Annotated in this window: 53 protein-coding genes and 1 pseudogene (1 of these 54 running past the window's edge); 22 read left to right on the top strand and 32 right to left on the bottom strand. The window is 58.1% G+C overall.

Annotated elements, in window-relative coordinates; genetic code table 11:
* Window positions 1–292, bottom strand: partial view of an SGNH/GDSL hydrolase family protein gene (locus LC354_RS08305; RefSeq protein WP_223422832.1) — the beginning only. 356 nt of this gene lie to the left of the window's left edge; the window shows 292 of its 648 coding nt (coding positions 1–292); it begins with the start codon at window positions 290–292; the stop codon falls past the left edge of the window.
* 5 nt (window positions 293–297) lie between these two features.
* Window positions 298–1,335 carry an ABC transporter ATP-binding protein gene (locus LC354_RS08300; protein ID WP_223422830.1) on the bottom strand — a complete coding sequence of 346 codons (1,038 nt, stop codon included), beginning with the start codon at window positions 1,333–1,335 and terminating at the stop codon, window positions 298–300.
* Window positions 1,336–1,552: 217 nt separating this feature from the next.
* On the opposite strand from LC354_RS08300, the gene LC354_RS08295 reads away from it, so the two are divergent.
* The 4 genes from LC354_RS08295 to LC354_RS08280 are packed head-to-tail and all read left to right on the top strand — an operon-like array spanning window position 1,553 to window position 6,111.
* Window positions 1,553–3,181: an extracellular solute-binding protein gene (locus LC354_RS08295; protein WP_223422829.1), complete on the top strand. Its 1,629-nt coding sequence runs from the start codon at window positions 1,553–1,555 to the stop codon at window positions 3,179–3,181.
* 11 nt (window positions 3,182–3,192) lie between these two features.
* Window positions 3,193–4,047: a hypothetical protein gene (locus LC354_RS08290; RefSeq protein ID WP_223422827.1), complete on the top strand. Its 855-nt coding sequence runs from the start codon at window positions 3,193–3,195 to the stop codon at window positions 4,045–4,047.
* A gap of 46 nt (window positions 4,048–4,093) precedes the next feature.
* The gene (locus LC354_RS08285) at window positions 4,094–5,197 is read left to right on the top strand and encodes a carbohydrate ABC transporter permease (RefSeq protein WP_223422825.1); all 1,104 of its coding nucleotides are present in this window, start codon (window positions 4,094–4,096) and stop codon (window positions 5,195–5,197) included.
* Window positions 5,194–6,111 carry a carbohydrate ABC transporter permease gene (locus LC354_RS08280; RefSeq protein WP_223422823.1) on the top strand — a complete coding sequence of 306 codons (918 nt, stop codon included), beginning with the start codon at window positions 5,194–5,196 and terminating at the stop codon, window positions 6,109–6,111. Before LC354_RS08285 ends, LC354_RS08280 begins: the two co-directional genes overlap by 4 nt.
* Before the next feature lie 403 nt (window positions 6,112–6,514).
* On the opposite strand, the gene LC354_RS08275 is transcribed toward LC354_RS08280, so the two are convergent.
* Genes LC354_RS08275 through LC354_RS08265 form a run of 3 tightly spaced genes read right to left on the bottom strand, consistent with a single transcriptional unit; the run spans window position 6,515 to window position 9,893 of the window.
* Window positions 6,515–8,002: an FGGY-family carbohydrate kinase gene (locus LC354_RS08275; protein ID WP_223422822.1), complete on the bottom strand. Its 1,488-nt coding sequence runs from the start codon at window positions 8,000–8,002 to the stop codon at window positions 6,515–6,517.
* Window positions 8,002–9,096: a M42 family metallopeptidase gene (locus tag LC354_RS08270; protein WP_223422820.1), complete on the bottom strand. Its 1,095-nt coding sequence runs from the start codon at window positions 9,094–9,096 to the stop codon at window positions 8,002–8,004. The genes LC354_RS08275 and LC354_RS08270 overlap by 1 nt, the downstream gene beginning before the upstream one ends.
* Complete coding sequence (locus LC354_RS08265; protein ID WP_223422818.1) at window positions 9,093–9,893, bottom strand: BtpA/SgcQ family protein; 801 nt, start codon at window positions 9,891–9,893, stop codon at window positions 9,093–9,095. Before LC354_RS08265 ends, LC354_RS08270 begins: the two co-directional genes overlap by 4 nt.
* Before the next feature lie 97 nt (window positions 9,894–9,990).
* On the opposite strand from LC354_RS08265, the gene LC354_RS08260 reads away from it, so the two are divergent.
* Both LC354_RS08260 and LC354_RS08255 read left to right on the top strand, forming a co-directional pair.
* Window positions 9,991–11,019: an aldo/keto reductase gene (locus LC354_RS08260; protein ID WP_223422816.1), complete on the top strand. Its 1,029-nt coding sequence runs from the start codon at window positions 9,991–9,993 to the stop codon at window positions 11,017–11,019.
* The gene (locus LC354_RS08255) at window positions 11,016–11,870 is read left to right on the top strand and encodes an amidohydrolase family protein (protein ID WP_223422815.1); all 855 of its coding nucleotides are present in this window, start codon (window positions 11,016–11,018) and stop codon (window positions 11,868–11,870) included. The genes LC354_RS08260 and LC354_RS08255 overlap by 4 nt, the downstream gene beginning before the upstream one ends.
* On the opposite strand, the gene LC354_RS08250 is transcribed toward LC354_RS08255, so the two are convergent.
* The 5 genes from LC354_RS08250 to LC354_RS08230 form a co-directional block, all read right to left on the bottom strand.
* Entirely contained in the window at window positions 11,855–12,697 is an 843-nt protein-coding gene (locus tag LC354_RS08250) for a PfkB family carbohydrate kinase (protein WP_223422813.1), read from the bottom strand. The genes LC354_RS08255 and LC354_RS08250 overlap by 16 nt on opposite strands.
* On the bottom strand, window positions 12,694–13,593 hold the full coding sequence (locus LC354_RS08245; protein ID WP_223422811.1) for a TIM barrel protein: 900 nt from the start codon (window positions 13,591–13,593) through the stop codon (window positions 12,694–12,696). Before LC354_RS08245 ends, LC354_RS08250 begins: the two co-directional genes overlap by 4 nt.
* Before the next feature lie 270 nt (window positions 13,594–13,863).
* A complete protein-coding gene (locus LC354_RS08240; protein WP_223422810.1) occupies window positions 13,864–14,394 on the bottom strand; it encodes a hypothetical protein in 531 nt (176 codons plus the stop codon).
* Between the two features lie 12 nt (window positions 14,395–14,406).
* Window positions 14,407–15,147 (bottom strand): DUF2092 domain-containing protein, encoded by a 741-nt coding sequence (locus LC354_RS08235; protein ID WP_223422808.1) that lies wholly within the window; start codon window positions 15,145–15,147, stop codon window positions 14,407–14,409.
* 217 nt (window positions 15,148–15,364) lie between these two features.
* Window positions 15,365–16,678 (bottom strand): FAD-dependent oxidoreductase, encoded by a 1,314-nt coding sequence (locus LC354_RS08230; protein ID WP_223422806.1) that lies wholly within the window; start codon window positions 16,676–16,678, stop codon window positions 15,365–15,367.
* Window positions 16,679–17,128: 450 nt separating this feature from the next.
* On the opposite strand from LC354_RS08230, the pseudogene LC354_RS08225 reads away from it, so the two are divergent.
* Window positions 17,129–17,281: pseudogene (locus LC354_RS08225) on the top strand (tripartite tricarboxylate transporter permease); the annotation flags it as partial.
* A 2-nt stretch (window positions 17,282–17,283) separates the two neighbouring features.
* On the opposite strand, the gene LC354_RS08220 reads toward LC354_RS08225, so the two are convergent.
* The 7 genes from LC354_RS08220 to LC354_RS08190 form a co-directional block, all read right to left on the bottom strand.
* A complete protein-coding gene (locus LC354_RS08220) occupies window positions 17,284–18,339 on the bottom strand; it encodes a sugar phosphate isomerase/epimerase family protein (RefSeq protein WP_223422805.1) in 1,056 nt (351 codons plus the stop codon).
* Between the two features lie 18 nt (window positions 18,340–18,357).
* Window positions 18,358–19,482: a Gfo/Idh/MocA family protein gene (locus LC354_RS08215; protein WP_223422803.1), complete on the bottom strand. Its 1,125-nt coding sequence runs from the start codon at window positions 19,480–19,482 to the stop codon at window positions 18,358–18,360.
* Window positions 19,475–20,239 (bottom strand): sugar phosphate isomerase/epimerase family protein, encoded by a 765-nt coding sequence (locus tag LC354_RS08210; protein WP_223422802.1) that lies wholly within the window; start codon window positions 20,237–20,239, stop codon window positions 19,475–19,477. The genes LC354_RS08215 and LC354_RS08210 overlap by 8 nt, the downstream gene beginning before the upstream one ends.
* A gap of 15 nt (window positions 20,240–20,254) precedes the next feature.
* A complete protein-coding gene (locus LC354_RS08205) occupies window positions 20,255–21,334 on the bottom strand; it encodes an ABC transporter ATP-binding protein (RefSeq protein WP_223422800.1) in 1,080 nt (359 codons plus the stop codon).
* A gap of 8 nt (window positions 21,335–21,342) precedes the next feature.
* A complete protein-coding gene (locus LC354_RS08200; protein ID WP_223422798.1) occupies window positions 21,343–22,248 on the bottom strand; it encodes a carbohydrate ABC transporter permease in 906 nt (301 codons plus the stop codon).
* Window positions 22,241–23,158, bottom strand: a complete 918-nt coding sequence (locus LC354_RS08195) for a carbohydrate ABC transporter permease (protein ID WP_223422797.1) — start codon at window positions 23,156–23,158, stop codon at window positions 22,241–22,243. Before LC354_RS08195 ends, LC354_RS08200 begins: the two co-directional genes overlap by 8 nt.
* An 87-nt stretch (window positions 23,159–23,245) precedes the next feature.
* The gene (locus tag LC354_RS08190) at window positions 23,246–24,475 is read right to left on the bottom strand and encodes an ABC transporter substrate-binding protein (RefSeq protein ID WP_223422795.1); all 1,230 of its coding nucleotides are present in this window, start codon (window positions 24,473–24,475) and stop codon (window positions 23,246–23,248) included.
* Window positions 24,476–24,621: 146 nt separating this feature from the next.
* Between LC354_RS08190 and LC354_RS08185 the strand changes: the two genes are divergently transcribed.
* Both LC354_RS08185 and LC354_RS08180 read left to right on the top strand, forming a co-directional pair.
* Window positions 24,622–25,656 (top strand): LacI family DNA-binding transcriptional regulator, encoded by a 1,035-nt coding sequence (locus LC354_RS08185; protein WP_223422794.1) that lies wholly within the window; start codon window positions 24,622–24,624, stop codon window positions 25,654–25,656.
* A 233-nt stretch (window positions 25,657–25,889) separates the two neighbouring features.
* Window positions 25,890–27,038, top strand: coding sequence for an alpha-D-ribose 1-methylphosphonate 5-triphosphate diphosphatase (locus LC354_RS08180; protein ID WP_223422792.1), 1,149 nt, complete (start codon window positions 25,890–25,892; stop codon window positions 27,036–27,038).
* 17 nt (window positions 27,039–27,055) lie between these two features.
* On the opposite strand, the gene LC354_RS08175 is transcribed toward LC354_RS08180, so the two are convergent.
* Together LC354_RS08175 and LC354_RS08170 are read right to left on the bottom strand one after the other, a co-directional pair.
* Window positions 27,056–27,886 carry a GNAT family N-acetyltransferase gene (locus tag LC354_RS08175; protein WP_223422790.1) on the bottom strand — a complete coding sequence of 277 codons (831 nt, stop codon included), beginning with the start codon at window positions 27,884–27,886 and terminating at the stop codon, window positions 27,056–27,058.
* Complete coding sequence (locus LC354_RS08170) at window positions 27,883–28,581, bottom strand: GntR family transcriptional regulator (protein ID WP_223422789.1); 699 nt, start codon at window positions 28,579–28,581, stop codon at window positions 27,883–27,885. Before LC354_RS08170 ends, LC354_RS08175 begins: the two co-directional genes overlap by 4 nt.
* Window positions 28,582–28,811: 230 nt before the next feature.
* Here LC354_RS08170 and LC354_RS08165 point away from each other — a divergent pair, with 230 nt between their 5' ends.
* From LC354_RS08165 to LC354_RS08130, 8 genes are all read left to right on the top strand, one after another.
* Entirely contained in the window at window positions 28,812–29,798 is a 987-nt protein-coding gene (locus tag LC354_RS08165) for an ABC transporter ATP-binding protein (protein ID WP_223422787.1), read from the top strand.
* A gap of 27 nt (window positions 29,799–29,825) precedes the next feature.
* Window positions 29,826–31,085, top strand: coding sequence for a PotD/PotF family extracellular solute-binding protein (locus tag LC354_RS08160; protein WP_399203196.1), 1,260 nt, complete (start codon window positions 29,826–29,828; stop codon window positions 31,083–31,085).
* Window positions 31,086–31,175: 90 nt separating this feature from the next.
* Complete coding sequence (locus LC354_RS08155) at window positions 31,176–31,997, top strand: ABC transporter permease (protein ID WP_223422850.1); 822 nt, start codon at window positions 31,176–31,178, stop codon at window positions 31,995–31,997.
* Entirely contained in the window at window positions 31,998–32,837 is an 840-nt protein-coding gene (locus LC354_RS08150; protein WP_223422784.1) for an ABC transporter permease, read from the top strand. It abuts the gene before it with no gap.
* Window positions 32,834–33,469 (top strand): aspartate/glutamate racemase family protein, encoded by a 636-nt coding sequence (locus LC354_RS08145; protein ID WP_223422782.1) that lies wholly within the window; start codon window positions 32,834–32,836, stop codon window positions 33,467–33,469. The genes LC354_RS08150 and LC354_RS08145 overlap by 4 nt, the downstream gene beginning before the upstream one ends.
* Window positions 33,470–33,801: 332 nt before the next feature.
* Window positions 33,802–34,620, top strand: coding sequence for an ABC transporter substrate-binding protein (locus tag LC354_RS08140; protein ID WP_223422780.1), 819 nt, complete (start codon window positions 33,802–33,804; stop codon window positions 34,618–34,620).
* Window positions 34,621–34,630: 10 nt separating this feature from the next.
* Complete coding sequence (locus LC354_RS08135) at window positions 34,631–35,440, top strand: amino acid ABC transporter permease (RefSeq protein ID WP_223422778.1); 810 nt, start codon at window positions 34,631–34,633, stop codon at window positions 35,438–35,440.
* Window positions 35,427–36,164, top strand: a complete 738-nt coding sequence (locus tag LC354_RS08130) for an amino acid ABC transporter ATP-binding protein (protein WP_223422776.1) — start codon at window positions 35,427–35,429, stop codon at window positions 36,162–36,164. The genes LC354_RS08135 and LC354_RS08130 overlap by 14 nt, the downstream gene beginning before the upstream one ends.
* A gap of 68 nt (window positions 36,165–36,232) precedes the next feature.
* Here the strand turns inward: LC354_RS08130 and LC354_RS08125 are convergent, their stop codons facing one another.
* The 7 genes from LC354_RS08125 to LC354_RS08095 form a co-directional block, all read right to left on the bottom strand.
* On the bottom strand, window positions 36,233–36,583 hold the full coding sequence (locus LC354_RS08125) for an H-type lectin domain-containing protein (RefSeq protein WP_223422774.1): 351 nt from the start codon (window positions 36,581–36,583) through the stop codon (window positions 36,233–36,235).
* 117 nt (window positions 36,584–36,700) lie between these two features.
* Window positions 36,701–37,126, bottom strand: coding sequence for a F0F1 ATP synthase subunit epsilon (locus tag LC354_RS08120; protein ID WP_223422773.1), 426 nt, complete (start codon window positions 37,124–37,126; stop codon window positions 36,701–36,703).
* Between the two features lie 97 nt (window positions 37,127–37,223).
* Complete coding sequence (gene atpD, locus LC354_RS08115) at window positions 37,224–38,648, bottom strand: F0F1 ATP synthase subunit beta (RefSeq protein ID WP_223422771.1); 1,425 nt, start codon at window positions 38,646–38,648, stop codon at window positions 37,224–37,226.
* A gap of 18 nt (window positions 38,649–38,666) precedes the next feature.
* Window positions 38,667–39,539, bottom strand: coding sequence for a F0F1 ATP synthase subunit gamma (locus LC354_RS08110; protein WP_223422769.1), 873 nt, complete (start codon window positions 39,537–39,539; stop codon window positions 38,667–38,669).
* A gap of 12 nt (window positions 39,540–39,551) precedes the next feature.
* Window positions 39,552–41,090 (bottom strand): F0F1 ATP synthase subunit alpha, encoded by a 1,539-nt coding sequence (atpA, locus tag LC354_RS08105; protein WP_223422767.1) that lies wholly within the window; start codon window positions 41,088–41,090, stop codon window positions 39,552–39,554.
* On the bottom strand, window positions 41,091–41,651 hold the full coding sequence (locus LC354_RS08100) for a F0F1 ATP synthase subunit delta (protein ID WP_223422765.1): 561 nt from the start codon (window positions 41,649–41,651) through the stop codon (window positions 41,091–41,093).
* A gap of 384 nt (window positions 41,652–42,035) precedes the next feature.
* On the bottom strand, window positions 42,036–42,797 hold the full coding sequence (locus LC354_RS08095; RefSeq protein WP_223422763.1) for a class I SAM-dependent methyltransferase: 762 nt from the start codon (window positions 42,795–42,797) through the stop codon (window positions 42,036–42,038).
* Window positions 42,798–42,869: 72 nt separating this feature from the next.
* Between LC354_RS08095 and gloB the strand changes: the two genes are divergently transcribed.
* The 3 genes from gloB to LC354_RS08080 all read left to right on the top strand — a co-directional run bounded on the left by gloB (window position 42,870) and on the right by LC354_RS08080 (window position 47,127).
* Complete coding sequence (gloB, locus tag LC354_RS08090) at window positions 42,870–43,637, top strand: hydroxyacylglutathione hydrolase (protein WP_223422761.1); 768 nt, start codon at window positions 42,870–42,872, stop codon at window positions 43,635–43,637.
* Between the two features lie 197 nt (window positions 43,638–43,834).
* The gene (clpA, locus tag LC354_RS08085; protein WP_223422759.1) at window positions 43,835–46,156 is read left to right on the top strand and encodes an ATP-dependent Clp protease ATP-binding subunit ClpA; all 2,322 of its coding nucleotides are present in this window, start codon (window positions 43,835–43,837) and stop codon (window positions 46,154–46,156) included.
* A 71-nt stretch (window positions 46,157–46,227) separates the two neighbouring features.
* Entirely contained in the window at window positions 46,228–47,127 is a 900-nt protein-coding gene (locus LC354_RS08080; RefSeq protein WP_317849279.1) for a M23 family metallopeptidase, read from the top strand.
* Window positions 47,128–47,171: 44 nt separating this feature from the next.
* Here the strand turns inward: LC354_RS08080 and LC354_RS08075 are convergent, their stop codons facing one another.
* The 3 genes from LC354_RS08075 to LC354_RS08065 form a co-directional block, all read right to left on the bottom strand.
* Window positions 47,172–49,709, bottom strand: a complete 2,538-nt coding sequence (locus tag LC354_RS08075) for a peptidoglycan -binding protein (RefSeq protein ID WP_223422756.1) — start codon at window positions 49,707–49,709, stop codon at window positions 47,172–47,174.
* Between the two features lie 2 nt (window positions 49,710–49,711).
* Window positions 49,712–50,926 carry a biopolymer transporter ExbB gene (locus LC354_RS08070; RefSeq protein WP_223422754.1) on the bottom strand — a complete coding sequence of 405 codons (1,215 nt, stop codon included), beginning with the start codon at window positions 50,924–50,926 and terminating at the stop codon, window positions 49,712–49,714.
* 73 nt (window positions 50,927–50,999) lie between these two features.
* Window positions 51,000–51,530 carry a gamma-glutamylcyclotransferase gene (locus LC354_RS08065; RefSeq protein ID WP_223422752.1) on the bottom strand — a complete coding sequence of 177 codons (531 nt, stop codon included), beginning with the start codon at window positions 51,528–51,530 and terminating at the stop codon, window positions 51,000–51,002.
* Window positions 51,531–51,596: 66 nt separating this feature from the next.
* Here LC354_RS08065 and LC354_RS08060 point away from each other — a divergent pair, with 66 nt between their 5' ends.
* Window positions 51,597–52,595: a DUF2125 domain-containing protein gene (locus LC354_RS08060; RefSeq protein WP_223422750.1), complete on the top strand. Its 999-nt coding sequence runs from the start codon at window positions 51,597–51,599 to the stop codon at window positions 52,593–52,595.
* 73 nt (window positions 52,596–52,668) lie between these two features.
* On the opposite strand, the gene LC354_RS08055 is transcribed toward LC354_RS08060, so the two are convergent.
* Genes LC354_RS08055 through hisC form a run of 3 tightly spaced genes read right to left on the bottom strand, consistent with a single transcriptional unit; the run spans window position 52,669 to window position 55,447 of the window.
* A complete protein-coding gene (locus LC354_RS08055) occupies window positions 52,669–53,448 on the bottom strand; it encodes an extensin-like domain-containing protein (RefSeq protein WP_223422749.1) in 780 nt (259 codons plus the stop codon).
* A complete protein-coding gene (locus LC354_RS08050) occupies window positions 53,445–54,362 on the bottom strand; it encodes a prephenate/arogenate dehydrogenase family protein (protein ID WP_223422747.1) in 918 nt (305 codons plus the stop codon). The genes LC354_RS08055 and LC354_RS08050 overlap by 4 nt, the downstream gene beginning before the upstream one ends.
* Window positions 54,359–55,447, bottom strand: a complete 1,089-nt coding sequence (gene hisC / locus LC354_RS08045; RefSeq protein WP_223422745.1) for a histidinol-phosphate transaminase — start codon at window positions 55,445–55,447, stop codon at window positions 54,359–54,361. Before hisC ends, LC354_RS08050 begins: the two co-directional genes overlap by 4 nt.
* A 469-nt stretch (window positions 55,448–55,916) precedes the next feature.
* Between hisC and LC354_RS27670 the strand changes: the two genes are divergently transcribed.
* A complete protein-coding gene (locus tag LC354_RS27670) occupies window positions 55,917–57,539 on the top strand; it encodes a calcium-binding protein (RefSeq protein ID WP_263289350.1) in 1,623 nt (540 codons plus the stop codon).
* The last annotated feature ends 132 nt before the right edge of the window (window positions 57,540–57,671 follow it).

The following is a 57,671-nucleotide window of genomic DNA, read 5'->3' as shown; positions in this document are numbered from 1 at the left end:
GATCGTTTGTACCCAGCATGAGGATCACAAGATCAATCGGCCGGTGTGACTCAAGTGCCGTCAGCAAGGCCCGCAACCCGTTCTTGTGAGCGCCCTCGATAGGATCATCAAACACCGATGTCCGACCTGGGTGACCTTCCGCAACCACGTCCCATTCTGCGCCAAGCTGCGCCTCCATGACCGAGGGCCAGCGATCTGCTTTCGCGTGCCGGCGTCGGTCTGTCGTTGTCTCCATCGCAATGGTGCCATGGGTGTTGCTGTCGCCGAAACAAAGTACGGTGCGGTTTTGCATTCTGGTCACACCATTCGTTCGCTTGTGGCTGCGTCAAAGCAATGCAGATAGGTCGGATCAGGCGCAAGATGTATGACCTGTCCTGGCGCAAAGTCATGACGCTCACGAAACACGGCTGTAACATCCTGACCTTCAAAACGCAGGAACACCATCGTTTCGGACCCGGTCGGTTCGACCACTTTCACTTCCATCGCGAGGCCCTGTTCTGCCAGCAGCAAATGTTCAGGACGCACGCCAAGACTCACCGGTCCCTCACCCGCCGGACCATCGAATTCCTGATCCCCCACGCGCACCCGCCCGGCGGTCAACTGCCCGGGCAACAGGTTCATCGACGGCGCACCTATGAACGTCGCAACGAACTCGTTCACCGGGTTGTCGTAAAGATCCAGCGGCGTCCCGATCTGTTCGATCCGCCCGCCTTGCATGACGACAATTCGGTCCGCCAGCGTCATCGCTTCGATCTGATCATGGGTCACGAAAACGGTCGTCGTTTTCAGGCGTTGATGCAGTTCTTTGATTTCCGTCCGCATCTGAATGCGGAGCTTGGCATCCAGATTGGACAGTGGTTCGTCAAACAGGAAAACCTGCGGGTCGCGCACAATGGCCCGGCCCATGGCAACGCGCTGGCGCTGGCCACCCGACAAATGCCGCGGCTTGCGATCAAGGTATTCCGTGAGGCTGAGAATCTCGGCGGCTTCCTTCACACGCCGCGCGATCTCGGCCCGGTCGGTCTTGGCCACCTTCAGGGCAAAGCCCATGTTCTCAGCCACGGATTTATGCGGGTAGAGCGCATAGGTCTGGAACACCATCGCGATGTCGCGTTCCGCAGGTGGCAGATTGTTCACCACCCGGTCGCCGATTGCGATAGTCCCTGCGTTGATCGGCTCGAGCCCCGCAATCATCCGCAACAATGTGGACTTGCCACAGCCCGAGGGGCCCACAAGAGCGACGAACTCCCCATCTTCTATATCAACGTTGACGCCATGGATGACCTCAACCGCCCCATAAGATTTCCGGATGTCCTGAATCCTGACGCCAGCCATGTAAAGCCTTCCCCCACTTTAGAAAGCTGACGTTAGAGAAAGGAAATTTCGTTGTCCACGTGCTGCGTCAGCTTTTGTTGACTTAAGGTCATTCTCGATCATAGTGAAATTTCGCGGAGGGGACGAAGGACGCAAGGCTGCCAAAACCAAGCTAAAAACAAGCCATTCAGACGTCTGGCCCACGCCGAAACTTGTCACCGATCCAGGGAGGATAGATATGAAAACGGACCTTTATGATTACATCAAGGCGGCTCAGAAAATGAACCGCCGACAGATGTTGAAAGGCACAGCGGCCCTGAGTGCAGCCGCCATGTTGCCCAAAGGCGCGGCACAGGCTGCGGCCCACGGAAACGTACGTGCCGAGATATTGAAAATACCGGGTGTGGGCGCAGGCTCTCCGACCGATAGTGACTGGCAGAAAGTCGGTGAAATGACCCTTGGCGCGACCAAGGAGAATGTGGCCGAGGGTGAGTTTGAAGGGGTTGAACTCACGTTTATGGGTCTCAACAACCAAAACTTGCACAACTTCCTGTTCCGCGGCTTCCTAAAGCCTTGGGAAACCTACACAGGCGCGAAAATCAACTGGATCGACCTTGCACAGGCCGACTATAATGCCCGCCTTCAACAATCGATTGCCACAGGCACCGTAGATTTCGACATCATCGAAATGGGCGCGCCCTTCGAGGGGGACGTGCTGGGCAAGGGTCTGGCCTCCGAGATGCCCGACTGGGTCAAAGAGCAGATCGACATGGACGACTATGTTGATTACCTCAAGGCCCCGGTCGGCACATGGGGCGGCAAGACGTACCGCGTTTCAATTGATGGCGACTGCCATACATTTGCGTATCGAAAGGACTACTTCGGCCCCGAAGGCATTGCCGGCCCAGACGTCCCGAGCACATGGCAGGAAATCAACCAGATGACCAAGGATCTGGTCGGCAAGGAAGACCCGCTGACCGGCTTGCCGGCCCACGGCTATCTCGATCCGCTCAAAGGATGGGGTGGGTTTGGGTTTTATTTCCTCGAGAACCGCGCCGCCGCCTATGCCAAGCACCCCAACAGCCCCGCGTGGCTCTTCGATCCGGAGACCATGACACCGATGGTCAACAACCCGGCATGGGTCCAGGCCATTCAGGATGTGATGGACCTGATCGAGGCAGGCGCATACCCCACCGACCAGATCAACGCCGACCCGGGCACGACCGCGTTCCAGCAGTTCCTTGCGGGCACCGGATCCATGCTGATGTGGTGGGGGGATGTCGGGTCAAGCGCGCGGACTTCGGACACTTCCGTTGTCGGCGACGTGGTCGGCTTTGGCATCAACCCGGCCTCGGATCGAGTGTACAATGCGCAGGCCGGCGCATGGGAAGACACCATGAATGAAGCCCCGAACATGGCCTATATCGGCTGGGGTGTGTACGTCATGGCCACCGTCGAAGGCGACGAGAAGAAGAAAAAAGCGGCTTGGTCGGCAGCGGCCCATCTGGGTGGCAAGGATCTGTCGCTTTGGGCATCCGCCTACCCATCGGGCTTCCAGCCTTACCGCAATTCCCACTTCCAGTACGACGAGTGGGAAGCAGCAGGGTACGATCGTGCCTTTATCGAAGATTACCTCGGGTCCAACGCAGACAGCTACAACCACCCGAATGCGGCAATCGAACCGCGTATTCCCGGTATCTTCCAGTACTACTCGGTCGCAGAAGACGAGTTGGCCAAGGGCTATGCCGGTCAGTATGGATCAGCGCAGGAAACGGCGGACGCCATTGCCGCAGCCTGGGAAAAGATCACCGACCAGATTGGTCGAGAGAACCAGATCGCGATCTACAAGGAATCGCTTGGACTGTAACGGATAACGGAATGCCCGCCCAAGGTCATATCTTGGGCGGGCTTGCCAACAGGGGTTTCGTATTGATTTTCAAGGGTCTAGTTTCCTGTTTCCTTGCCATGGTCACGGCGGCATCTGCATACGCGCAAACGTCCAGCTTTATGTTTCAAGCCACGGTCGGCTTCGATCCCAATCAGATCGTCGGCACCTCCGGAGGTACATTGGGTGCGTTGATGACCGAGTTCGTCGGACCATCCGCCGCGCAAGGGCAACTCACGGTCGAAGGCGATATCGCTTATGATCTTGCGCAAACGCCCACCATCACCGGCGCCAGCATCGGGGCCTATCAAACCGCGCTCACAGGCGTCGAGTTACGCATCGGGGCCAATGTCGCCCACCTGGATATCCCACGTGTTCTGAAGCATGCGGCAACCTCCAAAGTGGGCACGGTAATCCGGTCAGCCGGGTTCTGCGCCGACTTTGAACATTGCCAACTTCTCGGTGTACCGAATGCCCCTTTTGGCATGCAGACCCTCGTTTTGAATGATGTGCCCAACACGTTGCTGGATGAAAACGGCGCAACTCAATTTGCCTCCAACGATATCCTGGCATTTATGGCTGGTCGTACTGATGCTCTGGCCGAGTTTGACCCGCTGTTTCAAACCCGTGGTTTCGGCATGGTCTCGCTTGATGGCTTCGCCCTTGGGCTGTTTTCCGTGCCGGGAACAGATTTCTTCACCAGCCACGCATTGCCAAACATCGACAGTTTTGTGGGCACCCCGAGTATCGAGCGTACGGAGTTCTGGATTTTCCTGGAGGGCCCGAACTTGCTGAACAAAGTCAAATTGGAGGGTGTTGTGAACTCGATCACCCCGCACGCATCATGAAAGCACCTTGCGTGAGAACAAAGATAATCATCAAAAGGCTTCATCGATGAGTACGGATGGCGATCTTCTACACACCGTCACCGCCGACGACATCTCAAACAACCGCAAGCGGTTGGGAAAATTGATGGTTTGGGGCACGGCTGGGCTTTGCGCGGGTATGGCGCTTTGGCAATTAGCCTACGAGACCGGTCACATCGGCAACGGCTTCGACAATTGGCGACCGATCCTTTACGCCTACGTGCTTTGGGCCACAGCCCTTTGTGCGGCACAGGTGATCGTCAACGGGGAAAAGGGCAAGCGCACGCTCTTTGTCTTGCCCGCGGCACTCTTTGTCATCAGTCTCGTGGTCTTTCCCCTGCTGTTTGCGCTCTATATCTCCTTCACCGATTGGAACCTCGCTTCGCCCAACGGACCGCAGCCCAATGGCTGGGACAACATGCGTGAAATGTGGAATGACCAATTCTACTGGAACGCCCTGAAAAACATGGTGTATTACGTTCTGGCCGTCAGTGTGGAATACGTGATCGCCTTCGGACTTGCCCTGTTACTCAACGCTCAGATCCGGGCGCGGAAGTTCTTTCGGGTCGTGTTCTTGCTGCCGCTCATGCTCAGCCCCGTCGCAGTGTCGTGGATGATTGGTAAGTCGATGCTCGAGGTGCGCTTTGGCCCCGTCAGCCGCGTCATTCGCGAGTTCGGGGGCGAACCCAGCTTTTTCGGCAGTCCTGAGATCGCGCGGTTCATGATCATGGCCATGGATGCCTGGACCTTCATTCCGTTCATGATGATCATGCTCCTGGCCGGGCTTCAGGCGCTTCCACGCGAGGTGATCGAAGCCTCTAAAGTCGATGGCGCAACCGGCTGGCAGAGCTTCAAGGAAGTCATCTTTCCCCTCATGCTGCCAGTGTCCGTAACGGCCATCGTGATCCGCATCATCTTTAAACTGAAGCTGGCAGATGTGATCATCAACGTCACCTCGGGTGGGCCGGGGGGGGCGACGGACAGTGTGACCAGCTTTATCTTCCGCGAATACCGCGATCGGTCGAATGTCGGATACGGTACGCTTCTGGCGATGGTCTATCTGGTGCTGATCGTCATCTTTGTGACGCTGCTGCTCAAATTGGTCAGCCGGTGGATGGAGCGACCCGCATGAACAATGCAATCTTCAAGGACCACGACGCAGACCGTCGCGCCAAGACCAAATGGTGGGCCAGTCGCATCGCGATCTATAGCGCGTTATTGATATGGACCGTGGTCTGCCTGTTCCCGATCTTCTGGACGATCACGACCTCTTTCAAGCTTGCGCCGGATGTGATGAAGGGCAATCTGATCCCCTGGGTCGACTTCACGCCGCGCTGGAAAGGTTGGGAGTCCATCGGGATATCTCCCCGTTTGATCGGCGAAATTTCAACGGTGCGCGAAGAGTTCCTGAAACGGTTCTGGAACAGCACGATCATCGCGATCTCAGCATCCATCCTTGCCGTTGTTCTGGGGTCGCTCGCCGCATATGGCTTGTCACGGTTCAGCTATAAATTCGGGTTCATGCGCAACTCGGATATCTCGTTCTTCTTTCTGAGCCAGATGATCCTGCCCCCCGTCGTGCTCGCCCTTCCCTTTCTCGTTCTTTACAAATCCCTCGGTCTGCTCGACAGCCGTGTCGGCCTGATCCTGCTCTATACGCTGATGGTGCTGCCGATCGTCATATGGATCATGCGGGATCAGTTTCAGGGCATCCCGGTCGAACTGGAGGAAGCGGCTCTTGTGGACGGCCTCGGCATCTGGGGGTCGTTCTTTCAGATTGTCCTGCCCATCGCCCTGCCCGGCATGGTCGCGGCCTTCATCCTGTCGCTTGTGCTGTGCTGGAACGAATATTTCTTTGCCGCCCTGTTGACTGCCACCAATGCCACCACGCTGCCTGTCATGGTGGCGTCACAAACCGGATCGCAGGGGATCAATTGGTGGTCCATGGCGGCTCTCTCTTCGGCCGCGATCCTGCCTCTGATCATCGTTGCGATTTTCCTTGAGAAATACATCATCAAGGGCATGGCCGCAGGCGCCGTGAAGTAGAGGCACAGTCCCGGGCTTGGCCAATGCAGGCCACATTGATGACGCATTCTCACCGGTGCAACGCGCACAGCACCGCTGAAACAGGAGTTTATCATGCCAGCCTATGTCATCGGATAACGCGACATACGTGACCCCGATGCACACCAGGTCTATCTCGACGGGTTCATGCCAAGGCTTGGCACAACGATCCGGACGACAAGGAGCTGGCCATCATTTGCCATACCACTGCATCAACCAATCTGGTGGTGATTGACGGGATTGCATGAGTCCTCGTTTTGCTTTGGCCGCTTCGTACGCAGCACTCAAACAGCGTGCATTTTAGTGACTATCTGCTTTGCAATACGCCTTTGTTACAAGAATGGAGCGACGGCCAAGAAAGCGGGGACATCACGGAAATCCGAACTCACATGATCTCCGCCGCGATATCCTTGGTTTGCTCATAGAGTCTGCGAAAAAGATCATAGGATGTGTCATAGATGGGCGCTGCCTGCGCGGTAACTGTCCGCTCTGCCGGATTCCACTTTGCAATGTCGCCGCGTGCAACCAAACCCACAGCCAAGGCTGCAAGGAATGCATCGCCATAGCTGGCACCCGTCGTCTTTTCGCAGACGATCTGATCAATGCCGGTGATGTCGGACGTCGCCTGTACCCACAGTTCGTTTTTGGTGCCGCCACCGACCGCCAATAGACGCGTTGGCGATTGGCCAAGTTCGGCAAAGGTGTCGGTGACATGCCGTGTGCCATACGCGATGCCTTCGATCAGCGCGCGGTACATGTCGCCCCGCGTATGCGTCAGGTTCAGGCCAAAAAGTGCGCCCTTGGCAAGCGTGTCATGGATCGGGGTTCGCTCTCCGGAGAAATAAGGCAGCATCAGCAGTCCGTTTGCGCCGGGCGGTGACGCGGCTGCCTCTTTGGCCAGGACAGGAAATGCATCTGCAGGGTCCAGATCCCGCGCCAGTTGATCCCGGAACCAGTGGGTCAGCGTGCCGGATGTGGCAAGCCCCGCCATTGACGCGTGTTCGCCCTCGAACAACCACGGCGCATACCAGATACGCGGGTCAGACACCTGCGACTGCGCACGCAGGATAATAAAGATGGTCGAGCCATACATCATCATCATATCGCCGGGCTGGTCTGCCCCCACGGACAGGGCCTCCGCCGCTGCGTCAATCGTCCCGGCGGTAACGGGTGTGCCGACGGCAAGACCCGTCGCCTCGGCGGCTTTGGGCGTGATCTGGCCCGCAATTTCGTTCGACCACAACAGGCGCGGCAGCTTGTCCAAAGGCAGAATGCCGTCTGCCAGATCATCCGTCCATGACTGCGTGGCCACATCATAAAGCGGCGAAAAGTTGGCCGCCGTGTAATGATCGATCACCGCCTGCCCGGTCAGCCGTTGCACAAGAAAGCTGGTCGAGGTCAGGATATAGGCGGTGTTCGCAAAGATCTCGGGCCGGTTGCGTTTCAGCCACAGGATTTTTGGCCCAACGGATTGCGAGGTCAACGCGTTACCACCGCGCGTAATGATAGTGTCTTCGCCAATGCGGTCGGTCAGTTCGCGGACCTCGGCTTCGGCCCGCCCATCCACACCGTAGAGTACAGCATTCATCAAGGGCGCACCGTGCGCGTCCACCGGCAACATGCAGGGGCCAATAGCGCTGCAAGCCACGGCCTTGATGTCTGCCGGATCAACACGGCTTTCGCCCAGCAAAGTTTGACAGATAAAAACGAAATCGCCCCACCAGTCTTCTTCGGGGCGATGTTCGGCCCAGCCGGGGTGCGGCACCAGCATCTTGTGGCCGCGCGCCGCTTGCGCGTGGATGGTACCGCTTTCGTCGACCAGCACGCCTTTGGTCTCATAGGTGCCGATGTCGATGCCCAAGGTATATGCCATCAGGTGTAGTCGTCCCTCTCTAGGGAAAAATCAGGCCCGATCTGCGCAAGCGCTGCGTCAAGCAAACGGGTCAGTGCGGCAAGATCATTCAAATCGCAGAGCTCACGCGCCGAATGAGAATAGCGCATGGGAAAGCCCATATCGATGGACGCCACGCCCTGCCCCACAAGCTGGACGTAGGACAAGTCCGTGAGCACGCCGACCTGCGCACTACGTTGCAGCGGAATGCCTTGCGCCTCTGCGGTCCGTTCAAACAGGTCCACCATCGCCGGATGCGGGATCACGCCATTAAGCGTGCCACGCCCGTGAAAGGAATAGAGGCTCATACCCGGCCCACCGCCCAACACCATATCGCCCCGTGCCGCCATATCCGGCGTGTCCGTGGCCAACATCAGATCAAGCTGGATTGCGATGTCTGGTTGCAGCGCCTGCGCCAGCGGTTGTGCACCGCGCAGGTTGAACTCCTCCAGCACCGTAAAGGCCAGATGTACCGGCGGCCCGGCGGCTCGGCCTTTCAAAACGCGCGCCAGTTCCAACAAAACGGCACAGGCGGCGCGGTCATCCACGCTGGTGCCCAGGATACGATTCTGGCCCAGCGCGACCGCTTGGGGCGCATAGACTACGGGAGTTCCGATGCGGATGCCTGCGGCGTGTACGGCCTCTGCTGACGTCATGCCAACATCCACGTAAAGCTCGGGGTAAGGCACGACCCGGTACTTTTCGTCCGGGGTGGTTGCGTGGTGGCTTTTGTTGGCGATGACGCCGCGCACGTCCCGTCCTTCACCGACGCAAATCAGCACCTCCTGTGCCGCCAGCGCCCGTTCTGGCACGCCGCCCAGCCGTTCCAACCGGATCAGACCATCGGCTTCGATCTTGCGCACGATAAACCCAAGCTGATCCATGTGGGCAAACAGCATCACCGACGGGCCTTCACCCGGAAAATGCGCGACCAGGTTACCAAGCCGGTCTGTTTTGCTCTGAACACCCATTTCATCCAGACGCATGCGAATGTCACGCCGCACGCGATCCTCATGCCCGGACAGGCCGGGCACCTGCATCAGGCCCATCGTATTTTGACGGAGACGGTCCTTCATCCCCGCGCGTGCCTCACACGTTTCATGAAATCATGCGCGCGCTCCGGGTCAATCGGGTTCCATGTATCTCCATCCACCTTCAGGGACGACCCAACGATACAGCCATCTGCGATCGCCAGAACATCCGCGACCGTATCGTGTTTGACACCCGTGTTGGCCATAACCGCCATATCAGGCAACACCGCCTTGACGGCTTCGAGATCAGGCAAGGCCGCTGCCTCTCCGGTGATCTGACCGGACACCAAAACCGCATCGGGGATGGAGGAAAAGACCGCGCTACGCGCACGATCGGCCAACGGGCGTTGATCCAGCGAATGGGCGAACTCTGCTGACACATTGTACAACATCGCCATATCCGAACGACCCAACCGGTTGCGATAACGCATGGCCTTGCCTGCATCCGGTGTCCACGGCCCCATGTCCGAAGCATATGTTCCGGTGAAGATTTCGCGTACAAAGGCGGCCCCGGTTGCGGCACCCAATGCGACGCTCGACATCGGATCCCAGAGCACGTTGACGCCGAACGGGACGGTGATTTCAGATTTCAGCGCACCGATCAGTGCGGCCATGGTGGCCACCGATGCCGTATCAACATCGAATTCATATGGCCGATCATTTTCATTGCCGAACATCACCGCATCGAACCCTGCCGCCTGCAAGGCGAGCAGATCAGCGCGGGCCGCCGCCAGCAGATCAAGCGACGGGTCATGCAACGGTGACCCCGGTAAGGCGCCAATGTGAACCATTCCGATAACAGGCTTTGTCGCCCCGAATACACGCGTGAAATTTTCAGTCATTCTACCCCCCAATGCCTCACACTAGGATTGGTGGGCTGTTCACGCAAAAGGAAACTGGGGTAAGGTTTGAAAGAATACGGAAAAGAGGAAAACACGCATGGACCTTAAAACACGTCACTGGGACCGGCTGAACAATGGCGGGCTGACATTCACCGAACTGGGCTTCGGGACGGCGCCGCTCGGAAACCTCTATCGCGCGATCAGCGACGAGGACGCACGCGCGACGCTGGATGCGGCATGGGACGGCGGCGTGCGTTATTTCGATACGGCGCCACTTTATGGCCTTGGCCTTTCCGAAACGCGCCTCAATCCGTTTCTGCGCGACAAACCGCGCGGTGAATACATACTGTCCACCAAGGTCGGACGGCTGATGCAAGCCTGCGCGCCCGAGCATCGTACGGGCGAAGGCAAATGGTTCGACGTGCCGCAGCGCCGCGAGCAGTATGATTATACCTATGACGGAGTGATGCGCTCGTTCGAGCATTCTTTTTCCCGCCTTGGCGTGGACCGGATCGATATCCTCTATGTTCATGATCTTTGTGTCTTTTCCCACGGCTCCAAAGAGATGTCCGACATGCGGATCGAGGAATTTTTTGGAGGTCGGGGCTATGACGCGATGGTGTCGCTGCGCGATCAGGGGGTGATCAAGGCCATCGGCGGCGGCGTCAATGAATGGGAGGTGTGCCAGACCCTCGCAGAGCGCGGCGACTTCGACCTGTTTCTGCTGGCCGGACGCTATACCCTGTTGGAGCAAAAGGCACTCGACAGCTTTTTGCCTCTCTGTGAGGCGCGCGGCATCGGGATTGTCACGGGCGGGCCCTATAATTCCGGCATCCTCGCCACCGGGGCGCGCAAACAGGCCTGGTACAACTATGATCCCGCTCCGCAGGATATCATCGACCGCGTCAATGCCATCGAAGATGTTTGCAACGATCATGGCGTGCGCATGGTCGACGCTGCGTTCCAGTTCCCACTGCTCCACCCGGCGCATGTGGCCGTGATCCCCGGCGGTCAGGGTGTGTCCGAAATGACCGGCAACCTGCAGGCGGCTCAAGCGGTGATCCCGTCCGGGCTATGGGCCGACCTCAAGGCCAAAGGGTTGATGCGCGAGGATGCACCGACGTGACGCGTGGCATGAAAATCGACGCGCACCAGCATTTTTGGCAACCGCTGCGCGGCGATTACAACTGGATGCCAAAGGACAACGCGATCCTGAACCGGGCTTATGCGCCACCTGATCTTGCGCCTGCGCTTGATCAGCACGGCATACAAGGCACCGTCCTTGTTCAGGCCGCAGCCACCGTCGAGGAGACGGAATACATGCTGGGTCTCGCCGATGCGACGCCATCGATCAAGGGCGTCGTGGGCTGGATCAATTTTGAGGACACTAACCAAATTGCCCACCTGACCCGACTGGCGGCCCATCCCAAATTTTTAGGCGTGCGGCCGATGATTCAGGACATTCCCGATGTGGACTGGATGCTGCGCGACAACGTGCAATGGGCGTATCGTGCGATCATCGATCTGGACCTGCCCTTTGATGCCTTGGGCTTTCCCAGGCATATCCCCAATTTCCTGACGCTGGCCGGGCGCTATCCGCAGATGCGCACCGTTTATGATCATTGCATGAAACCGCAGATCCGTGACCAGCAAATGGGCAAGGATGCTTTTACCGACTGGGCGCACGGGATATCGCAGCTCGCCGATCAGACGGACGGATATTGCAAACTGTCCGGCCTTGTCACCGAAGCCGGTGAGGGTTGGGGGGTCGAGGATATCCGCCCCTTCGCGCAGCACGTCATCGACAGTTTTGGGGCCGAGCGTATCATGTGGGGATCGGACTGGCCGGTGTGTCGATTACAAGCTGAATATGGCGATTGGTACACGATTGCTCAGACCTTGACGGTGGACCAGCCCGAGGATGCAAAACGTCAGATCTTTGGCGCGACTGCCGCGCGTTTTTACCGGCTGGGCTGAGCCTTCAGGAACGCCCGCACATTTTCAGGTGTCAAACGGAGCCGCTTCTCCAGCGTCGAGGAGACGTGCAAGGCCGCCGCTGCTTGCGCGAATGCGATCGCATCCGTCAATGGAGTTCCCCCAACCACTTGGGCGGCAAGTGCCCCAACAAAGACATCGCCTGCCCCGTGGGTCGAAATCACATCGACGGCAAACCCGGGATGAGTTTGCCCGGCGTGCTGCACCCCTTCGGCCCCCAATGTGGTCAACCGCTCCGGGCCTGACACATCGGCGTAAAACGCATCTTCCACCCGGTTCACGATCAACAGATCAACCGACTGCATCAGCTCGTCTGATAGGGCGCGGGCCGGGGCTGCGTTCAGCCAAACCTGCGCACCCGCGGCGCGGGCTTTGGCCGCGATGGAGATATTGATCATTTCGGGGATTTCATTCTGCAAAAGGACCAGCTTCGTACCTTCGGGCACGTCCAATTGGCTGCCCTCGATTTGCAAATTCGCGGCGGAGACGATGACGGCCCCATAGTCACCCTGCGCATCAACCACTGCCACGCTCATGCCGCTTGGGCCGATATCGGTCTGTAATTGAGACATGTCCACGTTCTCCGCCCGCAAGGCATCCCGGATCATGTCGCCAAACCGATCTGAGCCTGCGCGCCCTGCAAAACTGACCTGCGCGCCCATCCGGGCCGCCGCCAGTGCCTGATTGCCGCCCTTCCCGCCAAACACATAATCAACCGCAGAGCCGGTTACCGTTTCATCCAACGCAGGCAAATGCGGAGCCCGCACGACCACATCAAGGTGCAGCGATCCCACGACCAAAAGCGTCACGCGAGCAGGCTCGCCTGAACAATGCGCATCGCAATCGGTGCGTCTTGCCGGGCGATGGCGTTTTGCAGACCGACGTCCGCCACCAACCGCGCGGCAGTGCGCCTCAGACGCTGAACCACTTCGATATTTGTGCGTGCCTCTTCGACAGGATCAAGGCCGGAATGATCCGGAAACGTGTCGAAATAAATCGCCCCGTCATAACCGATCCGTTCCAATTCGACCAACAACTCAACGGTTTGAATGGGATGCACGGCCCCTACCATCAACCCATTGTCCCACTTGCCATAGCCATCGTTCAGGTGCACCCCGAGGATACGCGAATGTCGCGCCACCAGCGCCGCCGCAAAGGCTGGCATCTCGTCGGCATAGAGCACATGGGCAAAGTCCAGCGTCACACCGGTATTGACGCGTCCGATGTCCTTGATGGCCAGCAGAGTCGTCGCCGCATCCGGCATCAGTGCAAAGGCGCGCGGCTCGTTCGGTTTGTATTCCAAAGCGATATCAATGGCCGGGTTGTGATCCGCGACCTCGGTCATTGCTTCGATCGTTGCGTCCCACATGCGGGCATAATCCGCTTGGAACGAGTAATCGAACCCGTCCTGCCCCATCCAGAGGGTCATCAGGTTTCCCCCCATTCTGGCCAGCACATCCAACCCGCGTTTGGTCTCGTCTATGGCGGCACGGCGCACGGCGCGGTCAGGATGCGTAAACGCCCCCAGTTTGTAGCCCGGATCCGTGTAGTAGCGCATGGCCAATCCGTTGAGCACCATGCCGCTATCGGCCAAGGCACGCGATAGATCAGCGGGCGTATCGTCAACGAAATGATCCGGGTAATTGAGATCCGCCGCCGTCAGGCCAGCGGTCGCCGCACGCGTCAACAAATCCGCGGTGGTCACTTTGTTTTTGCCAGGCCAATAGCTCGAAGCGCCTATTTTGAACGCGTTCAGGCGCGCAGCGAAGCGGGGGGACGTGTTTAATGTCATGGTGCAAAGCATAGACAGCATTTACGGTGATGCACAATCGGTGCAGGCCACGTTTCGCACAATACCCGAGCGACACGAGACGCACGTCCGAGACGGGCAAAGCTGGCTCATTTGCCCACCTTCAGGCCCGCGTCCAACCTGTTATGAGGCTTCACACCGCCACATAGCAGTTCCGGTATTATATCAGGGTTTGTCCACCACCAGATATGTGACGTCGGAACCGGAATATTGCGGTTGATACCAAATACCGTCGCAAAGGAGATAGGTTGTGGCACCGATTAGCTGATTCTGGCAATCCGACCGGTTGGCGATCGAAGTCACCACCACACCGGCAACCAAACCGGCCCCGATCGCCCGGGCGACGTCGTTGTTGTCATAATAGCCGTAGTTATGTCTGGCATCCACGTTGACATCGACATTCCGATTGATGTTTACGTTTGTATTGTCATTCCGATTGATGTTCCGGTCGACGTGGTTGTTGACCGACACGTTGCCACTGTAGCGTGATCCGCCCATATGCGCGCCACCTTCAAATCCGCGACCGCCACGGCCAACACCGCCGCGGCCGCCACCGCGCGCCTCGACCGGAGCGCCGGATAACGTTGCAAGAGCCGCCGGAATGGTCACCGCAACGACAGTGCCCATGGAGCCGAACGATGGAACGATAGGTGCCATCAATGCGACCGCTGCGATTGTGCTAAGCAATTTTTTCATGACTTTCACCCCTTATTCCGCAACAGTTTCGAACTGGATCGCTATCGCGTCTTCGGGCGGAACGAATGTGAACCTGTTATCGTCAAGGTTCACGATTGTTTCAACCTCCAGAGTAGCAAAGAACGTCGGGCTGGCGTCGTCCGTGCGATCCACGATTTGATAGGCGCAGGGCAGACCACCTTCGGCGGTATCGATCCACATCTGCAAATCCACGTTCTCAAACCGATAGGCAAATTGTCCGCATACTCGTCCGCCGATATTCGCAGGCCGGATGTAACGCGCCTGTGTCACCGCTTCGGCGTCCTCTGTGCCTGTTCCCAACAGAAACAAATCGCTGAGCGGGACCTCGTATCCGAATGTTTGTGACAGATGTGCGATCAGGTCCGCATTGGTCCCGCTGAACGCGGTCGTTGCGTAAAACTGCGTGACAGGCCCCCAGAGCGTGGCACTTTCGCCATTGAAATAGAAGATGCGTTCCCGGGTCGGCGACGTCTTTTCGATCCGCAGGTTTGTTCCCTTATGCGCATCGATCAAAACTTGGTCGATCGAGGTCAAACGCTCACCGGTCACCAGAACAACCTCTGACGCGATATCAGCGGTGATTGTAAACGAGTCCAAGCCTCGCATCCGTTCCGACATATCGAACAGCGCCTGAAGCGCGGCAGGATCAACTGCGGGCGGCGCGTCTTGCGCGGTGACCGGGGCACCCAAAATGCTCGCAACACTCGCCAGCAGAACAGAGACACGCGCCATACCTAGGCCCCTTGCAGATTGCTTTACAACGAAATCCATAACGCATTTCTTCCTTCTGTCGCCACTGTTCCGAACATTCTGCATAAAAGCAGACATCCTTTTCACCCAACTTGTAAAGGCTGAAATGTACGACCTGCGCATTCTACGAACCAGCGCGCACCGCGCTGGAGATCCGGGGCAACGCATGATTGTCGGGCGCAGGTTCGCAGCGGTGATTTTACGCCGGGGCAAAGGCCGCCAGCCGGTTCACACCTTGATCTGCCAAAGCATGCACCAACTGATCGACATCCAGTGACTGCACGGGCTGTCCGCTTCGCAACGACAAGGCAGCCGCCAGACCGGTCGCCTGTCCCATGGCCATACATTGCGGCATGCCCCGCACCGAAGCAAACGCCACCGGGTCGGCCGAAAGGATGCGTCCGGCAAACATCAGATTTGAGATCTTTGCAGGGATCAGCGCGCGGAACGGTATGGTGTAATAGTCGCCCTGCGAAATCGCGGCGTCGTGCGTCATGCCTGCCTCGGACCGCATGACATCATCAATCGGATTGTCACAACTCACGATGCCATCGGGGAACTTTGTGGCGCGGGCCAGGTCCGCGCCGGTCACGCGGTAGACACCCTCCAGCTTGCGGGTCTCGCGCACGCCGACAGTTGGCGACAGCAACGACATATGAGCGTTGGCAAATCCGGGCACATCCTGTCTCAGGAATTGAAACAATTGGTGACAACGCCTGCGACCTTCTTGCGTTGCGGCTCCAACGGCGACCGGGTCAGTGCCGTCCACGCCGCGCACATGTACCGAATTGCAGAAAACCGTTTCCTTGTGGAAACCCTTCATAAGGTAGAGCTTGGCGAGGTCCTTGTGGAGTCGCCCTTCGGCAACGCCTTTTCCGGCAAAGTCCGAAAAGTAAGGATCGGAATGGGCAAAGGCCGCATCCCAATCCACGCCCACCATGTGAAACGAGATTGTCACCGCCATCATGTTGCCAGAAGCATCACCCAGCGCATAGGGCACGCCCGCCTTGGCCGAGATGTCACCATCACCCGAGCAGTCTATGACAATCCTGGGCCTGATCGTGAACGGGCCGTTGCGGTCGTAGCACTCGATCGCGTCGATACGCGTTTCGTTCATCTTCGGCGTGAGGGCGGTCGCGTTCAGCCGTGTCCGAACCCCGGCCTCTTCCAGCATTTCGAACATCGTCAAGGTCGCGATGTCGTGGTCGTAAACGATCTCTGGGCCAAAAGTCTCAAGCGTGCAGGTCCGTTTTTCAGCAGCGGGCGGATCCATCGCTTCCAACCGCGTTGTCAGCTCTTCGATCAATCCGCCGATGATCCGGTCAACGGGATAGGCACCGCCCCACGGCATGCCCGGGCAGAAGGCCATCACACCCCCGATCTTGCTCGTCGCCTCCAGCAAGATGACATTCAAACCCTGCCGACCGGCGGCAACGGCGGCACCAAACCCGGCAGTACCGCCACCGATAACGAGTACGTCCGTGGCTTCGATCCGATCTTTGCTGGCGAACATGCGGGTATCCAATTGTGTTTTCGCTTTGGAAAAACTGAAGCAATTTTTCTGAATTACGCAACCGGAAATCCTGGGGACAGTTGAATTCGCCGGACGCGACAACCTGCAGCCTTACGGCACAGCCAACGCATAAAATCGCTCTGGGTCCTATTTCCGGATCACCAAATCCTCGCATTCGATGACGAATTTGCACCGCTTCAGCGCGTCGAGAAAGGTCATCAACGCCGGTTCCAGCGCAATCGTCTTGCCCTTGAGTGTTGAGCGGCAGCGGGAGCGGCTCGCCATTGGACTGCAATTCAATCAAATGCCGGATAAAATCTGCGGCAAGTTCAGGTTCCTGCGTGATCTTTAACACCATCGCTGTCCACATCATCTTCGCTGAAAAGTCGGAGGGCCAAATGATTTCAGGGCGTTATGATCAAGTTTCGGACAGCATTCCGGATCAGGACAGGATCGATCAAAGGGGCCGCAGCACTCAAACCCGCCAACAACGCCGCGTCGACAGGGTCTTTCACGCCGCTTCCGACGCTCGGTATTCCGGGATCGGGCACCACCGCCATCCTGCTGGGCGCATTGATTGCCTTGGGCGTGACACCCGGTCCGGGCTAAATACCCATCATCTTGCGCAATGCAGCCTTGTCCGTCGTCCCGCCTGCAAAATCATCGAACGCTTTATCGGTCATCCGAATGATGTGATCGGCAATAAAGGGCGCACCCTCCGCGGCCCCTTGTTCCGGATGCTTGAGGCAACATTCCCACTCCAAAACAGCCCAGCCTTCAAATCCGTATTGGGCAAGGCGGGAAAAGATGCCTTTGAAATCCACCTGCCCATCCCCCAGTGACCGAAACCGTCCGGCGCGGTCCGTCCAGTCGGCATAGCCGGAATAGACCCCTTGCCGTCCCGTTGGATTGAATTCGGCGTCCTTGACGTGAAACGCGCTGATCCGGTCGTGGTAGATGTCGATGAATTGCAGATAATCCATCTGCTGCAGCAGGAAATGCGAGGGATCATAATTGATCATGCAACGCGGATGGTTGTCGAGCGCCTCAAGAAAGCGTTCAAAGGTTGCGCCGTCAAAAACATCCTCTCCCGGATGGATTTCATAGCCCAAATCGACACCGGCGTCGTCATAAGCGTCCAGGATCGGCTTCCAACGCCGTGCCAGTTCCGCAAAGGCTTCTTCGATTAGACCCGGCGGGCGTTGCGGCCAGGGGTAGAGATAGGGAAAGGCCAGCGCGCCCGTGAACCCGACCGAACCGGTCAGTCCGAGGTTCTTTGACGCAAGGGCAACCTTGGTCACCTGATCCACCGCCCATGCCTGCCGGTCGCCCGGCTTGCCATGCAGATGGGCGGGCGCAAAGGCATCGAAGGCCTGATCGTAGGCAGGATGCACCGCAACCAACTGGCTTTGCAAATGCGAGGAGAGTTCGGTGATAAAAACGCCATGTTCAGCGCAGATACCTGCGATCTCATCACAATAGGTCTTGCTGGTCGCGGCCTTTTCAAGCTCAAAGATACGGGCATCCCAAGTAGGAATTTGCACACCCTTATAGCCCAGATCCGCGGCCCATTTCACGATTGCGGGCAGTGAATTGAACGGCGCTTCATCCCCCAGGAACTGGGCCAGGAAAAGGGCTGGCCCCTTGATTGAACTGGTCATTTCATTCTCCGCTTCTGTCTATCTGGCCATCAATGCGCGCGCTTGATCCGGGTTCAAGGCCTCGGGTCGGTCGCATGTTGTTGTCATGGACAAGATTTGCCCGCTTTCGCCCGCGTCCAATATGGCCGTCATGACTTCGACCACATGGGTTGCGAAATCGTCGTTGCAGCGATGCGGGCGCCCCGCCGTGATCGCCAAAGCCATATCCGCCAAACCCGCGCCCCGATAATTAGCCCGCGTGCTTTCAAAATTCGGGACACCAAACGGGTGATCCCAGGATTGCGCGACGGGGTCGCCGCTGCGCTCCGTCACCGTCAGATCACCGCCAAAGAAGTTTGGATCCGGCACATTCATCGTCCCGCCTGTGCCGTACAGTTCCATGATCGGGTGGTTGCTGGCCCACACGTCCCAACTGGCCAGCAGCGTTATGATGGCACCGCTTTCGAAGGATAACAGAGCATGGATCGTCGTCGGGGTTTCGACCGGGACGGTTTCACCCTTGCGGGGGCCATTGTTGATCGTGCGTTTATCCTGCGCCGATCCGGTAAAGCTGGTGACTTTGGCAACAGGTCCCAGCATCTGGACCAGATTGCAGATGTAATACGGTCCCAGATCAAGGATCGGCCCGCCGCCCTGTCGAAAAAAGAAGTCAGGGTTCGGATGCCAGTCCTCCATGCCGTGGGACATCACGATTGCGGTGCCGGAGGTCACGGTACCAATCGTGCCATCATCGACCAGCTTGCGCGCCAATTGGTGGCTTGCCCCCATGAACGTGTCTGGTGCCGAGCCGATCCGCAGCCCGTTGGCCTTTGCAAGAGCGCCCAGTTCCTGCGCTTCAGCCAGGCTGAGCACAAAGGGCTTTTCGGAATAGACGTGCTTACCCGCCTGCAAAATTGCCCGGGAGACTTCGACATGCGCCGCAGGGATTGTGAGGTTAATCACCAGATCAATATCTTTTGCGGCCAACAACTCCTCAACCGTGTGAGCGCGCACATTGAATTCAGCTGCGCGTGCCTGTGCGTTGTCCATATTGATGTCGGCAACCGCCAGTATTTCGTAGCCTTGGAACAATGGCCCGAGTTGCAGATAGGCCGCCGAGATGTTCCCGCATCCGATGATGCCTACGCCCAGTTTCTCAGTCATTTGTCTTTTCCCACAAGTCTTTGAATGCGGCGGCTGAGCGACTGGCATAGCCGACCGGGTCGCTTGGTTTATCATGCTCCAGCGCATAAATCAGATCATCGGATGTTTGGCGGCAGGCGCGCAGATAGGCCGCCCAATCCAGCGTCCCGGCCCCAAGATCAGACCAGCCATCCTCGTCCGCATTGGACCCGGCTTCGGCGATGTCTTTGACATGCACCGCCGTCATCCGATCACCGTAGCGGTGGATGTATTCCAATGGATCGCGGCCGCCCCGAACAACCCATGCCAGATCAGCCTCCCATTTGATGTTGGGCGCGTGATCCAGAATGAGATCCATAGGCGTGCTGCCATCCGGCAACGCAACGAACTCAAAGTCATGGTTGTGCCAGCCAAAGGAAATCCCCTGTTCCGCGTAGCGATTGGCGGCGTTGCCAAGGCGCTGCGCCAATTCGGTATAGCCTGCCGCAGTGGTCGGACGATGTTTCTCTTCGAGATAGGGCGCAAAGACATGGGTCATGCCCATCGCCTTGACGATTTCCATTGTCCCGTCAAAATTCGCTTCGATATCCGCCAGCCCCATGTGCCCCGACGGCATTGTGATCCCGTTGGCATCCATCGCCGCACGGTAAGCAGATGGATCACCGTAGACGCCGCCATAGCCTTCGACACGGGAGATACCCATCGCGGGCAATTTGGCCAGCAATGCAATTTGGTCGGCACAGTCGCGCATCGAATAAAGTTGAAGTGATACAGTCATGTTCTTGCTTTCAGTTTAGAGACGTATCTCTGTTTTCATGTCAAAGAGATGCAGGCGGGACGCGTCAAACCCGATGGTGAGCGCCTCGCCGGACCTCAGCCCCGATTGTCCTTCGGTGCGTACGCGAACGGATTGCCCGGCAAAGTCGATCCATACCAGAGTGTCAGAGCCCATCGGCTCTACGATATCGATCTCGGCCGAGCCGTTGAACGTCGCTGACGCAGCAGCATCGCCCGTCACGATATGCTCGGGCCGGATGCCCAACCAAACGGCACTATCGCGGCGCGGTTGCGAACCGAATTCATATCCGCTCACATCGACGGTAAACCCGTCGCAGGTGAACGTGTTTCCGCTCAGGTGCCCCTCGAAGAGGTTCATGGCAGGCGACCCGATGAAGTCTGCGACATACTTGTTGCAGGGTTTGGCATAGATCACTTCGGGCGCATCCAGTTGCTGGATCATGCCGTCCTTCATGATCGAAATCCGATCCGCCAGGGTCATCGCTTCGACCTGATCATGGGTCACGTAGATCATCGTGTTCTTGAGCTTTTTATGCAACCGTTTCAATTCGACCCGCAGGTCCGTCCGGAGCTTGGCATCCAGATTCGACAACGGCTCGTCGAACAGAAATACATCGACATCGCGCACCAATGCGCGCCCAATCGCCACCCGTTGGCGTTGGCCGCCCGAAAGCGCACCGGGTTTGCGGTCAAGAAGCGGCTCGATTTGCAGAACTTCCGCCACACGTGCCACACGCTTTTGAATTTCGTCCTTGGGAACCTTCGCATTCTTGAGGCCAAAAGACAGGTTTCCACGAACAGTCATTTGCGGATAAAGCGCATAGGATTGAAACACCATACCAATGCCCCGTTCCGACGGCTCCGCCCACGTCACGTTCTGGCCCTTGATAAAAACCTGGCCATCGGTCACTTCGAGCAGTCCCGCGATGCAGTTGAGCAACGTGGATTTGCCGCATCCGGACGAGCCCAGCAGCACCAGAAATTCGCCCTCGGCAATATCGATGTTCAGTTGTTTCAGAACCTGAACCGCCCCGAAGGACAGATCCAGATCTTTGATTTCAACGGAGTTTGTCATGGGATCAATCAGCCTTTGACTGCGCCAGCGGCGATGCCGCGAACAAAGAGTTTGCCGGATGCGAAATAAATGACGAGAGGAACCAAACCGGTCAGCAATGTCGCCGCCATGTTGACGTTGTATTCCTTGATGCCCTGCACCGAATTGACGATATTATTGAGCTGCACCGTCATCGGATACGTTGCCGGTTTGGTGTAGATGACGCCAAACAGAAAATCGTTCCAGATGCCTGTCACCTGCAAGATGATCGCGACCACGAAGATTGGCAGCGCCATGGGCAACATGATCTGAAAGTAAATCTGCCAGAACCCTGCCCCGTCGACCCGAGCTGCCTTGAACAGCTCTTCGGGCACCGATGCAAAGTAATTTCGGAAGAGCAGTGTCAGAATGGGCATCCCAAAAACGGTATGCACCAGCACCAGCCCGCCAATCGACCCCATCAACCCGATCTCGCGCAGCAGGATCACGATCGGATAGAGCATCGTCTGATACGGGATAAACGCCCCGATGATCAGAATGGTGAAGAAGACTTCCGACCCTTTGAATTTCCAGTTCGACAGCGCGTATCCGTTGATCGACGCAATGGCGATCGACAGGATTATGGAGGGGATCAAAATCTGGATCGAGTTGCCGAACCCCCGTGACAGCCCGTCGCAATTGATGCCTGTGCAGGCTTCGGACCACGCCTTGACCCAAGGTTCAAAGGTGATTTCCATGGGCGGGCCGAACACGTTGCCCATGCGGATTTCCGGCATGCCCTTGAGCGACGTGACGACCATCACGTACAGCGGCAAAAGGTAATACATGGAGACGACGATCAGTGTGCCATAGAGAAAGATATTGGCACGGCTGAAGCTTTTTTTCGGTTTTGGTCCGCGCGGACCGGCGGAGGAGTTGACAGAGAGATCAGCCACGTTTCCGGCCTCCGAATTCGAGATATGCCCAAGGGATCAGGATGATCACGACGGAACACAACATCATGGTTGAGGCCGCAAAGCCCTGGCCGAGGTTCTGGGCGCGGAACATATATTCAATCACGTATTTGGCGGGCACTTCGGAAGCGAGACCCGGGCCCCCTCCGGTCTGCGCGACGACCAGATCATAGAGTTTGATGATGCCTGCCGCGATCAGCACCAGCGACGTGATGAACACCGGCCGCATCATCGGGATGATCACCACGACATAGGTTTTGATGGTCCCGATCCCGTCGACTTTGGCCGCTTTCCAGATGTCTTCGTCGATGCCGCGCAACCCGGCCAGCATGATGCACATGATCAGCCCGGTGCCCTGCCAAAGGCCCGCGATGAGAATGCCGAAAATGACCGTGTCGGGATCGTTCAGCGGATTGAACGTGAACGTCTCCCAGCCCCAGCCGCGCACGACGCTTTGTACGCCGAACTCCGGGTTCAGGATCCACTGCCATGCCAGCCCCGTCACAACGAAGGACAGCGCAAACGGATAGAGAAAGATGGTGCGAAAGGCGCTCTCGAACCGGATCTTGCGGTCAAGGCAGGCAGCCAGACAGAAGCCCAAGACCAACGTCAGGATCATGGAAAAACTACCGTAAATCCCGAGATTCTTGATGGAGATGATCCAGCGGTCCGAGCTCCACAAACGCTCGTATTGATCCAGCCCGACCCAATTGGTTTTGGGCAACATCCGAGAGCCGGTAAAAGAATACACGATCGTCCATGTTGTTCCGCCGACAAAGACCACCAGTGCCGTCAGGATCATCGGGATCGACGCCAACTTGGCCATCAGGTTCTTGAACAGCCGGTTGGGGCGTTTTGCCACGCGGGAAGCAGGGTCCGAGGTCACGGTCATCGTGTCGGCTCCTAATGAGAGGACATGTGAACTGTGTTGAATGGGCCCGGCACAAACCGAGTGCCGGGCCGAGTATACCGTCGCTGCTTAGTCGGCGCTGGCAATGATATCGACGTACTTGGCTTGCGCTTCCGCAGCAGGCATGTCGCCGGACCAGAACTGCGCCATCAGATCTTCGATCTGGGTTTGCGTATCAGCCGAAAGGGACTGGTCGCCAGAGGGCAACACGCCGCCGTCCGCCAGAATACCCAGGCCCTTTTGCATGCAGCCGTTTGCAGCGGACATATCGATGTCACCGCGTACCGGCAGCGAACCCTTTGCAAGGTTGAAGGACACCTGGACTTCGGGCGAAATCAACAGCGCCGCCAGCTCCTTTTGCGCAGCGGTGATTTCCGGATCATCGTTGACCGGGAAATAGAAAGCATCCCCGCCGGTATCCAGGATCGCATTCAGCCCCAAGCCCGGCAGGCATGAGTAATCCTGACCTTCGACCTTTTCGGCCACCGCAAATTCGCCTTGCGCCCAGTCGCCCATCAACTGCGCACCAGCCGTGCCGGTGATCACCATGTTGGTTGCCTGGTTCCAGTCCTGAACGTTGGATCCGCGGGCCAGTTCGCGCGCATCCGCGACCGCCTGAAAGACAGCTGTGTATTCCGGGCCTGCCGCCACTTCGGCGTTCTTATTCACCGTGACTTCGCGCCATGCATCGAGGCCGGCGACCGCGATTGTGATCGCACCGAACGCGAGGTTCTGCTGCCAGCCCTGCTGACCCATCGCCAATGGCAAGATGCCTGCCGCTTGCAGTTCAGGTGCCGTGGCAACAAATTCGTTCCAGTCCGCTGGCACGGGCACACCGGCCTTTTCATAAGCGGCATGTGACAGCCACATCCATTGTCCGGAGTGAATGTTCACCGGCACGCAATAAATTCGACCGTCCAAGGTGCACGAGTCCAAAAGCGCTGGCGGGTTCACGATGTCACGCCATCCGCCTGCTTCCGCCACATCCGTCAGGTCCAGCATCATGCCAGCTTCGATCAGCTCTTCGGCCTGACGACCGTGGTTCAGCTGGGTTGCCGCCATCGGGTCGCCGCCCAGAATGCGTGAAATAATAATCGGACGCGCTGTACCGCCAGAGCCCGCAATGGCGCCATCGACCCAGGTGTTACCGGTCGCATTCCAGGCATCGGCAAATTTCGTCACCGCAACGGCTTCGCCACCGGACGTCCACCAGTGGGTCACCTCAAGTTCGACCGCATGCGCGACGGTTGCACATGTGAGCGCGGTCCCCATCACCAGGGATTTCATTACTTTGGACATTGGTTCCTCCCAGAAACCGCGGAGTTCCGCGTTTGTTTTTTGTGATCACGGCCGTCTGCAATCGATTACATTATTGCGTTGCGCATATGTGGCCTGTCAATCATTATTGTAATCGATTACATATCGATGGATCGAAAGGCAGAGTTGTGGCACAAAAAACTTCTACACTTCAGGATGTTGCACGCGTCGCGGGTGTGTCCACTGCCACCGTGTCTCGCACTCTGTCCAACCCCAAGATGGTAAACGAATCGACAAGAGAACGCGTCGCCGAAGCCGTCAGAGTCAGCGGGTACCGGGTCAATCGGGCAGCGCGAAACTTGCGCACGCAGCGGGCCCAATCGGTCCTGGTCTTGCTGCCAGACCTCGCCAATCCGTTTTTTTCGGCTATTTTGGAAGGCATATCACTCAACCTGTCGCGCCGGGGTTATTCCATGCTGATCGCAAGCACCAAACAGGTGCATGACAGCGGGGATCGATTGATCGACTACCTTGATGACGCGCGCGCAGACGGCATGATCATACTCGATGGCGGTCTCGACCCCGCAGTTGTCGCGTCGCTGAAAAACGCGCCACAGTCCAAGCCGATCCTGTTTGCCTGCGAGTGGGTCGAAGACGGTAATTTCCCCTCGGTTCGCAGCGAAAACCGAAGGGGTACAGGCACGGCCGTCCGCTATCTGCATTCTATCGGACATCGCAAAATTGCGCATGTCACCGGACCGGACGGTAATGTGCTGATGCATGCGCGCAAGGATGCCTTTGTTGCGGAATGCGAAAAGCTTGATTTGGAACTCAAGCCGGAATGGATCATACCGGGCGACTTCTCGCTACGTGCCGGGTGTCTCGCGGCCAAGACCTGGATCGCATTTGAGGATCGGCCTACGGCCGTCTTTTGCGCGTCTGACCTGCTGGCCCTCGGCTTCATTTCGGAACTGTCCCGGCAAGATTTCAAAGTCCCGCAAGATGTCTCTGTCATGGGCTTTGACGACATTGACCTCGCCGAACAGTTCATTCCACCGCTGACCTCAATCCGGCAAGACCGGTTGCTGATCGGTGAAACCGCCGCATCAATGCTGTTGGAGCGGTTGACCACGCAGTCCGGGGAAGGCACCGAGCACGCCGCCGTCGTTCCGGTGTCATTGATCATCAGAGAAAGCACCGCCCCACCCAATTCCCGGCCTTGAACCGCGCCGAGTATGGAAAGAGCACTGCGGCAGAGATGCAAAGATGTGAATCGCAGCATTCAATCCGTGTGACGGAACTCGACAACGGCGGCCCGCTTGGACACAGTGTTCGATATGGGCCGACCATCCTTGCTCCACAGCCATCAGGTCGTCATGTTCGACACACCTGACCTAATCGGGCGCATTCTGCGCCGGTCCCAGTACATTTTTCACACAGAAGTGGCAGCCTTCGCATGAACACCGATCTGGTCCTGGCCAACGCTCAGATTATCCTCGTTGACGAAGTGGTCAGGGGGAGCGTCGTAGTGCATGATGGTGTCATAACCGATATCTCCGGCGGTACATCGGTCCCTCCGGGAGCAACGGATTGCCAAGGCGCATACCTGGCGCCGGGCCTTATCGAATTGCATACAGACAACCTCGAACGTCATATGCAACCGCGCCCCAAAGTCGACTGGCCGCACCGCCCTGCAATCGTTGCGCACGACCGCGAACTGGCAGGTGCCGGAATAACCACCGTTTTTGATGCCATTCGCGTGGGTTCGATCACGTCGGACCAAAGCAAGCGACGCTTCGCCAAGTATGCCCGTCAGATGGCCGATGAAATCCTTGAGATGCGCGCTGCAGGCGCGCTCAAGATCAGCCATCACATTCATCTGCGCGCAGAGGTCTGTTCAGAAACGCTGATGGAAGAACTCGACGAGTTTGGGCCGGACGACAAGGTCGGCATCGTTTCCCTGATGGATCACACCCCCGGCCAACGCCAATTCCGCGATTTGCAAAAATTCGAGGATTACGTGTGCGGGAAAAACGGCATCTCCCGTGATAATTTCGATCAATACATCGCGTTTTTATGTGAGTTGCAGGACCAATATGGCGCACGGCACGAAACCGCCGCGGTTGCAGCCGCAAAACGCCTTGGCGCGACACTGGCCAGCCATGACGACACGACGGCACAACAGGTTGCGCACAGTCACGCCCTCGGTATTCAGATGGCTGAATTTCCGACGACCTTTGAGGCCGCGGATGCTTGTCACGCCGTTGGCATCGCCAATATCATGGGGGCTCCGAATTTGGTGCGCGGCGGATCCCATTCCGGCAATGTCGCCGCAAGTGATCTTGCGGCTCATGACAGGCTGGACATTCTTTCGTCGGATTACGTACCCGCCGCGTTGCTTCAGGGGGCTTTGCTCTTGGCCAAGACATGGAACGACCTGCCCCGTGGTCTGGCGACGGTGACACGTAACGCGGCGCACCATGTCGGCCTGTCCGACCGAGGAGAGATCATGCGGGGAAAGCGCGCCGATCTTGTAATGTTCGATGTAATGGAAACCACGCCAATCATTCACGCCGTATGGGTGTGCGGGAACCGGGTCGCGTAACGGCCTTTTGCGGGCGCTTACCCAAGTTCCATCGTCGCTATGGCTTGAAACGGGGCGGGATCGGCTTTGGGGGGTGCGCCAGTGAACATTCTTGCGGTTTCAAAACCCGGTTCAAATCTCATTTTGCGAAGCAATATGGCCAGTGCTGAATCGTGCTCCTGTACGTCGACGAAAACCGGATCACCGGGCGCGGCAAATGGGTTGGACGCCAACAGCGCGCGCGCATCAGCTTCGGAGGCCGCGTAAAATGGGCCAATCTTGGTGCCCGGGTTGCAGCAGCGGAATGTGGCGAACCCTTTGATCTCTGTTCCGTCGACCAAGACGGTGGTCTGTCGTGTCGGCGATTGTGCAAACCAGCCGGTCGCGAATGTTTCACGGCGCATGCCACTGGCCTTGATATCCCGGGCGACCAATAACGGGAGTTCGGATTGAGTTGCGAAACGGACCCGCGGGTCTGATTTGACCTCGGCCCGTCCTTCGAACCGTATTGTGCTGCCATATTTTACAAACCCAGAGCGCGCATAGTTCGCTTGCTGATCCGGAACCCCGTCCAATCCGATGCGGCGAGAGTCTGCATGTTCAAGACCCGCGCGCCAGACCGCAATCCCGTGACCTTGGCCGCGGTACTGTGGCTTGCACAGGTAAAGTCCGAGAAAAGCAAAGCTGGGATCGTGGTTGACGACGGAAATCGCAGCAACCGGCCCGCCATCCAGGTCCTTGACCAAGAAGCCGGCCGGATCCGCCGCGTAGAACGCCTCTGCATCCTCCAGCCCGGGGTTCCACCCCTCTTGCGCGGCCCAGCCTAGGACAGTTTGCAGATCATCAAGGGTCATCGCGCGCAGTGTCATTGGGTCAATGCATCCTTCAGCGACAAGGTGCGGTCATTCCGTTCCCTCAAATACAGTGCCGAGTGCAAATCGACCAGATGGCTCCGCATCAGATCTTCCGCCGCGTCTGCATTCTTGTCTGCCAGGGCTTGCACCAAAGCATGATGGGCGTGCTTTTCGCAAAGCGCACTTTCGCGCCGCCAATACAGCGCGATAATCAGGGATGACCGCGCAACGAGCGTTTCGATAAAGCCTGCAATCGTGGTTTGATTCGCGATGCGGGCGATCTCGGTGTGAAAGAGGCCCGACAGGTACAGCGCGCGTCCCGGATCGGACGCCTCGAGCGCCGCATGCTCATCGCTCATATGCCGCTCCAGCCTTTTGATATCGGATCGGGTTGCGCGCATCGCCGCACTGCGCGCGGTGCGTGGCTCCAGAAGTTCACGGGCTTCGAACACTTCGTGGGCTTCGGTTGTTGATGGCGAAGCAACGGATGCCCCTTTGTTGCGCCGAATGACAACCAGCTTGACATGCGACAGGTTTTGCAGCGCTGCGCGAATGACGGTGCGGGACACGCCGTAGATGTCGGCCAGTTCGTCTTCAACCAGCTTCGTGCCCGGCGCTATCTTGTGTTCGTGGATGGCAAGCGACAAGGCATGCGCGATGCTCTCGCTCGTCGCAGGCCTTTTCAATGCTGAGTCTGTACTGCGAGTCATTTTCTTTCCTTATGCCCTCACATGGCAGAGCCTATCGGGTGCCTCAAGGTATTCATGTGACCCCAACCCCAAGTCGAATTGTATACAATTTTGTGTCCAATTTTTAAACACGCACAGATTGCAGAGCTTAAACTTTGAGCAGAGCCGCCAAGGGATGGAGAAAATCAGCGGCCTTAAATTGCTTTGCGACCCGGCGGCAGATTTCTGTGGCGCAACCTGTCGGGGGACCCATGAGCGCAAAGCACAAAGAATTGGAATTGGTATCTGTCACCAAGCGCTATGGCGCGACGGTTGCGGTCGATGCCATCAATCACAAGTTCCAACCGGGCGGTTACGCATGTCTGCTTGGCCCGTCCGGATGCGGTAAATCTTCAACGCTTCGCATGATCGCCGGCCATGAAAACGTCTCTGAGGGGTCCATCCTGCTTGGGGGCACAGACATCTCCGATCTGCCGCCAGCCAAGCGCGGCACGGCGATGATGTTTCAGAACTATGCCCTGTTTCCGCACCTCACCGTGGCCGAAAATGTCGCCTTCAGCTTGAAGATGCGGGGAATAGATAAGCCGGAACGCCTTAACAAAGCAGGCGAAATGCTTGAGTTGGTCGACCTCAGTGCATTGGGGGATCGCCTTCCGGATCAACTCTCTGGCGGGCAACAGCAACGCGTGGCTCTGGCGCGCGCGCTGATCACCCGTCCACAGGTTTTGCTGCTGGATGAGCCGCTCTCTGCGCTAGACCCCTTCTTGCGCATTCGCATGCGCGGTGAATTGCGCAAGCTGCAACGCGAGCTTGGAATCAGCTTCATCCACGTTACACACGGTCAGGACGAGGCCCTCGCTCTCGCCGACGAAATTGTCGTCATGAACAACGCGGTGATCGAACAGGCCGGGACTGCGCGCGACGTTTACAATGCCCCGACCACGGCCTTTGTGGCGCAATTCATCGGCGGCCATAACGTGATTGCGCTGCCGCAGGGCCGCTTTGCGATCCGTACCGACGCCGTTGGTATTTCGCAAAGCGATCAGAGCAATTTGCAAGGCAGCATTCTGGCGATCGAATACCAGGGGGCGCATGTCTCTGTCCTCGCCCGCGTCGCCGGAGACCAAGACATCAGCGCGCTGGTGCCGGAAAGCACATTTTTCAATGATCCAATCAACCCAGGCGATCAGGTCGGTTTGATCTGGGACGACGCAAATCTGCACAAGCTCACGGCCTGAAAAACATCTGACATGGAGAGAGAACACATGACCAAACTATCAAGACGCAATATCCTGAAGGGCGGCGCGGCCTTTGCCGCCGGTTCGACGCTCGGCGCACCGATGATATGGGCGCAGAACATCAAGGATGTGACCCTGCGCCAGTTCGGCACCGGCGTGTCGAACCTCAATGACGTGGCCAACAAGGTGAAGGAAGACCTGGGCTTTACCCTGGAAATGACCGCGCTTGACAGTGACAGCGTTACACAGCGGGCCGCGACCCAGCCCAACAGCTTTGACATTGCCGATATCGAATACTGGATCTGCAAAAAGGTCTGGCCCACGGGCAACCTGCAAGCCATGGATACCTCCAAGATCAAGAACTACGACAAGATTGTCGGTATCTTCCGCAACGGTAAACTGACGCCCGAAAGCACCATAGCGCAAGGCACGGCACCGCATACGGTTGGCTTCACCGAAGGGCCAGACGGCAAAGGCTTTGTCGACAACGAATCCGGTTGGATGACGCTGATCCCGACAATCTACAACGCCGATACGCTGGGCATCCGCCCTGATCTGATCGGTCGCCCCATCAACAACTGGTCGGAATTGCTGAACCCTGAGTTCCAAGGCAAGGCATCGATCCTCGACATCTCGTCAATCGGGATCATGGATATGGCAATGGTCGTGGAGTCCATGGGGGAATACACCTATCCCGACAAGGGCAATATGACACGCGAAGAGATCGATCTGACCATGGCAATCTTTACCGAAGCCAAACAGAACGGTCAGTTCCGCGCGTTCTGGAAATCCTTTGACGAAAGCGTCAACCTGATGGCTTCGGGCGAAGTTGTGATCCAGTCCATGTGGTCCCCCGCGATCACAGCGGTAAAATCCAAGGGCGTCCCTTGTGTCTACCAACCGCTCGAAGAGGGCTACCGGTCATGGGGTGGCGGCATCGGCCTGTCCGCGGCTCTGAGCGGGCTCGAACGCGACGCGGCCTATGAGTACATCAACTGGTATCTCGATGGCTGGGTCGGTGGCTACCTGATGCGGCAGGGCTACTATTCCGCCGTTCCGGAAACCTCCAAAAACTTCATGTCCGAAAACGAATGGGGCTACTGGTTCGAAGGCAAGGAAGCCACGGACACCATCACCTCGCCAACAGGCGACGCTCTGGCCCAAGCCGGTGATGTGCGCGATGGCGGCTCTTTCGAAGAGCGCATGGGCGCTGTGGCCTGCTGGAACGCGGTCATGGACGAAAACCAATACATGGTCCGCAAATGGAACGAATTTATCGCGGCCTGATGACAAAGGAGGTGGGCCTATCGGTGCCCACCCCACCCTGACCACGAAAGAAGACACGTGCTGAAGAACAATACATTCCTTGGATGGCTGATGGCGCTGCCGATTATGGCGGTGCTGGTGTTCTTTCTGGTGTTGCCCATCGTGATGATCGTCACGGTCAGCTTCTGGCAAGCCACTGAATTCTCGATCATCCCGGCCTTTGATCTGGAAAATTACGAATTCCTCTTTGGCTCAAACGTCACCTATCGGGTCTTCTTCAACACGTTCAAATACGCCTTCATCACCTGGGTTTTCACTCTCGGCATCGGGTTCACGGTTGCCTATTTCCTCGCCTTTCATATCCGCAGCCTGACATGGCAAATCGTACTGTTTCTGCTCTGTACGATCCCCTTCTGGACATCGAATATCATTCGCATGATCAGCTGGATCCCCTTCCTCGGACGCAACGGGATTGCAAACTCCACCCTGATCTCCTGGGGCGTGATTGACGAACCGCTTGACTGGCTGCTCTTCAGCGACTTCGCCGTGATCCTTGCCTTCGTGCATCTCTACACGCTCTTCATGGTCGTCCCGATCTTCAACACGATGATGCGGATCGACAAGAGCCTGATCGAGGCGGCACGGGACGCCGGGGCATCGGGCGCGCAAATCCTGTGGAACGTCATCATCCCGCTGACCAAGCCGGGCATCATGATCGGTACGATCTTTGTGGTGACGCTTGTGATGGGTGACTTCATCACCGTGCGTTTCATGTCGGGGTCCCAGTCGGCCAATGTGGGGCGGCTGATTTCCAATGATATCGCGCTGCTGGCCTATCCGTCGGCCTCCGCCACTGCGGTCGTGCTCTTGCTGACCGTTCTGATCGTGATCGGGATCATGCTTCGGTTTGTCGACATCAGAAAGGAACTGTAAATGGAGCCGCGTCCCAGATCTTTTTATGTCCTCAGCGCCTTTTTTGCGCTGTTCCTGCTGTTTCTCTACGGCCCCACGATCACAATCGCGATCCTGTCGTTCCAGGGCCCCGGGGGTGGGCTGACATTCCCGATGCGGGGGACATCCTTGCACTGGTTCCGTGATCTGTTCGAACAACAAGCCGTCGGTGATATCTGGGGCAGTTTCCGCCGCAGCTTTGCGCTTGGTCTGATGGTGATGGTAACGACGGTGATCCTGTCCGTGATGGGCGGTCTGGCCTTTCGCAAGCGTTTCAAGGGCTCCAGCATCCTGTTCTACCTGATCATTACATCTTTGGTGATCCCTTCAATCCTGATTTCGCTCGGCGTCGGTCTGATCTTTTCGCAATCCGGTCTGAACGTACACTGGTCCACCTCCGGCTTTGGATCGCAACTCACATGGACCCTGCCTTTTGGCCTGCTGATCATGTTTGCCGTCTTCAACCGCTTTGACAAAAGCTATGAAGAAGCGGCCCGCGATCTGGGGGCGACCTCATGGCAAACGTTGCGCCATGTGGTTCTGCCGATCATCGGGCCATCCCTCATCGGCGTTGCGCTTTTCGGCTTTACGCTCAGCTATGATGAGTTCGCACGCACGCTCCTGACATCTGGCAGCTACAACACATTGCCCCTGGAGATTTTCGGGATGACGACAAATGTCACCACGCCCGTCCTCTATGCCCTGGGAACGCTGACGACGGTCTTTTCGTTGCTGATGATTGGGCTGTTTCTGTGCCTTGCCCTTTGGAGCACACGTCGCAAGGCGCGCGCGGGTTCCGATGCGGGCAAGGGCATGGTATGATCGTTCTGATCAATCCCAACAGTACGGTGTCGATGACCGATGCCATGCTCCGAACCGCCTGCGAAACGGTCCCGACAGCTGTTTTCCAAGGGTGGACGTCCCATGACGGCCCACCCGCCATTCAAGGTGTGGAAGATGGCCTGCTGGCGGAAAAGCCCTTGTTGACACTGGTCGCCAAGGCATCGGAGCAAGGCGCGTCCGCCATCATTATCGGGTGCTTCGACGACACAGGCCTTGATGCCGCGCGCAGCATCGCACACTGCCCGGTCATCGGTATTGGTCAGGCCGCGTATCATCTGGCTGCCCTGGCAGGTGCGCGTTTCTCGGTCGTGACGACACTTGATGTCTCAGTGCCAATTCTCGAAGCGAACATCCGTGCCTATGGTTTGGGCGGCCAGATTGCCAAGGTACGGGCCAGCGGTGTTCCGGTGCTGGCGCTCGAGCATGACCCCAAAGCCGCCACGGATCAGGTGATGGCAGAAGTCCAAACTGCGGCGCGTGAAGATGACATCCAGTCCGTTGTTCTCGGCTGCGGCGGCATGGTCGATGTCAAGCAGGCTGCAGGCCAGGATCATTGCATTCGCCTGATCGACGGTGTGCGCGCAGCAGCCTGCTTTGCCAGCCAGTTTTGAACACACCGGAACACAAAGCAGGACGGTCATTTGCCTTTTTGACACGCCTGCCCGGTGTCAGTTTCTTGGGCAGTGTCAGCTGAGTTCGATTAATTGCGGGCATCACAACTGGGAGCCGCGCGTGTCGTGGACGTTTCGGATGAGGTCAATAATCCTCTGCACAAGCACGAGAAAAAACGTCAAGCTGACCTCTCCAAACTCGAGAATGACTTTCACCTCCAAACGATCATATTCACGGCATAGCCGCCCTCCACTCCATTACCGAGTTCGAAGCCTCTAGACACGTCTCATCCCTTGACCGATGATCCCTGCAAAATCATTGGGAGTTCATCATGAAAACCGTTATCGCAACCGTTGCCGCCACCTTGATCGCAGGCAGCGCCATGGCCGCAGGGCACTGCGCGGCGGGCAAAACCCTGACGGACGGCACATTGACCTTCGCAACGGGAAACCCCGCATATTACCCTTGGGTCATCGACGATGCGCCAGAAAGCGGACAAGGGTTCGAGGCTGCCGTCGCCTATGCGCTGGCCGCCGAGATGGGGTTTGCCGCCGAAGACGTCACCTGGACGCGCACATCCTTTGATCAGGCGATCCAGCCTGGCCCGAAAGACTTTGACCTCAACCTGCAGCAGTTCTCGATCACCGCTGAGCGTGACAAGGTCGTTGATTTCTCGGCCCCCTACTATACGGCGCCACAGGCCGTTCTGACCACGCAAGAGGTACTGGCCGCAGGCGGGGCAGCGCCGACAATGGCCGCGCTCAAAGAGATGAAATGGGGGGTCGTCGCCTCGACCACTGCACTGCCTGTGGTTATGGAACAGGTTCAACCCAGCCAAAGCCCGCTGGTCTATGACGACAACGCCAATGTCATCGCCGCGATGCAGGCGGGCCAGATCGACGCCGCCCTTTTCGATCTCCCGACCGCTCTGTTCACCGCAGCCGTCCTGATGGAAAACGGCGCCGTCCTCGGTCAGTTTGATCCCGCAGCCGCCGAAAATCCAGACCAGTTCGGGATGCTGATGCCCGAAGGCTCTCCGCTAAAAGCCTGTGTGGATGAAGCCCTCGCCGCCATGACACAAAGCGGTGCTTTGGCCATGATCGAAGCCGAGTGGTTGCAGGAAGCCACGGGCGTTCCGCTGATCAAATGAACCTGCGTCCATGACACGGCGTGCGGCCTATGAGGCGCGGCAACGCCGCCGCGCCAACCTGATTGCCGGCGCCAGCACATTGGCAGTGGTGGTGCTGATCGTGCTTCTGGTGCCGCGCGCACCGGGATGGGACGCCGTGCGTGCCTCGTTCTTTGATGCAGAGATTTTTGTCCGTACCTTTCCGGACCTTTTGCGGGCCTTTGTGTTGGATGTAGCGATCTTTGCATGGTCAGTGCCGATGATTTTCGCCATGGGACTGGCCATTGCGCTGGCCCGCGGCACCCACAATCCGGCGCTTTTTCCGTTGCGCATATTTGGTGCGGTCTACGTCGACCTCTTCCGCGGTATCCCTGTTGTTCTGCTGGTCTATCTGGTGGGTTTTGGCATTCCGGGGCTGGGCCTGCCGCGCCCCTGGAACAGCCCCTATATCTGGGGTACCGTCGCGCTGGTACTGACCTACTCCGCCTATGTGGCGGAAGTGCTGCGCTCCGGGATTGAAAGCATCCACACCAGTCAACGCAATGCCGCAATCTGTCTTGGCCTCAGTGAGCGCGATACGATGCGGTACGTGATATTGCCGCAAGCGATCCGGCGGGTGGTGCCCGCGAATATGAACATGCTGGTGGCCCTGCAAAAGGATGTGGCGCTGTTGTCCTTCATCGGTCCGGTGGAAATCCTGCGGCAGGCCGGTATTTTCAAGAGCCTGCTGGCCAACTTCACGCCCTATGTGGGCGCCGCTGTCATCTTTCTGATGGTCACCGTTCCTGCGACCAGATACGCCGACTACCTAATGAACAAGGACCGCAATGCCAGATCCTAGGCTGTCGCTGCGCGGCGTGAAGAAGTCTTTTGACGATGTATCCGTGCTCAAGGGCATTGATATGGACGTAGCCCCGGGCGAAATGCTCTGCCTGATCGGTGCATCGGGGTCCGGCAAATCCACGCTGCTGCGCTGCATGAACGGGCTGGAACCTGTAGATGATGGCGCAGTCCTGTTGGATGGTGTCGATATCGCCGAGCCCGGTTTCGATCTGACGCCGATACGGCAAAGGATCGGAATCGTCTTCCAGAGTTTCAACCTGTTTCCGCATATGACCACCTTCGAGAACGTATGCCTCGCCCCACGCCGCGTTCTGAGCGAAAACCGTGACAGCCTGCACCCTCGGATAACGGCGCTGTTTGAACGGTTTGGCCTTGCGGCTCATATGCACAAATATCCCGACCAACTGTCTGGAGGCCAGCAGCAAAGGGTCGCCGTGATACGGGCCCTTGCGATGAAACCTCAAACGATGCTCTTTGACGAGATTACTTCGGCACTCGATCCTGAACTGGTTGGCGAGGTTCTGGACGTCCTCAGACAATTACGGGACGAAGGAATAACGATGGTGCTGGCCACCCATGAAATGGGGTTTGCCCGTGAACTGGCCGACAGGGTCTGTTTCATGGATCAGGGCGTGATTGCAGAAGAAGGCTCCCCGGACCAGATCTTCTCTGCCCCGCAAAAGATAAGAACAAGGCAATTCCTCGCCTCTATCCTGCGCTGATCCATCTTCACCTTGCCAAGAAAACTCCCCCCGGAGGGTCCGAATATGCAGGCGGTGCTGCCCGGTGATCAATACAGGTCCCAGTCGTCCACCTGACGCAGTTCCCCCAGCGCCATCCATGTGATGCGCACGCGCGCAACGCGGGTGTCTCCCCAGGTCCGAAATACAAGCTGGAAGCCATCTGGGGCGACGTCCTCTGCGGCGACATCCGCACGAAGAGGAGTTTCATTATCCACATCCCACATCGTGATACCCACATGCACGGTTGGGACTGTGCGAAACGGTTCGGAAAACGCAATGTGCTTGCGACGGTCACGCGGCCCGCGTCCAGTCCACATGTCACCGCCATTTTCAAAATCCGAGAACAAAACAATGTTGCCTTGATCAATGCCGATCAAATGGTTGCGTAGTCTTTTCATGATGCCGTCTTTTTGATTTGTCTTATTCTCTATCACAGGAAAGTGGCAACTTAAGGATCGAAAACAAAAAAAGGCCCCGCTGGCAGCCGGGCCTTGAATTTTTTGAAGTTGAAGTGCTTACAGGTTGGGTTGCTTCGAACTCAAACCCACTTCACTTCCGACAGCAACCATATCCGCAAGAAGCTTTGCCGCATCGTCGACAAGACCCGGCTCAGTCGCACGGATTTCCTTGGCACGGTTGTATGCATCTTGCGCGTCGTCGAACATGGCATCCATTTGGTCTTGGGTCATATCGCTCTTGGCAACAGCCCGTTCTGCCAAAACAGAAACACCGTTTGCACCGATCTCGGCAAAACCGCCCGTCACCACGTACTCGTGGGTTGTTCCCCCAGCCTCGACACGCAGCATGCCGGGACGCAACGTTGTAATTGTTGGTGCGTGGTCCGTCATGACCGTCATGTCACCATCCGTCCCGGGGATCTGTACCGATGCGGCATCCATGGATGCAAGCCGACGTTCAGGCGATACCAATTCAAACTGCATCTGTTTCCTCCTTCGGAAAACCGCGCTGCGTCAGCTCAAAGCACTCAGAAAATTCGCCGAATTTTCTGAGGCCCGTCGCGGACGCATACGCGTCGTATTATGCGGCGTCCGCAGCCATTTTCTCGGCTTTGGCGATCACTTCATTGATGCCGCCGACCATGTAGAATGCACCTTCTGGCAGGTGATCGTATTCACCCGCGACAACCGCTTTGAACGACGAAATCGTTTCCTCCAGCGGAACCTGCACACCATCAGACCCAGTGAACACCTTGGCCACATCGAAAGGTTGGCTGAGGAAACGCTGAATCTTCCGTGCGCGGGCAACAGTCAATTTGTCTTCTTCGCTCAGTTCGTCCATCCCGAGGATTGCGATGATATCTTGCAGCGACTTGTAGCGCTGAAGAATCTGCTGCACATCGGAGGCCACTTTGTAATGCTCTTCGCCCACAATTTGTGGATCCATCAAGCGCGACGAGCTGTCGAGCGGGTCCACCGCCGGGTAAATCCCCAGTTCGGAAATCGCACGCGACAGAACCGTCGTCGCATCCAGGTGCGCAAAGGTGGTCGCGGGCGCGGGGTCGGTCAGGTCATCCGCAGGCACATAGACGGCCTGGATCGACGTGATCGAACCGGATTTCGTCGAGGTAATCCGCTCCTGCATCGCGCCCATGTCCGTGGCCAGAGTCGGCTGATAGCCCACCGCCGAAGGGATACGGCCCAACAGGGCGGACACTTCGGAACCCGCTTGCGTAAAGCGGAAGATGTTGTCGACAAAGAACAGAACATCGGTGCCCGAGGCATCGCGGAACTGCTCGGCGAGTGTCAGACCCGTCAGGGCAACACGAGCACGCGCTCCGGGAGGTTCGTTCATCTGACCGTACACCAGGGCAACCTGGCTTTCTTCGAGATTGTCCGGCTTGATCACGTTAGATTCGATCATTTCGTGATAGAGGTCGTTCCCTTCACGGGTCCGCTCTCCCACACCCGCGAACACCGAGTAACCCGAGTGCACTTTGGCGATGTTGTTGATCAGTTCCATGATCAAAACGGTCTTGCCCACACCGGCACCGCCGAAGAGGCCGATCTTGCCGCCCTTGGCGTAGGGTGCCAGCAGGTCGACGACTTTGATACCGGTCTCGAGAACTTCGGATTCGGTCGACTGCTCCGAGAACGCAGGCGCAGGTTGGTGGATCGAGCGGTATTCCTCGGCTTCGACCGGGCCACCTTCGTCAACGGGCTCGCCGATCACGTTCAGGATACGACCCAGTGTCTTGGGCCCAACGGGCACCATGATCGGACCATCGGTGTCCGTAACGATCTGGCCACGTACCAGGCCTTCGGAGCTGTCCATAGCGATTGTACGAACGGTGTTTTCGCCCAGGTGCTGTGCCACTTCCAGAACCAGACGGTTGCCGTGGTTGTCCGTTTCCAGCGCGTTCAGAATTTCCGGCAGGTGATCGTCGAACTTCACGTCAACGACGGCCCCGATAACCTGCGTAATTTTGCCTTTAGCTTTTGCCATTTTTGGTCTCCGGTTTTCTTACAGCGCTTCCGCGCCAGAAATAATTTCGATCAGCTCGTTGGTGATCACAGCCTGACGCGAGCGGTTATACTCGATGGTCAGTTTTTCGATCATGTCACCGGCGTTGCGTGTTGCGTTGTCCATCGCGGACATCCGTGCGCCTTGCTCGGACGCGCCATTTTCCAGCAGCGCTGCGAAAATAGACGTCGCAATCGCGCGCGGCAAAAGATCTGCCAAAACAGCCTCTTCGTCCGGCTCGTAGTCGTAAAGCGTATCGGGTGCTTCGTAGCCTTCGGGCACTTCGAACGGAATGATCTGCTGCGCCGTCGGGATCTGGGTCACGACGTTCTGGAACCGCGAGAAGAAGATCGTGGCTACGTCAAACTCTTCGGCGTCAAAGCGTGCAAGCACGTCCTTCGCCACACCCTGCGCATCCGCGTAGCTCATCCGTTTGACATCGGACATATCCACGTGGCCCACAAACATGTCGGCGTAATCGCGTTTCATCTGATCGCGGCCTTTTTTGCCGACAGTCAGGATTTTCACCTTCTTGCCGCCAGCGATTAGATCCTGAGCGCGCTGACGTGCCAGCTTGGCGATGTTGGTGTTGAAACCACCACAAAGGCCGCGTTCAGAGGTCATCACGATCAGCAAGTGTACGTGATCTGATCCTGTGCCCGAGAGCAATTTGGGCGCGCTATCAGACCCACCGACGGAAGACGCGAGCCCGGCCATCACGGTCAGGAACCGCTCGGAATAGGGGCGCGACTGTTCGGCTGCTTCCTGTGCCCGCCGCAGTTTTGCGGCGGCCACCATCTGCATGGCCTTGGTGATCTTGCGGGTCGATTTGACCGACGCGATCCTGTTTTTCAGGTCCTTGAGATTTGGCATTGCCCGATCTCCTTATGCGAAGTCGGAAGCGAATGCTTCGAGAGCAGCCTTGATGTTGTCCTCAAGCTCGTCTTTCACCTTGCGGTCGTTGTTCGAAATATCGGCCAACAGGTCCGCATTGTTCTGACGCAGGTGGGTCAGCAAACCAGCCTCAAAGCGGCCCACGTCCTTGACGGCGACTTTGTCGAGGTAGCCCTTGGTGCCTGCAAAGATCACGCAAACGATCTCGGCATTGGTCAAAGGCGAATACTGGGGTTGCTTCATCAGCTCGGTCAAACGTGCACCACGGGCCAGCAGCTGCTGGGTTGCGGCATCAAGGTCGGAGCCGAACTGGGCAAAGGCCGCCATTTCGCGATATTGCGCCAGCGACAGTTTAACGGGACCTGCCACAGAGGACATCGCCTTGGTTTGCGCCGAAGAGCCAACCCGGCTCACCGACAGACCGGTGTTCACAGCAGGGCGGATACCTTGATAGAACAGTTCCGTTTCCAGGAAGATCTGGCCGTCGGTGATCGAAATCACGTTGGTCGGAATAAACGCGGAAACGTCGCCACCCTGGGTTTCGATGATCGGCAGCGCCGTCAACGAACCTGCACCATTGTCTTCGTTCAGCTTGGCCGAACGCTCCAGCAGGCGCGAGTGAAGATAGAAAACGTCGCCGGGATACGCTTCGCGGCCGGGTGGGCGACGCAGAAGCAGGGACATCTGGCGATAGGACACGGCCTGTTTCGACAGGTCATCATAAACGATCAGGGCGTGGCGGCCATTGTCGCGAAAGTGCTCTGCCATGGCGGTCGCGGCATAAGGTGCGAGGAACTGCATGGGTGCAGGGTCGGACGCTGTCGCAGCCACGACGATCGAGTAATCGATCGCGCCGCTTTCTTCGAGCTTTTTCACCAACTGCGCCACTGTGGAGCGCTTTTGGCCGATCGCAACGTAGACGCAGTAGAGCTTCTTGCTCTCATCATCGCCCGCCGCATCGTTGTAGGATTTCTGGTTCAGGATCGCGTCCAGAGCAACGGCCGTCTTGCCGGTCTGGCGGTCACCAATGATCAGCTCACGCTGGCCACGACCGATCGGGATCATCGCGTCAACGGCCTTGAGACCTGTCGCCATCGGCTCGTGTACCGATTTACGCGGGATGATGCCGGGGGCTTTGACGTCCGCAACGCTGCGGGTCGACGCATTGATCGGGCCTTTGCCGTCCAGCGGGTTGCCCAGACCGTCAACAACGCGGCCCAGCAGTTCGTCACCCGTGGGCACGTCCACGATGGAGTTCGTACGTTTAACGACGTCGCCTTCTTTGATGTCGCGGTCGGAGCCGAAGATAACAACGCCGACGTTGTCCGATTCCAGGTTCAGGGCCATGCCCTGAATACCACCGGGGAATTCGACCATCTCACCGGCTTGAACATTGTCGAGGCCGTAAACGCGCGCGATACCATCGCCCACTGACAAAACGCGGCCCACTTCGGCCACTTCTGCTTCCTGACCAAAGTTCTTGATCTGGTCTTTCAGGATTGCAGAAATTTCTGCTGCTTGGATACCCATTTATCCGACCTCTTTCATTGCATTCTGGAGGGAAGAGAGCTTGGAGCTGATCGATGTGTCGATCATCTTGGAGCCCACTTTTACGATCAAACCGCCGATGAGGCTTTCATCGACGGAAGCATTAATAGTCACGGTCTTGCCCAGAAGCGCCTTCAGCGACGTGGCAAGTTTTTCCGATTGCGCCTTTGTCAAAGCTTTCGCTGACGTGACGTCTGCCGTCACCTCGCCCTTGTCGCGGGCGATTTCGTCACGCAGCGTCTGCACCAGTTGCGGCAGCACGAACAAGCGCCGCTTGTCGGCCATCAGCGCCAGAGTGTTGGTCATCAGCGTGCTGAGACCCGCTTTCTCACCAATGGCGGTAATCGCTGCGGCCTGTTCCGCGCGGCTGTAAACCGGCGAATGGATCAAAGCGTTGAAATCATCGCTCTCGGCCATGGCGGACATGAGGACAGCGATGTCGGCTTCAAGCCCTGCAACATCATTTGCCTCCTTGGCAAGCTCATACACAGCCGCAGCATAGCGCGCCGCAATACCTGTGGAAATCGAAGCTGGTTCGGACACGTCCACCCTTTCGATGTCTTGGCCCCGGTGTCTGTCGCCATATTGCGAAGTCCGGGGGCGTTGGAACGCCTTGGTTCGACCCAAAGCGCGGAAATCAGGGGGGATGTAACAGAGGGTTCCGCACCTAGCAACATATCTTCGTGATCATGAGTTATTGCACTTATCATTTATTTTCAAAACCTTAGTCAAAGTGCGACCGTTTGCACCACAGGATTTATTTTGAATCCGTCACAAAACTCACAGAATTCCATGCGATTCCGGAGGGTATCATTCAAATTGTGCCTGCAAACTGTTCAATTTGAGCTCCGTTGCGACGCAGACCCACTCTGCCCTCAGACACGTCCAAGGGCCCTGACCTGTCAGTTTATCTGCAATGTTAATCTGTCAGCCTTGCGGATCACCCGTAATAAATCCGGCCACCGGTGCCGTCACGCCCTGAGGAACCTTCTGCCGCAGTGCCTTGCTCCGCACGACTTTTCCTTTGGGCGGATAAATCAACTTGGACGCCTCGACCATGAAGGCCCCGCCCGCAATCATGCCCGGCATTGTCCGCCCGACTTTTTCAAACATTGCCGCCGACTTCATCCAGATCCGGCGGCTTGACGGAAATTGGTACAGTGCGCCCACATGACGTTCCGGCAGAAACTGGTGCTTGCGCAACTGTGTCTCCAGCTGACCCGCCGAATATGGCCGACCGTATCCGAACGGTGTGCGATCCCGCCGTGACCACAACCCGGCCCGGTTTGGCACGATGAAAAGCGCCTTACCTCCTGGTCCCAAGACACGCCAAGCTTCTTCCAGCAGATCATAGGCCCGGTCGGACGTTTCGAGCCCGTGCAGAATGATCAGTTTGTCCACATGGCCGGTCTCGAGCGGCCAAAGCGTTTCTTCGGTTAGAACAGCCACGTTCTGCCCTTCCGGCGGCCAGGGCATGACACCTTGCGGCCCTGGCATCAGCGCAATGACCCGACGTGCGTCGGCCAGGTACGGACGCAAGAGAGGCGCCGCAAACCCGAAACCCGCCACGGTCTGACCTTTGGCCTCGGGCCATAGCTCAAGCAAACGGCGCCGCATGGACGCTTGCGCCGACCGCCCCAACGCATTGCGGTAATAGAAGTTGCGCAAGTCCTGTACGTCCAGATGCATCTCCGCCCCTTGCTCTTTTGTCTGTCGCAGGCCACCTTCGGGTGCAACCTATCGAACACGAGGTGAATTGCCATGCCTTTAGACATCCGCACCATCCCCTGCCTGTCAGACAACTATGCCTTTCTGGCGCATGATCCAGTCACCGGGGCCACTGCGCTTGTCGATATTCCCGAAGCTGACCCCATTCTGGCTGCACTTGCGGAGACCGGCTGGACCCTGACGGATGTCTTGATCACCCACCACCACTCGGATCATGTGGACGGGTTGGCAGATGTGTTGGCGCGGCATCCTGCCCGCGTGGTGGGCGCTGCCGCCGATGCGCACCGACTTCCGCCGCTCGATCTGGCTCTCAAGGATGGAGATACGTTTCAGGTCGGATCCGAAAAGGGAACGGTGATAGATGTGTCCGGTCATACGATCCACCACGTGGCGTTTCACTTTCCGGAATCCCGCGCCGTCTTTACCGCAGACAGCCTTATGGCATTGGGATGTGGCCGGGTTTTCGAAGGCACGAAGCCCCAAATGTGGGACAGCCTGCAACAGTTGATGGCCCTGCCCGGCGAAACCGTTGTCTATTCAGGCCACGAATATACTGCCGCCAATGGCAAATTTGCGCTGACTATTGATCCCGAAAATCCCGACCTTATATCTCGTGTCAGGGATGTAACCGAAAAACGCGCTGCCGGCATCCCAACCGTGCCATCCCTGCTTTCTCTGGAACTGGCCACGAACCCGTTTTTGCGCGCTCACGACCCCGCCATTCAGGCCCACTTGGGAATGACAGGCGCCAACGCCACCGATGTGTTTACGGAAATCCGAACCCGAAAAGACAACTTCTGAGACGAAATCCCCCTGACGCACGCCCAAAACAACCCCAAACACCCGCCGTTCACGCAGTTTGTGAGCGGTTGAGCAAAGAAAAGCCTTGAAGCTTTGCGATGTTCAACCAAACTTAAGTACATGAGGCCATGGTTGGTAGGGGGCCTCGACATTCCTCGATGCCCTGCAAACCGACCCCGATCGATAGGAGCACTGCCGTGCCTTCATTCTCGACCACGCTGGAAAAAGCAATTCATCAGGCACTTGCGCTGGCCAACGAACGCCGGCACGAGTTTGCTACCCTCGAACACCTGCTCTTGGCGCTGATAGAAGAACCAGACGCCCACCGCGTGATGCAGGCCTGTTCCGTTGACGTCAACGATCTGCGCACGGCGCTGATTGAGTTTGTCGACGATGACCTGTCAAATCTGGTCACGGATATTGACGGCTCCGAAGCTGTGCCCACCGCTGCCTTTCAGCGGGTCATCCAGCGCGCCGCCATCCATGTTCAATCGTCCGGGCGTACCGAAGTCACCGGCGCCAACGTGCTCGTGGCCATCTTTGCGGAGCGCGAATCAAACGCGGCATATTTTCTGCAAGAGCAGGACATGACGCGCTACGACGCGGTCAATTTCATCGCCCACGGCGTCGCCAAAGATCCCGAATTTGGCGAGGCACGCCCGGTTTCCGGCGCGCCTGAGTCCGAAGAAGAGCCTCAAGGCGTCACCGAAGGCGACAAGAAAGAGTCCGCGCTGGCGAAATATTGCGTGGACCTGAACGAAAAATCCCGCGAGGGCGACATCGATCCCCTGATCGGACGCGAAAGCGAAGTCGAACGCTGCATCCAAGTCCTGTGCCGCCGTCGCAAGAACAACCCGCTTCTGGTGGGGGATCCCGGTGTCGGTAAAACCGCCATTGCCGAGGGGCTTGCGCGGAAGATCGTCGCGGGTGAAACGCCCGAAGTGCTGTCCGGTACCACCATCTATTCGCTCGACATGGGCGCATTGCTGGCTGGCACCCGCTATCGCGGCGACTTTGAGGAACGGCTGAAAGCGGTAGTCACCGAACTCGAAGCGCATAAAGATGCCGTGCTGTTCATCGACGAAATTCATACGGTGATCGGGGCCGGTGCCACGTCGGGCGGCGCAATGGACGCTTCCAACCTGCTGAAGCCTGCCTTGCAGGGCGGCAAGCTGCGCACCATGGGATCGACCACTTACAAGGAGTTCCGCCAGCACTTCGAGAAAGATCGCGCCTTGTCGCGCCGCTTCCAGAAAATCGACGTGAACGAACCTTCGGTCGAAGATGCGACGAAGATTCTGAAGGGCCTCAAGCCCTATTTCGAGGATCATCACGGCGTCAAATATACCGCCGATGCGATCAAGACGTCTGTGGAACTCGCCAGCCGCTACATCAACGATCGCAAACTGCCCGACAGCGCGATCGACGTGATCGATGAGGCAGGTGCGGCTCAGCATCTTGTGGCGGCCGCCAAGCGCCGCAAAACGATCGGCACCAAAGAGATCGAGAATGTCGTTGCCAAGATTGCGCGTATCCCGCCCAAGAACGTCTCCAAGGACGATGCGGCCACGCTCAAAGACCTCGAAGCTTCGCTGAAACGGGTGGTGTTTGGTCAGGACAACGCCATCGACGCGCTGTCCTCGGCGATCAAACTGGCCCGTGCGGGTCTGCGCGAGCCTGAAAAACCCATCGGTAACTACCTCTTCGCAGGTCCCACGGGCGTGGGTAAAACCGAAGTCGCCAAACAGCTCGCCGATACGCTTGGTGTGGAAATGCTGCGTTTCGACATGTCCGAATACATGGAAAAACATGCCGTTTCACGTCTGATCGGTGCACCTCCGGGCTACGTTGGCTTCGACCAGGGCGGCTTGCTCACGGATGGCGTGGATCAGCATCCACATTGCGTCTTGTTGCTTGATGAGATCGAAAAGGCGCACCCGGATGTGTTCAACATCCTCTTGCAGGTGATGGACCACGGCAAGCTGACCGATCACAACGGACGTGCGGTGGATTTCCGCAACGTGATCCTGATCATGACGTCGAATGCTGGTGCCTCTGAACAGGCCAAGGCTGCGATCGGCTTTGGTCGTGACCGTCGTGAGGGCGAAGATACGGCCGCGATCGAACGGACCTTCACGCCTGAATTCCGCAACCGTCTGGATGCGGTCATCAGCTTCGCGCCGCTGCCCAAAGAGGTCATCTTGCAGGTCGTCGAAAAGTTCGTGCTGCAACTTGAAGCGCAATTGATGGATCGCAATGTCACCATCGAGCTTACAAGAGCTGCTGCCGAATGGCTCGCCAACAAAGGATATGACGACAAGATGGGCGCACGCCCGCTGGGTCGGGTGATTCAGGAACACATCAAGAAACCACTGGCCGAAGAGCTGCTCTTTGGCAAGCTGGTGAAAGGTGGCGTTGTCAAAGTCGGCATCAAGGATGGTGCACTTGATCTGAGAGTGGAAGCGCCCGAAAAGGCCCGGATTTCCGGCGACAAGCCACCGCTTCTGACGGCAGATTGATGCGCGCGGCGTATCTTGCCGCCATACTGCTTCCCCTTGCCGCGGGTGCGCTTGCGGCAAGGGATATCGTTTTGAGTCCGCCGATTGCGTGCGATCTGGGCACAGATTGCTACATCCAGCAGTATGTTGATCATGACCCCTCTGCTGGGGCATCAGACTTCCACTGCTCCACGCTGAGCTATGACGGCCACAAAGGCACCGATTTTGCCCTGAGGTCGATGGAACAAATGCGCGCCGGCGTCGAAGTCAGGGCGTCCGCACCGGGTAAGGTCCGCGCCACCCGCGATGGTATGCCGGACCAGATTCTAACTGCAGAAAACAGCGATCAGATTAACGGGCGCGACTGTGGCAACGGGATATTTGTGGACCATGACGACGGGTGGAGCACGCAATATTGCCACCTTAGGCAAGGTTCCATCGCCGTGTCACAAGGGGACAGTGTGACCACGGATACCGTCATTGGCCTTGTTGGCCTGTCCGGACGGACCCAGTTCCCGCATGTTCATATCACCGTGCGCAATGGCGATACCGTCGTCGATCCGTTCGACCCGGATGGCGAGATTTCGTGTGATGCTCCCAGCCAGAACACTTTGTGGGACACTTACCTCCCCTATCGGCCCGGCGGGGTTATCAATGTGGGCTTTGCAGACGCGGTGCCGGAATATGCATCGATCAAGGACGGGACAGCGGCGCACCCCACACTGCCCGCGACCGCGCCAGCAATTGTGGTGTTCGGCTATGCATTCGGGGGAAGATCGGGGGATGCAATGCGTTTGACGATCGAGGGACCCGAAGGTGCATTTATCGACAACACAGTCACACTGGACCGCGATCAAGCCCAGTTCTTTCGCGCGGCTGGCAAACGCTTAAGGGCAGCAGCGTGGCCCGCTGGCGTCTACCAAGGCACTGCCACGCTTATTCGGGATGACCAAATCATCAACACCGAAAGCGCCGAATTGCTGATTGAATAGACGCCAGACCAACAGTTTGCCATAAGGCGAACACCTGGTGCGCCCTACTTCTCCGTGAACTTCAACTCGATCCGGCGGTTGCGCGCGCGGGCGTCCGGCGTGTCCGAAAGGTCGATCGGCTGATATTGCCCAAACCCGTTGGCAGAAAGACGATTCGGCGGGATGCCCAGGACGTTCACCATATACTTGACCACGGACAATGCGCGGCCCTGGCTCAGTTCCCAGTTGTCCGCAAATTCACCCTGACCTGACAGCGGCACATCGTCGGTGTGCCCATTGACCTGAATCACCCAGTCGATCTCGGGCGGGATGTCATCCACGATATTCAAAAGAATATCCGCGACCTCCGCAATCTCTGCGGCTCCTTCTGCGGAGAGGGTCGCACCCCCGGGTGGAAAGAGAACCTCCGAGGAGAATACAAACCTGTCCCCGACGATTTGCACACCCTCTTGAGCGCCCAGAACGTCGCGGAGCCTCCCGAAAAACTCGGACCGATATCGCTCAAGATCCTGTGCTTCGGCTTCGAGACGCAGCCGTTCGGCTTCCTGCAACTCAAGCTGGCGACGGATGTCTTCTTCCAGCCGGATTCGCGCCGCCTCTTCCAATTCGCGACGACGGCGCTCCTCCGCCGCCACCCGTGCCAAGGCCGTATTCAGATCCGCCCCAAGCGACTGAAGTTGCACTTCGCGCGATGCATCGCGGGCAACGGCATCGTCCAGCAGGGCCTGCAACTGGCCCAACTGTTCACGCAACGCCGCAACCTGCTGGTTCAGCAACTCCGTCTGTCGTTGTGCCTCAAGCGTGGCTGCTTCTTCGGCACTCAGTGCCGCGCGGGCTTCAGCCAGAAGGGCGGCCCGGCGCTCTGCCTCAGTGCTTTGTTCCATCAAAGCGTTTTCGGTGGCTGCTTTTTCGGCCAACGCAGCGGCCAATCGCGCCCGCACATCCGTCGTATCGGCACCCAGCGTGTCAAGCTCCGTTTCGGCCGCCAGTTTCGCTGCCAGCGCCGCCGCCAGTTGCGCGCGCACCTCTTCATTGCTGCTTCCGGCGGCTTCCGCATCAGTCACGGCGGCATCGCGCGCGGCGATCGCCGTTGCGAGCTGAACACGCAAGGCTTCGAGATCCGTTTGTTGCGCAGTCAACTGACTTTCTGCGGCGGTCCGGGCCGCCAAGGCGGCGGCCAGCCGATCACGAATGTCGTCCATGGCCAGTCCGGACGCCGCGAGCCGCGCCTCAAGGGCCGCCATCCGCACCTCCATCTCCGCCACTTCCGCACGCGACGCAATACGGTCGTTCCGCGCTGTCTCAAGTTCGGCCTGTAGACCAGTCACGATGGCTTCCTGTGCCTGCAGGTCCTGCTGGGCAGCACTTAGCTGTGTCTGCAATTGCGCCGTCGTGACCGTCCGGCCGTCCAGAGCATCTTCGGCGGCGCGCAGCCGTGCCTCGAGCGTGGCCGTCTGCGCTGATCTCGTGTCCAGTTCCGCCAACGCACGCGTCAATTGCGCCTCAAGGTCCGAAGCCGCCGCAGCGCCCCCTTCGGCAGTCAACAAAGCAGCTGCGAGTTGGGCTTCCAGGCTCGAACGTTCCGCAGCTAGCGTCGTGTTTTCGCTGTTTGCCGCGTCCAACTGGGCCAGTGCCGTGGCCAGTTGAGCCTCGATCTCTGCCAGTTGCGTCTGTACCGCTGCGGTATTTCCATCAGCGGTGCCAACCGCCAGAAGCGCGGCAGCCAATTGCGCATCCAGGTCTTGCTCTGCGGCACGTGCGGCGGCCAGCAGGGTCAGCGTGTCTTCGGCGTCCTGCCTCTGCGCCTCAAGTGCCAAAGTCATCGCCGTCAGTTCTGCATCAGCGTTCTGGAGCCGTTCGCGCAAGGATTCTGCCGCTGCCGCTTCGGCCAGGCGTGCCATCTCTTCTGCGCTCAGCGCCTCGCGTGCGGCCTCGAGATCGGCCTGAAGTGCCGCCGCCTGATCTGTTGTTTCGGTGTTTCGCGCGCGCAAATCTGCGATCAATGCCTGCAAGGCTTCGGTGCGGGCAGCGGCCAGTCGCGCCGCTTCGGCTTGTGCATCCACCTCAGTTCGGACTTGCGACAGTGCGAGGTTCAACGCCTCCTGCTCCGAAAAAAGACGACCCTGTTCTTCTTGCAGATCCGCGACGGTTTCCAACGCGCCATCACGCTGGGCGATCAACGCAGCCACTTGGGCTTCGAAACTGGTGATGCGCGTATCTGCTGCCGCAAGCGCTTCTATTTGCGCATCCCGTTCAACTCTCAGCGCCATGATCTGGGCCGCCTGGCTTTCCACTTGCTCCTGAGCGTCGTTCAAGGTGCTGTTGAGTGCGGACAGACGGGCATCGAGTTGATTCGCACGACTTTCTTCCATGCCCAACGCTTGCGCCAGCGCGGCAACTTCGCCTGCCAACTGATTCAATTCGGATTCCTGTCCGGTGATAGTTTCACGCAGTACGAACTGCACCACCATGAAAATGGTCAGCACGAACATCAGCACCAACAGCAAACCGGTCATCGCATCGACAAAGCCCGGCCAGATGGACGCCTGAAACCTTTGCCCTGTGCGACGCGACAGCGCCATGCTCAGCTATCCCCTTCGTTCTGGCCCTGTTTGCTCCGGAACCCACCCAGAATAGGCTTGCGGTTTTGGCCGCGCGGCTGGCTGAGGGCTGTGGCCAGCGCGGAAATGTCCGTGCGCAGTTCAGCCATGGTTTCTTGGCGGCCCGCGCTTATTTCTTCGAGGATCCGCAACATCTGAACGTCGATCGACCGCAGGCGCATCCGGCTTTCGGCGTCAATGCCATCGCCCGTTCCCTGCTTTTCGATTGCCTCGATCAGACGCTCCTGCCCTTCCACGATCCGGTCAAGGGCATCCACGCCGCTGCTTTGTCCCTCCATTTGTGTCGTCATACGGTCGATTGAGTCGGCCAGTTTCCCCAACTTTTCATCCACCATCGATCGGCTGATGTCCGTTTGGATGAACATGGTTTGCAGGCTCTCCATCTGTTCGGCCAGATGATCGATGACGCCCGCCATCGCCGATTGATCCGATGTGCCTTCGCCTTCGGCGGCAAAGCCCACCCGCGTGATGGAGCTGAGCCATTCTTCCAGCTCGCGATAAAACCGGTTTTGGCCATGCCCCGCAAAGAGCTCAAGCAAGCCCACGATCAGCGATCCGGCAAGGCCCAACAGCGACGAGGCAAAGGCGACGCCCATGCCACCCAACTGCTCTTCGAGACCGCTCATCAAGCGGGAGAACACTTCCACCCCTGCCTCGCCGTCCTGTGGCGCGAGGCCGCGGATCGTATCGACCAGAGCAGGCACAGTCGTCGCAAGCCCATAGAACGTGCCCAAAAGGCCCAGAAAAATCAGCAAGTTGACGATGTAACGCGTGATTTCGCGCGCCTCGTCGATCCGCGTTGCAACGGAATCGAGGATGGACCGGGTGGACGTCGCGTTCAGTTGCATCCGCGAGCCCCGCGATCGCAACAGCGATGCCAGCGACGCCAACAGCCGAGGAGCCTTGCCAGAAGTGGCAGGCCCATCGCCCGCAAAGCGTTCGATCCAGCGCACCGACTGGATCAGTTGAAACACCATCCAAAAGCAGGCAACCACACCGATCGCGAACACGAACAGGATAAAGCCGTTTAGGTACGGGTTCGCCTCAAAGACGGGCAAGACCCTTGGCAACGCCAACACAACGCCAAAGCCGGACAGGCCCAGAACGATCAACATCAAAACGATTTGCCGCACAGGCTGTGAAAAGTGCGGCTGGGCCTCTACTGTGGTCTGCGCCATGGGCTGGCTCCTGACCCCTTTTTGTTCTGCTCCTTGCGCAATCTATCGGTATTTTGCCAGAAGTGCCAAGGATTTATGCCAATAATGCTGCAACGCGGCATGCTAACCAGTCAAGATCTGCATCCGCAACCCCCAAAGCATGCAGGTGCTCGGCCGTGTTATAAAGATATTCACTGTTCGGGCCACGCCCGCCATGGGCATTCGCGATGATCCGAGCCTGCTCCTCGAGTGGCAAGCCACCGCAATACTGCACATGATCGGCGTCGATCACATAGGTCACTGCCGTGACCACCTGCCCGCCCGCCAGCGTCACCTCAAGCACCTTTTCCAGATAGGCCGAGGAAATCAGCTCGCGCTCGCGCAAGTAGGTCAGTGTTGCGTCCTCCGTCCCCGGCGCCACGCGCAGGGCAACCCCGTGGCACTGCGCCTCGCGCACCTCGTCCAACGCCAGCACCAGCCCGGGCTTTTCTTCTGATCCCCGATGATGGATCGAGCGCATGCAAAACGAGCGTGCATAGCCGGGCAAGGTCGCCATGACTTCTTCGGCTACATCAAAGCCCGGATTCCAGAGCAAACTGCCATATCCGAACACCCACATCGTCATTGTCACTGGTCCTTTGTATCGTCGGTGCGATAGACCCGATTTCGCAGGCAAGCGAAAGGGCCATAAATGCGCAAATTGATGTGGGTGATCGCACTGGCTGCAGGGGCGTGGTGTGGCTGGTGGTTTGTGGCCTCCACAGGATTGCAGTCCAGCGTTTCGACATGGCTTGACGCCCGCGCCGCCGAAGGATGGCAGGCCGAAGTGTCCGACATTGAAGGTGGCGGATTCCCCCTGACCTTGCGCGCCGGGCTGACCGATCTGGCGCTGGCAGATCCACGGGCCGGCGTCGCCATAACGACCGATCGGCTGGATATATCGGCTGCCGCATGGTGGCCCGGCAACGTCGAGGTTACGCTTGACGAAAACCCGATCCTTCTGGCCTCACCGCTCGGAAGGAATTTGTTGACAATGCAAAACGGCGTAATGGCCCTGAACCTTCACCCGGGCCCGGCGCTGGAGCTCAGTGCACTTGGCTGGACGTCCGAGGATTGGTCCTTGGCAGGCCAGAACGGGGTCATTTCCCAAGCCAGCGATCTCACGCTGACCATGACGCAGACCAGTGGGGCAACCTATGACCTTGTCGCAAGTGCGAACACATTCGCCCCCGGAGATACCACACGGCGCGCCCTGCGCCTGCCGGAGAGTTTCCCCTCCGCTTTCGACAGCCTGCAAATGCAGGCCACCGTAACCTTTGACACCGAATGGGACCGACGGGCCCTCGATAGGCGCCGCCCGCAACCCCGCCAGATCGACCTGCATCTCGCAGAAGCCCGCTGGGGTGATCTGCACCTCAACCTGGCGGCCGATCTGAGCGTGGACGAAAACGGAATCGCCGATGGCGAAGTGGCCCTTCAGGCGCAGAACTGGCGCGCGATCCTCGATCTGGCCGAAGCGTCCGGCAGGCTGCCCTCCGGGTTGCGCCGCCAGGCCGAAGGCATTCTACGTGCACTCGCACGCGCCTCCGGAAATCCCGATGCGCTCGACGTGACACTCAATGTCAATCAAGGCATGATCGCACTTGGGTTCATTCCACTGGTCCCGGCACCCCGGTTCATCCTGCGCTGAATCCGCCTGCTTCTCTGTTCTGAAAAATCCCGGGGGCGGCGCGAAGCGCCGGGGGCAGAGCCCCCACCCGCGTTCAGCGGCAGTAGGGTCCGCTGCGATAACGCGCTGTATCAAAATGAAAATGATCGCGATGAAAACGGTCCGACCTCGGCCCAAGAACCGTACCAAACGGACCACATGCGCCCTTGTGCATGGACTTCAAGGCCCCGCCGTGCCGTGAATTCCAGTCTTTGAGGACGGTCAAACGGGTTCCGTCTTTCAACACAAAGCCGGAGATGTCGATCGCGCGGCCTTTGCCGTGCTCCGAAATCCGCGCCCTCTTTTGGTTGTTGCGCGTGCGACACGCATAATGGGCCGCCACCTGGTATCCCGCCAGCCCGCCGCCCGTCGACTTCAACGCCGGTTTTGCGCTCTTTTCAGTCCACGTTTTCAGCGCGTTGGCAGTCTTGCAATCCATCAGTGAAGCTTGACTCAAGGTCACGCCCGACACCGAGCGCAATCGAACGGCCTCTTCGATGCCACAGCCTTTGATACGCCCCGGAACGGGTCCGACCGCATCGCCCTGCAGATCAGGATCACCGCAGACCTGCCCCTTGCGGCGCGCATTGCGCTGCGCCATGGCCTTTTGCTCAATTGCTCGCGGGCGCAAGATGGGCCGCCAGATCGCGTTGATCTCTTTCGTCGTCGCGGCGACCAGCTTCACATCCGTGGGAGCAACGCGCGACACAGGTTCGATTGACGTTTGAACTGCGGTGGCACCAGGGCCTTCACGCCCGATCGGTCGTTTTGAGGTGTCTGGCGCCGCTGATGCAAAACCCGCGATCAGCACAATAACAAGCGCCAACGCCTTCACCGCTTGGCTCCACGTCCAAAGTCCGGCGCGTCAGTGTCCTGGCCTGCCTCGATAATACCGCGCCGAATGGCGCGCGTCCGCGTGAAATAGTCGTACAAATGATCCCCATCACCCGTCCGGATTGCGCGCTGGAGTGCAAAGAGCTCTTCGGTGAAGCGGCCCAGCACTTCCAGCGTGGCATCCTTGTTGGTCAGGAACACATCGCGCCACATGGTCGGATCACTGGCTGCAATGCGGGTAAAGTCACGAAATCCCGCGGCGGAAAACTTGATCACTTCGCTATCCGTTACCCGGCGCAAATCATCCGCCACGCCCACCATCGTATAGGCGATGAGGTGCGGCGCATGGCTGGTCACGGCACAGACCAAGTCATGGTGCTCGGGCTCCATTTCCTCGACATTTGCACCCAACGCTTCCCAGTAGGCACGCAGTCGGCTCACGGCTTCAGGATCGCCGCCTTCAATCGGGACCAGAAGGGTCCAACGATTGTCAAACAGCTCTGCAAAGCCGGATTCCGGGCCGGAGTGCTCCGTTCCAGCCATCGGATGGCCCGGTACAAAGTGCACACCATTGGGCAGATGCGGGCCCACCGCGTCGATCACGCGCCGCTTGACCGAGCCGACATCGGTCACCGTTGCGCCGGGTGCCAGATGTGCGGCCATTTCAGCCGCCACGGCCCCCATTACGCCGACGGGCACGCATAGCACGACAAGGTCAGCGCCCTCTACCGCCTCGGCCACAGTATCGCAGACACGATCGCACAGGCCGATCCGACGGGCCGTGTCGCGCGTGGCTTCACTGCGGGCATAGCCAGTAACTTCGCCCGCAACACCAGCCCGTTTCATCGCCCAGAACATCGAAGATGCAATCAGGCCCAACCCAATCAGGGCCACACGCTCGTACATCACACTCATGCCCGCGCGCCGCCTTTGAATTGGCGGACCGCGTGAACAACACGGCGGCATGCGCTTTCGTCGCCGACAGTAATCCGCAGAGCCGACGGCAGGTTATAGCCTGCCACGCGCCGCACGATCAGCCCTTGTGACTGCAAATATGCATCACAGGCCTCCGCTTCGGCTTTATCGGCGAACCGTGCCAGAATGAAATTCCCCAGCGACACATCCGACGGCACGCCGATCTCCGCCAGAGCATCCGCCATCCATGTCCGCCAGCGGGCATTCTCAACCCGGCAATGGGATGCATAATCTTCATCCAGAACGGCCGCCTCGGCAGCTGCCAATGCAGGCTGGGTCACGTTGAATGGCCCGCGCACACGGTTCAGCACCTCGATCACCTCTGTCGGGCCATAGCCCCATCCGACCCGCAAACCGCCCAAACCATAAAGTTTGGAGAATGTCCGCGTCATCACCACATTCGTGCGGGCTTCGACCAGAGACGCGCCGCCATCATAGCCTTCGACATATTCGGCATAAGCCCCGTCGAGAACCAAAAGTGCCTGATCCGGCAGCCCGTCAGCCAATCGCGCCACTTCCGATGCGGCAATCATCGTGCCGGTGGGGTTGTTGGGGTTTGCCATGAAAACGAGGCAGGTCCGGTCGGTCACCGCCGCGAGGATCGCATCCACATCCGTGACCCGCTCCTGTTCGAGCACTTCAATCGGTGTGGCCCCGGCCGCCAGCGCGCTGATCCGGTACATCCCGAAGCCGTGGACAGTGTGGATAACCTCGCGCCCGGGTCCGGCATAGGCCTGACACAGAAAGGCAATGATCTCATCCGATCCCGCGCCACAAATCACCCGCTCAGGGTCAAGGCCATGCACTTTGCCGATGGCCTGACGCAATGCTCTGTGATCCGAAGACGGATAGCGGTTCAGGTCAAAGGCCGCACGGCGATACGCCTCGATCGCCTTTTCGCTCGGGCCCAGCGGGTTCTCGTTCGACGACAGTTTGACGACGTTTTCGATGCCGGCCACATGACTGGTTCCGCCCTGATACAGCGCGATATCCATAATTCCGGGTTGTGGGTCGATACGGGTCATTTCCGCCTCCTTCGTCAGGGCGGTTTTAGGACTCCTCTGTGGCCCTGACCAGTGCCAAAACGCCCTACGCCTGCCTTCGTGTTGTCGCACGCCTGATCTGCGCAGGAAGTCTTAATCGCCTGCGCCGCGCCATGTTGTGTGACAAACGCACCGATAGACGCGTCACGAACAGTCCCGAGCGGGCTTTTACCGACTCTCGCTTTGCTGCGGTGCAGGTCGGTCGTTTTGGCAATTGGCGACGCAGCGCACAGTCGACACTTGCATGACCTAAGCTTGGACAAAACGGGCAAGAACATCTCGGAATGGCTGTCAAGGCGCGCTTTGGCTGTACCGACGGTTGTGTCCAGCCCAACCGGCAGCTGAATGGATCACAACTTCCACCCCAATCACGCTTTTTTTGAGGGACGCGCGATGGGCGTGTGATGTAACGTCAACGGGCATTAGAGATGAATATTAGAAGGATATTTCAATGGCATTTCGCACGATCACCGGAACCATCACGACGACACAGACACTGGCAAGTGGCGATGAGCTGATTATTTCACCCACTGGATTTCTGGCCGTGGATGGTCGCGCGATAACAACGGACGCTGGCGCCAGCGTCGAAATAGGGATTTTTGGCACTGTCATCGGGACCAATTTCGGAGCGATCAGTATTAATGACGCCAACAATGTTGAGGTCGTCATCGGTGCCACCGGTTACCTCGGGTCGAACGGGAACGAAGCGGTGCTTATCAACGCTTCGACCATCAGTTTTATCAATGCTGGCACAATCCAGACAACAGGAACGCACGGGGTGCGTTTGGGCAGGGACGCCAACGCGGGTTCCGATATTTTCTTTTCGAATTCCGGGACGATCACGGGCGCACAAGAAGGCGTCTGGATCGCTAGCGGCTCCAGCCCTGCGCAAGTTATCAACAGCGGTGACATCTTTGGTGGCAGTCGAAATGGCCTGAGGATTGACTCTGCCTTGCCGGTTCAGGTTCAGAATACAGGTACAATTACGACCCAAGACGAATCAGGCGTCCTTGCCAGCTTCGATCTGACGATGAACAGCAGCGGAGTGATTTCGTCGGTATCCAGCGAAGGCGTGAGCGTTTTCGGAACACTTAACCTGACAAACAGCGGCTTGATCACCGGTGCGGAGCTAGCGATTGCTGCGGAAATAAACGCGCTCATCCGCAACACGGGTGAAATTATTGGTGGGGTCGAGATGGGTATCGGCGACGGTCGCTATGATGGACGCTTCGGCAGCGTAACGGGCACAGTGTTTGGCGAAGAAGGCGCTGACACCCTGCGCGGTGGAAGCGGTGCTGACGATTTTGACGGCGGAACCGAAGAAGACCTGATTTTTGGTGGCGCTGGTGATGACACGTTGAACGGTGGCATGGGTGACGACTCCATCCTGGGTGGGACCGGAGAAGATTTCATACTTGGTGGAGGCAACAACGACACCGTGCGCGGCGACTCTGGTGATGACCGGATCGCGGGTGGTGCCGGCGACGACAAGCTGTTCGGCGGCAGCGGCGATGATGACATTCAGGGAGGCAGCAACAACGACACCGTGAACGGCGACTCTGGCAACGACACGTTGGAAGGCGACGCGGGCAACGATTTCCTGTTTGGCGGCGCGGGCGACGATGTCGTTTCGGGCGGTGCCAACAATGACAACATTTTCGGTGATACCGACAACGATTTCCTGATGGGCGACGCAGGCGATGATACGTTGCGCGGCGGTGCGGGCGATGACACGCTGGACGGCGGCTCAGGTCGGGATCGCTTGTTCGGCGGGGCGGGTGAAGACAGGTTTATCTTTGACGCTGTCAGCGACTCCACCCCGGGAGCAGGGGCCGATGTTGTCCACGACTTTGTCAGTGGCGTCGACAAGTTCGACCTTGTCGACCTGGTCGCCGGTGAATTGGACTTCAACGGCACAGGCGGATTTTCGGGCGGCGGCGATGGCTCTGTGCGCTATTTCACAACAAACTTTGGGGCCATAGTTCAAATCGACGTTGACGGCGATGGAACCCGCGACATGCAAATGAATCTGATCGCAACGACGAGCCTTGTGGCGAGCGATTTCTTTCTCTAAAGCGTTTTGTGTTTGATCTGAATCGAAAGGGATTCACAGGAAGCTTTTTGTCTGATTCACTTCCGTTGGGAGGTGGATCATGGGCAAACCATATTCTTTGGACCTTCGGGAACGGATTTGCACGTATGTGGC

The organism is Tateyamaria pelophila (assembly GCF_019966495.1).
GTDB lineage: Bacteria > Pseudomonadota > Alphaproteobacteria > Rhodobacterales > Rhodobacteraceae > Tateyamaria > Tateyamaria pelophila.
Note: the sequence above shows the minus strand (reverse complement) of the source record. Positions and strands in the feature narration are given on the sequence as shown.

Coding starts and splice junctions, on each gene's coding strand:
- LC354_RS08300 (WP_223422830.1), bottom strand. CDS start 1,335: ATGGCTGGCGTCAGGATTCAGGACATCCGGAAATCTTATGGGGCGGTT.
- LC354_RS08295 (WP_223422829.1), top strand. CDS start 1,553: ATGAAAACGGACCTTTATGATTACATCAAGGCGGCTCAGAAAATGAAC.
- LC354_RS08290 (WP_223422827.1), top strand. CDS start 3,193: ATGCCCGCCCAAGGTCATATCTTGGGCGGGCTTGCCAACAGGGGTTTC.
- LC354_RS08285 (WP_223422825.1), top strand. CDS start 4,094: ATGAGTACGGATGGCGATCTTCTACACACCGTCACCGCCGACGACATC.
- LC354_RS08280 (WP_223422823.1), top strand. CDS start 5,194: ATGAACAATGCAATCTTCAAGGACCACGACGCAGACCGTCGCGCCAAG.
- LC354_RS08275 (WP_223422822.1), bottom strand. CDS start 8,002: ATGGCATATACCTTGGGCATCGACATCGGCACCTATGAGACCAAAGGC.
- LC354_RS08270 (WP_223422820.1), bottom strand. CDS start 9,096: ATGAAGGACCGTCTCCGTCAAAATACGATGGGCCTGATGCAGGTGCCC.
- LC354_RS08265 (WP_223422818.1), bottom strand. CDS start 9,893: ATGACTGAAAATTTCACGCGTGTATTCGGGGCGACAAAGCCTGTTATC.
- LC354_RS08260 (WP_223422816.1), top strand. CDS start 9,991: ATGGACCTTAAAACACGTCACTGGGACCGGCTGAACAATGGCGGGCTG.
- LC354_RS08240 (WP_223422810.1), bottom strand. CDS start 14,394: ATGAAAAAATTGCTTAGCACAATCGCAGCGGTCGCATTGATGGCACCT.
- LC354_RS08235 (WP_223422808.1), bottom strand. CDS start 15,147: ATGGCGCGTGTCTCTGTTCTGCTGGCGAGTGTTGCGAGCATTTTGGGT.
- LC354_RS08230 (WP_223422806.1), bottom strand. CDS start 16,678: ATGTTCGCCAGCAAAGATCGGATCGAAGCCACGGACGTACTCGTTATC.
- LC354_RS08220 (WP_223422805.1), bottom strand. CDS start 18,339: ATGACCAGTTCAATCAAGGGGCCAGCCCTTTTCCTGGCCCAGTTCCTG.
- LC354_RS08215 (WP_223422803.1), bottom strand. CDS start 19,482: ATGACTGAGAAACTGGGCGTAGGCATCATCGGATGCGGGAACATCTCG.
- LC354_RS08210 (WP_223422802.1), bottom strand. CDS start 20,239: ATGACTGTATCACTTCAACTTTATTCGATGCGCGACTGTGCCGACCAA.
- LC354_RS08205 (WP_223422800.1), bottom strand. CDS start 21,334: ATGACAAACTCCGTTGAAATCAAAGATCTGGATCTGTCCTTCGGGGCG.
- LC354_RS08195 (WP_223422797.1), bottom strand. CDS start 23,158: ATGACCGTGACCTCGGACCCTGCTTCCCGCGTGGCAAAACGCCCCAAC.
- LC354_RS08190 (WP_223422795.1), bottom strand. CDS start 24,475: ATGTCCAAAGTAATGAAATCCCTGGTGATGGGGACCGCGCTCACATGT.
- LC354_RS08180 (WP_223422792.1), top strand. CDS start 25,890: ATGAACACCGATCTGGTCCTGGCCAACGCTCAGATTATCCTCGTTGAC.
- LC354_RS08175 (WP_223422790.1), bottom strand. CDS start 27,886: ATGACACTGCGCGCGATGACCCTTGATGATCTGCAAACTGTCCTAGGC.
- LC354_RS08170 (WP_223422789.1), bottom strand. CDS start 28,581: ATGACTCGCAGTACAGACTCAGCATTGAAAAGGCCTGCGACGAGCGAG.
- LC354_RS08165 (WP_223422787.1), top strand. CDS start 28,812: ATGAGCGCAAAGCACAAAGAATTGGAATTGGTATCTGTCACCAAGCGC.
- LC354_RS08160 (WP_399203196.1), top strand. CDS start 29,826: ATGACCAAACTATCAAGACGCAATATCCTGAAGGGCGGCGCGGCCTTT.
- LC354_RS08155 (WP_223422850.1), top strand. CDS start 31,176: ATGGCGCTGCCGATTATGGCGGTGCTGGTGTTCTTTCTGGTGTTGCCC.
- LC354_RS08150 (WP_223422784.1), top strand. CDS start 31,998: ATGGAGCCGCGTCCCAGATCTTTTTATGTCCTCAGCGCCTTTTTTGCG.
- LC354_RS08145 (WP_223422782.1), top strand. CDS start 32,834: ATGATCGTTCTGATCAATCCCAACAGTACGGTGTCGATGACCGATGCC.
- LC354_RS08140 (WP_223422780.1), top strand. CDS start 33,802: ATGAAAACCGTTATCGCAACCGTTGCCGCCACCTTGATCGCAGGCAGC.
- LC354_RS08135 (WP_223422778.1), top strand. CDS start 34,631: ATGACACGGCGTGCGGCCTATGAGGCGCGGCAACGCCGCCGCGCCAAC.
- LC354_RS08130 (WP_223422776.1), top strand. CDS start 35,427: ATGCCAGATCCTAGGCTGTCGCTGCGCGGCGTGAAGAAGTCTTTTGAC.
- LC354_RS08125 (WP_223422774.1), bottom strand. CDS start 36,583: ATGAAAAGACTACGCAACCATTTGATCGGCATTGATCAAGGCAACATT.
- LC354_RS08120 (WP_223422773.1), bottom strand. CDS start 37,126: ATGCAGTTTGAATTGGTATCGCCTGAACGTCGGCTTGCATCCATGGAT.
- atpD (WP_223422771.1), bottom strand. CDS start 38,648: ATGGCAAAAGCTAAAGGCAAAATTACGCAGGTTATCGGGGCCGTCGTT.
- LC354_RS08110 (WP_223422769.1), bottom strand. CDS start 39,539: ATGCCAAATCTCAAGGACCTGAAAAACAGGATCGCGTCGGTCAAATCG.
- atpA (WP_223422767.1), bottom strand. CDS start 41,090: ATGGGTATCCAAGCAGCAGAAATTTCTGCAATCCTGAAAGACCAGATC.
- LC354_RS08095 (WP_223422763.1), bottom strand. CDS start 42,797: ATGCATCTGGACGTACAGGACTTGCGCAACTTCTATTACCGCAATGCG.
- gloB (WP_223422761.1), top strand. CDS start 42,870: ATGCCTTTAGACATCCGCACCATCCCCTGCCTGTCAGACAACTATGCC.
- LC354_RS08075 (WP_223422756.1), bottom strand. CDS start 49,709: ATGGCGCTGTCGCGTCGCACAGGGCAAAGGTTTCAGGCGTCCATCTGG.
- LC354_RS08070 (WP_223422754.1), bottom strand. CDS start 50,926: ATGGCGCAGACCACAGTAGAGGCCCAGCCGCACTTTTCACAGCCTGTG.
- LC354_RS08065 (WP_223422752.1), bottom strand. CDS start 51,530: ATGACGATGTGGGTGTTCGGATATGGCAGTTTGCTCTGGAATCCGGGC.
- LC354_RS08060 (WP_223422750.1), top strand. CDS start 51,597: ATGCGCAAATTGATGTGGGTGATCGCACTGGCTGCAGGGGCGTGGTGT.
- LC354_RS08050 (WP_223422747.1), bottom strand. CDS start 54,362: ATGAGTGTGATGTACGAGCGTGTGGCCCTGATTGGGTTGGGCCTGATT.
- hisC (WP_223422745.1), bottom strand. CDS start 55,447: ATGACCCGTATCGACCCACAACCCGGAATTATGGATATCGCGCTGTAT.
- LC354_RS27670 (WP_263289350.1), top strand. CDS start 55,917: ATGGCATTTCGCACGATCACCGGAACCATCACGACGACACAGACACTG.